We start from the raw sequence: 57,273 nt of genomic DNA, 5'->3' as shown, positions 1-57,273 counted from the left end.
TGATCGGTGGGTAGGAGTCGGCCGGGAAGGTGCCGACGATCGCGACACCCTTATCGGCCGCCGCGTCGGTCTGGTAGACGATGCCGTAAGGCGCTTCGCCGCGGGAGACCAGGGCGAGGGCGGCGCGCACGCTTTCGGCGCCGGCGACCTTGTTTTCGACCGATGTCCAGACGCCGAGCTTTTCCAGTGCGGCCATGCCGTATTTGCCTGCGGGAACCGATTTCGGCTCACCCATGGCAAGCCTGCCGTCACCGAGCAAATCGGCGAGATCGAAACCCTGTTTGATCTCTACCGGCTTCGCCTTGTCCTTTTCAGCCACGAGTACGATCCGGTTTCCGAGCAGGTCCGAACGGCTGTCGGCTTTGATCAGCTTCTTCTCGGCGAGATAATCCATCCAATCGCCATCGGCCGAAATGAAGATATCGGCCGGGGCGGCATTTTCAATCTGCTTGGCAAGCGCCCCGCTCGCCGCATAGGAGGCGACGGTTTCCTTGCCGCTCGCCCTGGTCCAGGCGGCATTGGCGGCGTCGAGCGCATTCTTGAGGCTCGCCGCGGCAAAGACGGTCAGTTTTTCGGCGGCTGCGGCCGGCGCCGGCAGCGCTGCCGCGCCTAACCAGAGAGCCGCGATCGCGGCGGTTGCTAGGTTCATCCATCGGCCGCGGTTCTGCATACTTTCACTCACCAGGATTCGAAATATTTCAAGGAATATAACGACTCTCACGGTTTGGCTAGCGATGTATCGAAGAAAATATAACTGTATCGATGGACATGGGCCTTACCTATTCATGAGGTGCATTGCTTTCGCGATCGGTCCGCCAGAGGACCGCAAGGGCAAAGACGCTCTTTAGGGTTTGCCGATTAAAACGGCAGCCTGCCAGGGCTCGCACCCGCAGTATTGCATCGTCCGCATTGCTGCATTGCACAAAATGACATTCACCTTCCCGCGGAATATGGTACAACACATCCATCGAAACGGCTTTCTCCTCCTCCCATAGCCGTTCGACAGGATCGGCAACACTCCTCCTCCCAGTTGTCGGTCGAGTTTATAAGCCCGACGGATCTCCTCCCCCGTCGGGCTTTCTCGTTTCCGGGATTTCCTTGAAAATAGCTATCCGACCGCGCCCGGCAAAGCGCCGTTGCGGATGGCCGTCGAGCTCAGGCCGGAGCGTGGGCCGTGGATGAAGGTCCAGGCCGGTGCCGGCTTCTTCCAGAGAACCCGCGCGTCGTCCTCGTCGATGCGGGCGAAATCGAAGGTCCTCGTCATTTTCGAAGAGAGATAGGAGAGTGTGGCGCCCGGTCGGTCGATCACGGCGATCGGAAAGGTGCGGGCGATCTCCTGCCATTTCTGCCATTTGTGGAAGGTCTGCAGGCTGTCGGCGCCCATGATCCAGATGAAATGCACATGCGGATTGCGGGCTTTGACGCGGGCCAGCGTATTGGCGGTGTAGCTGACGCCGAGCGCCTGCTCGAAAGCGGTGACCTTGATGCGCGGATCGGCGGCGACACGCTCGCTTTCGGCAATGCGCTCGGCGAGGGGCGCGAGAAGATTGCGGCTTTTCAGCGGGTTGCCGGGAGTCACCATCCACCAGAGCTGGTCGAGGCCGAGCCGCTTGATGGCGATTTCGGCGACGAGCGCATGGCCCTCATGCGGCGGATTGAACGACCCGCCGAACAGGCCGACGACCATGCCGCGCTCGCTGTGCGGCATGCGCAGATAACGCCGATCCAGCTTTTCCGTCGTCACGTCAGGGTCGGGTCTGTCCGGCACCGCGCACCCGGTATTTGAAGGAGGTCAGTTGTTCGACACCGACGGGGCCGCGGGCATGCATCTTGCCGGTAGCGATGCCGATTTCCGCTCCCATGCCGAACTCGCCGCCGTCGGCGAACTGGGTCGAGGCATTGTGCAGCAGGATCGCCGAATCGACTTCGGTGAAGAAGCGCTGAACGACAGCGGGATCCTCGGCGATGACGGCCTCGGTGTGGTTCGAGGAGTATGTCTGGATATGGGCGATCGCGCCCGATATGCCGTCGACGGTGGCGACCGAGATGATCGCGTCGAGATATTCGGTCGACCAGTCCTCCTCCGTCGCGGTTTTCAGGCCGGGCGCAACCTTCAGCACTGCCGCCGAAGCGCGGATCTCGCAGCCGGCGTCAGTCAGCACCTCAAGCAGTGGCGTCAGATGCGTGTCGATTGCCGCACCATCGACGAGCAGCGTCTCGGCCGCGCCGCAGATGCCGGTGCGGCGCATCTTGGCATTGACGACGATCTTCTTCGCCATCTCGAGATCGGCTGATGCATCGACATAGATGTGGCACAGGCCTTCGAGATGCGCGAACACCGGCACCCGGGCCTCGTTTTGCACGCGGGCAACCAGGCTCTTGCCGCCGCGCGGCACGATGACGTCGATTGCCCCCTCAAGACCGCGCAGCATGGCGCCGACGGCGGCGCGGTCGGTGACCGGAACGAGTTGGATCGCATGCTCCGGAAGGCCGGCCGCCTTCAGACCTTCGACCATGCAGACATGGATAGCCTGCGATGAACGGCGCGAATCCGAGCCACAGCGCAGAATGACCGCATTGCCCGCCTTGAGGCAAAGCGCGCCGGCATCGGCGGTGACGTTCGGCCGGCTTTCGAAGATCACCCCGATGACGCCGAGCGGCGTGCGAACGCGCTCGATCTTCAGGCCGTTCGGCCTGTCCCAGGCGGCGATGACTTCGCCGACCGGATCGGCAAGGGCGGCGATCGCGCGGATTCCCTCGGCCATCTCGGCAATGCGCTTGTCGTTCAGCGTCAGCCGGTCGACGAAAGAGGCGAGCGTTTCGCTGCCTTCGATGTCTTTCAAATCTTTGGCGTTTTCCGCGAGGATATGCGCCTTGTTCGCCATGATCGCATCAGCCATGGCGTTCAGGGCCTTGTTCTTCGCCTCGGTGGAGGCAAAGCCCAACGGTCGCGCTGCAGCCTTTGCCTTGCGGCCGATGTCGTTCATCAGCGCATCAATGTCAGGGCTTGGCGCAACGGTATCAAGCATAGCTCGCGTCCTTCTTCTGCCTTTCCGATTTCGGTCTGATCTGGGCGGTCATCACCATGTCGTCGCGATGGACCATGGCGGCTCGCCCGGCGTAACCGAGGATGGCTTCGATCTCCGCCGATTTGCGGCCGGCGATGCGGCGGGCGTCCTCGGCATCATAGCTTACTAGGCCGCGGGCGATCTCGCGGCCGGCAGGTCCGATGATCGCCACGGTGTCGCCGCGGCTGAAGAGGCCGGAAACGCTGCGCAGGCCGGCGGGAAGCAGACTCTTGCCGGCGCCGAGCGCCGTGACGGCGCCCTCATCGACGTGCAGCTCGCCTGCCGGCTGCAACTGCCCGGCGATCCAGGTCTTGCGGGCGGTCACGGGTGTGCCGGAAGGGGCGAACCAGGAGGAGCGCGCGCCGTTTTCGATCGCCGAGAGCGGGCTCTCCGTCTTGCCTGAGGCGATGATCATGGCGCAGCCCGAGGTGGTGGCGATCTTGCCGGCATCGATCTTGGTGCGCATGCCGCCGCGCGAAAGCTCGGAGGCGGCGCCGCCGGCCATCGCCTCAATCTCCGGCGTGATTTCGGAAATCGTCTCCAGGAAGGTCGCGTTCGGATCGAGATGCGGCGGCGCGGTATAGAGGCCGTCGATATCGGAGAGAAGGATGAGCAGGTCGGCGCCGGTCATCGTCGCCACACGGGCGGCGAGGCGGTCGTTGTCGCCGTAGCGGATTTCACTGGTCGCGACCGTATCGTTCTCGTTGATGATTGGTACGGCGCCGATCTTCAGAAGCTGATTGATGGTGGCGCGCGCATTGAGATAGCGGCGGCGCTCCTCGGTGTCGCCGAGTGTCAGCAGGATCTGGCCGGCGACGATCTCGTCGCGCGACAGGCTTTCCGACCAGGCGCGCGCCAGCGCGATCTGGCCGACGGCGGCGGCCGCCTGGCTTTCCTCGAGCTTCAGCGCGCCGGAGGGCAGGTCGAGCACCGAGCGGCCGAGCGCGATTGCCCCTGATGAAACGACGAGCACGTCGATCCCCCTGGCCTTCAGGCCCGCAATATCGGCGCACATGGCGTCGAGCCAGGCCTTCTTCAGCCCGGCCTTGCGGTCGACCAGAAGGGCGGAGCCGATCTTGATGACGATGCGGCGGTAGCGGCCAAGCGGCTTACGGCTGGTCATCGGCCCCATCCTCGCCCTGGTTATTCTCTTCGGAGACGATCATGTCGCGATGTCTGAGCTTCGGCGCCTTGGCCGGCTTCTCCTCGGCATTCTCCTGGACGATGATGTCGCGCAGCGCCCGCAGAACCTCGGTCATGCCCCTGCCTGTGACGGCCGAAATCTGAAACGGCGTCCTGCCGCAGGCCTTGGCCAATTCCTTGGTCTTTTTCTTCAGTTCGGCCTCGTCGAGCACGTCGATCTGCGACAGTGCCACGATTTCGGGCTTATCGGTCAACTCGTTGCCATAGGCTTCGAGCTCGTGTTTGACCGTTTTATAGGCCTTGCCGACCTTTTCTTCCTGGGCGGAGACGAGGTGGAGCAGCACGCGGGTGCGCTCGACATGGCCGAGGAAACGGTCGCCGATGCCGACTCCTTCATGGGCGCCCTCGATGAGGCCCGGAATGTCGGCGAGGATGAATTCCCGCTCGTCAACCGTGGCGACGCCGAGATTGGGATGCAGGGTGGTGAAGGGGTAGTTGGCGATCTTCGGCCGGGCGCGGGTAACCGATGCGAGGAAAGTCGACTTGCCGGCATTGGGCAGGCCGACAAGGCCGGCGTCGGCAATCAGCTTCAGCCGCAGCCAGATGGTTTTTTCCTCGCCGGGCAGGCCGGGATTGGCCCAATCCGGCGCCTGGTTGACCGAGGTTTTGAAATGGGCGTTGCCGAAGCCGCCATTGCCGCCATGGGCGAGGCAGTAACGCTGGCCTTCCTCGGTCAGGTCGCAGATCATCGTTTCCCGATCTTCCTCGAAGATCTGGGTTCCCACGGGGACCTTCAACGTCACGTCGCTGCCGTTGGCGCCGGTGCGGTTGCGGCCCATGCCATGGGTGCCGATCGTCGCCTTGAAATGCTGCTGGTAGCGGAAATCTATCAGCGTGTTGAGGCCGTTGACGGCCTCGACCCAAACATCGCCGCCGCGTCCGCCGTCACCGCCGTCGGGACCGCCGAACTCGATGAACTTCTCGCGCCGGAAGGAAACGCTGCCCGCGCCCCCGTCTCCGGATCGGATATAGACCTTTGCTTCGTCGAGAAATTTCATTTTACTTCCAATATTGCGTGGCGGCTGGACGGCCCGTCTTGGCCCATTCGATATAGGCGGTTCCGACGGAGGTCAAAGATTATCGTGAATTTTGCGAGCTATAACATACAGTACGGCTTCGGTCTCGACCGCAGATACGATCTCGAGCGTATTGCCCGGAGCCTTGAAGGCGCCGATGTCATTGCGCTGCAGGAGGTGACCCGCGGCTTCTCGCGCAACGGTTTTGCCGACATGGTGGCCGATATTGCCGCCTTCTTTCCCGATCATTTCTGGGTGTATGGGCCGGCCTGCGACATCCATATCGACGGGGGCGAAGGCGGCCTGCAGCCGGTGCGCGGCACGCGTTTTCAGTTCGGCAATATGGTGCTGTCGCGCTGGCCGATCCTGTCGACGCGGACGCTGCTTCTGCCACGCAGCCGGACGATGGCCAAGATCAACCTGCAGCGCGGCGCAACGGAGGCGCTGATCGCCATCCCCGGCGGAGCGATCCGCGTCTACTCCGTCCATCTCGACCATGTCTCTGCCGACGAGCGCATCCGCCAGCTGCAATTCTTGAACGGGCACATCAACGCATTCGTCCAGGAGGGTGGATCGCTGACGGGCGGTGGCGAGCTTGATCTGCCGGAGCTGCCGCTGCCCGAGGACTATATGATCATGGGCGATTTCAACATGGAGCCGGAATCGCCGGAATATTGCGCGCTTGCCGGCGCCGGCGGCGGCTATTACGGCCGTGTCGCCAGAATCGGCACGCCGATCGACGCCTTTGCGGCGCTCGGGGCTTATCGCCCGGGAAGCTACAGCTGGATGGATCCGGCAGATCACGGCAAACGCATGCATCTTGACTATTGCTTCGTCAGTTGCGGCTTGGAGGGCCGGTTGAAATCCGCGCGGATCGATACGCAATCCCTCGGCTCCGATCATTTTCCCGTCTGGATCGAGATCGGCGATTGACGAAGACGCCGCCGAGCCGGCGGCGTCTCCTTTCGACTTTTAGAAGATCATGATGTTGTCCGCAAACCGCTCACAGTTTTCGGCATCATGCTTGTTATGCGACCTTGCGCGGCTGCAGCGCGCCCGGTCGCAGCACGGTTTCGATATGCGACACCATGGTGTTGCGGGCGAAACAATAGATTTCGCCGCAACCCGTCATGCGGAATCCGAGCTTCTCCTGCAGCCGCAGCGAAGCCGGGTTGTCGGCGAAGACACCGGAATGAACAGGCGTCTCCGGCATGCGGCGCGAGAAGCGCTCGATGATCGCCGCCACCGCCTCGCTCATATAGCCGCGCCGCCAGTAGTAGCGGTTCAGCCAGTAGCCGAGATGCCAGCGGCCGTGGCGCAGTTCGATCGAGACGGTGCCGATATGGACATCATCCTTACCGGTGATCGCGAGCGACCAGTCCGGCAGCGTGCCTGACGTGACCGGCATCAGCCAGTCCAGCGCATCCTGCCGGTCGAAGGGCGCGGGCACGCGGGAGAGCATGCGCGTCACCGCGAAATCGGAAAGCGATTCCGCGATGGCGGGCGCATCGCTCAGCCGGTGGGGGCGGAGCGTCAGCCGGGCAGTCGGGATGACCGGCGCGGGTCCGGGCATCATCGACTTGGTGTCCGGCCTTTGCAGTGCCGTCGTGCTCATGCGATGTTCCCCCAGCTTCTCAGCGACATCCAGGTCTTGCGGTCGAGCCTGTACCATTCCACAGGCACGTTGCTGCCGAGCGCCAGCGAGGCCGCGAGGCCCGATCCCTGGAACTGGAAGCCGCACTTCTGGATGACGCGCCGCGAGGCGACGTTCATCACCCGGCAGCGGGCGTCGATCTGATCGACGTCCTGCCGCGTCCGGAACACCATGTCGACGAGGGCGTGGCAGGCCTCGGTGGTGTAGCCCTGATTCCAATAGGGTTCACCCAGCCAGTAACCGATCTCGACGGTCTTGCCGTCGCTATGCGGTTCCACGCCGCAGCACCCCATGAAGGCGCCGTTTTCGGCTTTGGTGATGGCATAGACGCACTTGCCAATCTCGCCATTTCGCGAACGCCAAACAAAGTCGGCGGCATCATTGGCGGTATAGGGGTGCGGCATACGCGATACCATGGTGGCGACTTTGGCGTTGTTGGCGAGATGGGCAAGGGCGTCGATGTCTTCTTCGTGAGGCGCGCGCATGACGAGCCTTTCCGATAACAAGACAGGGCAATCGGTCCTTAACCGCTCCGGCCTCAGCCGTTCCTTGGAAGACCGCTGGTCCTCCCGGGAAGACCGTGATTGGTCTACCCTTATCAATTCGCCTTGCATGTTCAGTCCTCCTGTTTGGACAAAGAAAAAGGGGAGATGGCGCCCCATCTCCCCTGTTTTCTGGACTGAACCTGGTACGGCCAGCCGGGTCGATGAGACGCCGGCTGTTTTTGAGCGCTACCGGCTTATTCCGCTGCTTCCGCTTTCGGCATGACAGACACGTAGACGCGACCGTTGGCCTTCGTTCGGTAGTCCACATTGCCGGCGGTAAGTGCAAAGATCGTGTGATCCTTGCCGAGGCCGACGTTGGAACCGGGATGCCACTGCGTACCGCGCTGACGCACGATGATGTTGCCTGCGATGACGGCTTCGCCGCCGAACTTCTTCACGCCAAGGCGCTTGGATTCGGAATCGCGACCGTTGCGCGAGGAACCGCCAGCTTTTTTGTGTGCCATTGGAGTTCTCCTTTAAACCTGAAACCCGTTGATCTTACTTGGCAGCCACGATGTCCGTGATACGGACGACCGTGTGATGCTGGCGATGGCCGCGCGAACGCTTCGAATTCTGACGACGGCGCTTCTTGAAGGCGATGACCTTCTTGCCGCGGGTCTGGTCGACAACTTCCGCCTTGACGGAGGCGCCGGCTACGAAGGGCGCACCGATCGCCGCGTCGGCGCCTTCGCCGATCACGAGGACTTCGGTGAATTCAATGGAGTCGCCAGCGGATGCTTCAAGCTTTTCGATGGTCAGCACGTCGTTGGCTGCCACACGGTACTGCTTACCGCCGGTCTTGATGACTGCGAACATTTTTTATCCTTTCATGTTCGTTCCGGCGCTCCCCGCTATTTCCGCAGGTGGCCGTCTTTTTATCAGTCGAAGTTAAGCAGGGATTTCAGGGAGCTAGCCCGGAATTCTGGTCTGCCGGTGAAACCCCGCGCGAGCGCGAGGTGGGCAAGGGGCGGACTACTCCACTCCTATTGCGGATGCGGGATACGCGAGTGACAGAAAGGTGTCAAGGCAAAAGGATGGAAAAGCTCGATATTTCGGCTTGCCAACCTGTCATCTGCCCGTTATGAGAACGCCCGCGCCGAACAAGCGCCGACCTGACCGCGGAGAGGTGGCAGAGTGGTCGAATGCACCGCACTCGAAATGCGGCATACCTGCAAGGGTATCGTGGGTTCAAATCCCACCCTCTCCGCCATGTTTTCAAGCCCTCTCGGTCTAGTCCAAATAACTATCTGGCATATGTGAAGACCATTCAATTGCCCGGTAACCGCTGCGCTTCCGAAGAGGATCGGCGTGCGGCTTTTCGCGCTCACTGCGAATTCATTCTCGGCTGTTCTACCTCGCGGCCTTCCCGGAGAAGTCCTGATGAGGTGATTCCGGGTCATGGTGCCAGTCTGACATCTAAAGAAATTTGTCCTTTATCGCGGTTGATCGGCTCGTTTTGCGAACTATCATCAGCGTCAGGCAGCGGCGGCGCGATCGTTGGATTGCCGCCGCATGTTCAGTCCATCACCACCCACATTTTGCTGATTGCTCCCATATCAACCGAGGTTTCCCATGCGCATCGCCGTCGGTGGCATCCATATCGAGTGCAGCACTTACAATCCCGTTCTGAACGAGGAGAGAGATTTTCGCGTGTTGCGCGGAGCGGGGTTGTTGGAGTCGCCGTACTTTGCCTTCCTCAGAGATTATGACGCGGAATTCCTGCCGACGATCCATGCCCGGGCCATTGCCGGCGGGCCGGTTTCGCGTGCCACCTATGAGGCGTTCAAGAGCGAATTCCTTGAGCGGCTGAGGCCGCTGCTGCCGCTCGATGGGCTCTATCTCGCCATGCATGGCGCCATGTATGTGGACGGCATGGAGGATGCCGAGGGCGACTGGATTAGTGCCGCCCGCGCGCTCGTCGGCGAGGCATGCACCGTCTCGGCAAGCTACGACCTGCACGGCAACGTCACCCAGCGCATTATCGATGCGCTCGACATCTACTCCACCTATCGCACGGCGCCGCATATCGATGTCGAGGAGACGATGCGCCGCTCGGTCTCTATGCTGGTCAAGAGCTTGAAAACCGGCGTAAGGCCGTTCGTTCTCTGGGCGCCGATCCCGGTCGTTCTGCCCGGCGAGCGCACCAGCACGGTCGATGAGCCGGCGAAGAGCCTCTATGCCAAGCTGCCGGATATCGACGCGATGGGTGGCGTCTGGGATGCCTCGCTGATGGTCGGTTATGTCTGGGCCGACGAACCGCGCGCCACGGCCGCCGCTATTATGACCGGCACTGATCGTGCCGTGCTGGAGCGCGAGGCGAAGCGCCTCGCCAAGGCCTATTGGGATGTTCGCGAAGACTTCGTCTTCGGCTGCGAGACCGGTTCGGTCAAGGAATGCGTTGCGAAAGCGATCGCCAGTCCGACCGCTCCTGTCGTGCTCGCCGACTCCGGCGACAACCCGACAGGCGGCGGCGTCGGAGACCGAGCCGATGTCCTGGCCGAGCTGATCGCCAAAGGTGCTGAGGGTGTCATCTTTGCCGGCATCGCCGACAAGGCGGCGACCGAAGCCTGCTATGCCGCAGGTATCGGTGCGGAGCTTGCCCTCAGCGTCGGTGCCTCGCTCGATACCAAGGGCAGCAGGCCGGTCGATGCCCGCTTCGCCGTCAAATTCCTGCATGAGACCGCCGACGCGGCCGATCGGCAGGCGGTCGTTTCGATCGGCGGCATCGATCTCGTGCTCTCGGCCAAACGGCGACCTTATCACAATATCGCCGATTTCACCCGGCTCGGCCTCGACCCGCACGCAGCCAAGATCATCGTCGTCAAATCGGGCTATCTCTCGCCGGAACTGGCGCCGATCGCAAACCCTAACCTGATGGCGCTGTCGGAGGGGGTGGTCGATCAGTTCGTCGAGCGCCTGCCGCGGCTGCGCAAGCAGCATCCGACCTACCCCTTCGACAAGGATTTTGCCTTCGAGCCACGGGTCTTCCTCTCCGCGCGTTCGCCAGAGGCGTGAGTCCCACCGACCCGAAAGGGACATGATTCCCTAGGAAGATGTTCGGCTTGGCCCGACTCGGCCTAAATCCCCGGTAATTTCGGGGCCGGTACTGCGATGCACCGGATCGGCTCTGCGGTCGGCATGAGCTGCTCCGCTTCGTGCTGCAGAACGTCGAGCCGAATCGTGATCGGCTGCAAGGCCACAGGAATTGCCTGAGATACGCTGTGCCGGTGCGGTGCGCCCTCGTGCTTTTGCTGCACCGCTTATATGACTTATGCTAGATACTATTTCACCGATAATTGTTAACGACCAATCGCCTCCGTTTGTGTTCTCTTATCCTTGCGAATCAAAAAGGTTTGATTTGCCCGGGGACGACCACCATGTTCATGCATGGGGCGGTGCAACAGTTGGGTAGGAGCCTATGCTGCAGCGGATCGAAGACATTGATGCAGCCCTCATAGACAGGTTGCAGCATTCGGCATTCAAGTACTTCCTGAAATATTCCAATCCCGAAAATGGCCTGGTGGCCGATACCTCGATCGGCGGCGTGCCGGCAAGCATCGCGGCCGTCGGTTTTGCCCTTTCCTCCTATCCGGTTGCTGTCGAGCGTTGCTGGATCAGCCGCAAGGAAGCGGCCGAGCGCACGGTCAATACGCTGCGTTTCTTCGCCGAGGCGCGCCAGGGCGACGAGCGCCATGCGACCGGCCATCGCGGTTTCTTCTACCATTTTCTCCACATGGATAGCGGCAATCGTGCCTGGAACAGCGAGCTTTCGACCATCGATACGGCGCTGCTCATCGCCGGCGTGATGACCTCAGCGCAATATTTCAATCGCGAAGACGAGACCGAGACTGAAATCCGTGAGCTCGCGACCTTCATCTACGAACGCGTCGACTGGCGCTGGGCGCTGAACAAGGGCGACACGATTTCCATGGGCTGGAAGCCTTCGTCGGGTTTCCTGCGCTGGCGTTATCACGGTTTCGACGAGGCGATCATTCTTTATGCGCTGGCACTCGCCTCGCCGACACATCCCGTGCCCCAGTCGAGTTACGACGCCTTCACATCGAGCTATTCCTGGATGACGTTCGGCGACCAGCCGTATCTCTACGCCGGCCCGCTTTTCATTCATCTCTTCTCGCATGCCTGGATCGATTTCCGCGGCATCCAGGACAGACCGATGATGGATCGCAACTGGGACTACTTCCGCAATACCCAGGTCGTCATCAACATGCAGCGCGACTATGCCGAGCGCAATCCCGGCGGTTTCGTCGGTTACAACAGGAATGTCTGGGGCTTTACGGCCTGCGACGGCCCGCCGCCCACCCGGCGCATGCGCGGCGGCCGGCAGCCGAAGGTCCTGGGTTATGCCGCACGCGGCGCGCCGCTCGGACCCGATGACGGCACGATCGCACCCTGGGCGGCACTCGCCTGCCTGCCCTATGACCGGCAGGCGGCTCTCGACGGCACCAAGGCGCTTTTGACCACCTATCCGAACCTGCTGCTGGAAGGCGGCTTCCCCGGCGGCTTCAATCCGACTGTGCAGACCAAACGTCCGGAGGGCTGGGTGGACGACCGCACCGTCGGCATCGACCAGGGCCTTGTCGTCATGACCATCGAAAACGAGCGTTCCGACTTCATCTGGAAGCTGATGCGGCAATCGCCGGTCATCCGCCTCGGACTTGAGCGCGCCGGCTTTACCGGCGGCTGGCTCGAGGGCGCCGAGCCGCAAGAGCTGGTGCGCCGGGTCGGTTAGCCCGCATGTCCGATAGGACGCGCAGGCTCTATTGTTCAGCGCTCGAAGACGTGCGCCTTGCCTGATATATCCAGGCGAACGAGATCGCCTCGCGAGGGAAGGGCGACGCTCGAGGTCTTGATCCGGATCGGCGGCAAGGCAACGCCGTCGAGCGAAACGGCGACGGTGCAGACCGCGCCACCGAATTCCACCTCGACAACCCGTCCGCCGTAGTCGCGATCGCTTTCATCGGCAACGACGCGGATCTGCTCGGGCCGCAGCATGATTTCCGCCTTGCCCTGACGGCCGCCTTCGACGGCGACATGGCCGAGGGCGCAGTCGGCAAGGCCGTTCCTTATGATGGCCGGAAGCAGCACGGCATCGCCGAGGAACAGCGCCGTCTCGCGATCCCTGGGATGCAGATACAGGTTTTGCGGCGTTCCCGCCTGGATCAGCCGCCCTTCCCTCAGAACCGCGACCTGATCGGCAAAACTCAGTGCCTCTTCCTGATCGTGCGTCACGAGAACGGCGGTAATGCCGGCCGCCTGCAGCACGCGCGCGACAGCCTTGCGCATGTTTTCCCGCAAACCGGTGTCGAGCGCCGAGAAAGGTTCGTCGAGCAGCATCAGCCGCGGCTTGCGGCCGAGCGCGCGGGCGAGCGCCACGCGCTGCTGCTGACCGCCGGAAAGCTGATGCGGGCGCCGCACCAGCATGCCGCGGTCGAGCTCGACCATATCGAGCAGTTCGGCGATGCGCCGCTCACGGTCGGCAGCACCCCGTTCGAAGCCGAAGCCGATATTCTCAGCCACGCTCAAGTGCGGGAACAGCGCGCCATCCTGGGAGACGATGCCGATGCCCCGTTTGTGAGCCGGCACCGCCGCCGAGCCATCGGCCAGCACGTCGCCATCCAATGTCACCCTGCCGGCGTCGGCTTGCTCGAAGCCGGCGACGATGCGCAGCAGCGTCGTCTTGCCCGAGCCGGACGGCCCGATGACGGCGGTGCGGCTGCCGGCCTGGACATCGAGCGAGATATCCTTCAGCGCCTGGACAGGCCCGTAGCGCTTGCTGATGTTTTCGATCGTAAGCAGCGTCATTGGCCGGCGGTCCGTTTCGATTGCGTATAAAGCGTCAGGGTGAGCGGCAGCGACAGCACGACCATCATGAAGGCGTAAGGGGCGGCCGAGACGTAATCGATCTCGCTCGTCAGCGACCAGAATTTCGTCGCCAGCGTATCGACCCCGTTCGGAGAGAGCATCAGAGTCGCCGTGAGTTCATTGGTAATGCCAAGTGCGGTCAAGGCGATGCTGGCAGCGGCTCCCGGTGCGGCAAGCCGCATGGTGATCTGCCGCACTGCCTGACCGGGGGTGCGGCCGAGGCCCATCGCGGCGCGCTCCAGTTCCACCGGCGCCTGAGCGATGCTGGCGCGTAAGCCGACCATGGCACGGGGCAGGAAAAGCATCACATAGGCGACGAGCAGCGTTGCGAAAGTCTGATAGAGCGGCAGCACGAGACGGACGGTGATCGTCACCAGCGCCAGCGCCACGACGACGCCGGGCAGCGAGCCGACATAATAGTGGCAGGCTTCGAGCACGCGCTGGAAACGGCCGGGCGCGCGCACGGAGAGCCAGGCCATGGGGGCTGCGGCAATCGTCGCCAGCACGCCGCCGGCAAGAGCGAGCGCCATCGTCTGCAGGAAGGCACTGCCGACCTCGATGCGCCAGATCCCGCTGCCGCCGAGATAGAGCCAGCGGCCGAGTGTCATCAACGGCAGGCCGAGCGTCAGCACCGCCAGGACGACAGGCAGCAGGATGGCCGGCACCACGAACCAGCCGAGACGCCGGCGATCGGCCGGACGCGGCGAGCCAGAGCCGACGCGGGCATAACGTTCGTTGCCGCGCAGCAGCACTTCGAGGCCAAGCAGGAAAAGGCAGCAGGCAACGAGCACGCCGCCGAGCATGTTGGAGGCCGGGCTGTTGTAGGAGGATTGGAACTGGTCGACGATCGCGGTGGCGAAAGTATCGAACCGGATCATGACGAACAGGCCGTATTCCGACAGCAGATGCAGTGCAATCAGCAGCGAGCCGCCGCAAATGGCAAACCTCAACTGCGGCAGCACGGTGCGGAAGAAAACGCGCCAGGGATTGAGGCCAAGGGAGGCGGCGGCATCCTCGATGGCCGGATCGAGACGGCGTAGTGTTGCGGCGACCGGCAGATAGAGGAACGGATAGTATGCGATGATAGAAACGAAGACGCCGCTCTGCAGGCCGCGCATGCCAGGAATGAGGCTGACCCAGGCATAGCTGTGCACGAAGGCCGGCACCGCGAGGGGCGCGATCGCCAGCCAGGCCCAGAGCCTGGCGCACGGAATATCCGTTCGTTCGGTCAGCCAGGCAAGCGTCACGGCCAGCGCGATCGCCAGCGGAATGGTGGCCGATTCCAGGAGGACCGTATTGATGAGGAGTTCGCCGACACGTGGCCGGAAGACGAGCGTTTTCACCGTTTCCCAGCCGACATCGTAAGTGATCCAGCTGATGAAGCCGAGCGGCACGAGACTGAAGATCGCGATGACGGTCGCGAGAAGCATCACGGACGCGTGCGGCATGCGCCGGCGCGGCAATAGTATTCGCGCGGCCTTCGGCGCGACCGGCGCCTTGTTGCCGGCTGCGAAAAATCTGTTGTCTTGCAGCAAGGCCGATGCCTTCATACGCTGAAAAAGGAGGGCAACCGTCTTGGAAAGACAGTTGCCCGATCCCGTCATGCCCTAAGGTTTTCTTGAGCCAAAAGCAATAGTTTTGGCTGCTGCAAGCCTGCGGCAGAAAGCCCAAAGGATTCCCCGCATAAGCGCTACGACACCAGAGAGCCTAAATCAGACCTGCCGCCGTCATCAATTCCACGACCTTCTTGCTGTCCAGCGTCGAAGCTTCGACCTTCGGCGCATTGAGGTCCGCAAGCGGAACGAGCTTGTCGTTGGAAGGAGCGTCCTTGCCGACGGCATATTCATAAGAGGTGCCGTCCTTAAGCACGGCCTGGCCTGCCTTGCTGGTGACGAATTTCAGGAAAGCCTGCGCTTCCTTCATATGCTGCGTGGATTTCAGGACACCGCCGCCCGAAACGCTGACGAAAGCGCCCGGATCCTGGTTCTTGAAGTAATGCATGCCGACATTCTTGCTGTTCTCGCCGGTCTTCGCCTGATCGCCGAACCAGTAGTAGTGATAAATGACCGCGCCTTCGACTTCACCAGCATTGACGGCCTTCATGGCAACGCTGTTGCCCTTGTAGGGCGTCGCATTGTCCTTCAGACCTTTCAGCCATGCCTTGGTGGCGTCTTCGCCCTTCAGTTGCAGCAGGGCGGCGACGATAGCCTGGAAGTCGGCGCCGGCGGGCGCTGCACCCCAGCGGCCCTTCCAGGCGGGATCGGCGAGATCGAGCAGCGACTTCGGCAGCTTGTCTTCGCTGAGCTTGGTCTTGTCATAGGCAAAGACCGTCGTGCGGGCGGCAATGCCGGTCCACATGCCGTCGGCCGGACGATACTGCTCCGGGACCTGATCCAGCGTTTCCTTTTCGACCGGGGCGAAGAGGCCGGCGCCGTCGACCAGCGTCATGGCCGGCGAATTCTCGGTCAGGAAGACATCGGCGGGGGATGCGTCGCCTTCCTGAATGATCTGGTTGGCGAACTGCATGTCGCCGCCCTGGCGCATGGTGACCTTGATGCCGGTCTCTTTGGTGAAGGCATCGATCCATTCGCGGCCCAGGCTTTCGTGCTGCGCATTGTAGACGACGAGACCTTCATCCTGCGCATTGGCGCTGCCTGCGAGCGCCGTGGCGGAGAGAAGCGACGCGGCGAGCGTCAGCACGCGGGAAAAACGGTTAAAAGCAATAGTCATGATGGCCTCCATGGCAATGTCACCCTGCGGGTAAGAGGCGTATATTTTTCTTGACTACCTATTTCAAGTTTCTGCGCCGAGAAAAAAGCATCACAATATCTTGACCTGATATTTCAAATGGTGGGGGAATAAATCTCGATGCCAAAAAGGCGACGCTCTGCCAGCGTCGCCTTTCCAGCAATTTTGCTTATTCGACGTCGAACTTGACGCCCTGCGCAAGCGGCAGTGTGCTGCCGTAATTGATCGTGTTGGTGGCGCGGCGCATATAGGCCTTCCAGGCATCGGAGCCGGACTCGCGTCCGCCGCCGGTCTCTTTTTCGCCGCCGAAGGCGCCGCCGATTTCGGCACCGGAGGGACCGAGGTTGACGTTAGCGATGCCGCAATCCGATCCGCGCGCCGAGACGAAGGTTTCCGCCTCGCGCATGTCGTTGGTGAAGATCGACGACGACAATCCCTGCGGCACGGCATTGTGCAGCGCCAACACCGCGTCGAAATCACTGTATTTCATCACGTAGAGAATGGGCGCGAAGGTCTCGTGCTCGACCGGACCGGTCTGAGCGGGCATTTCAACGAGCGCGGGGCGAACGTAGAAGGCATCGGCCGAACCATTGTCGACGCGTTCGCCGCCGGTCACCTTGCCGCCGGCCGATTTGGCCTCGCCAAGCGCTGCCTGCATCTTCTCGAAAGCCTGGCCATCGATCAGCGGTCCCACCAGCGTTCCGGCCTCCAGCGGATTGCCGATGGTGACCGAGCCATAGGCCTTCTGCAGGCGCGGTACGAGCTGGTCGTAGACGCTGTCATGGACGAAAAGACGGCGCAGCGTCGTGCAGCGCTGGCCCGCCGTTCCCATGGCGGAGAAGGCGACACCACGCAGCGTCAGGTCGAGATCGGCGCTCGGGCAGACGATCGCTGCATTGTTGCCGCCGAGTTCAAGGATGGCGCGGGCAAAACGCTGCGACAGGCGCGGGCCGACGGCGCGGCCCATGGCCGTCGAGCCGGTGGCGGAAACGAGCGGGATCTTCGGGTGGTCGACCAGCACCTCGCCGACCTCCCGGCCGCCGATGATCAAGGTGGACAGATTGGCCGGCGCCTTGCCGCCCTCGGCGACGAAGCGCTTCAGGGCCTTTTCGAACAGCGCCTGCACGGCAAGCGCGGTCAACGGCGTCTTTTCCGACGGTTTCCAGACGGTGGAATTGCCGCAGACCATCGCCAGCGCCGCATTCCACGACCAGACGGCGACCGGGAAGTTGAACGCGGAAATGATGCCGATCGCGCCGAGCGGGTGCCAGCTTTCCATCATCCGGTGTTCGGAGCGCTCGGTGGCGATCGTCAGGCCATAGAGCTGGCGCGACAGGCCGACGGCGAAATCGCAGATGTCGATCATCTCCTGAACCTCGCCGAGGCCTTCGGAGGTGATCTTGCCGACTTCGATCGAGACCAGGCGGCCGAGCGCCGTCTTTGCGGCGCGCAGTTCCTCGCCGAGCAGGCGGACCAGCTCGCCGCGCTTCGGTGCCGGGACGTCACGCCATTCGAGGAAGGCCTTGTGCGCCTCTTCGATCGCCGCTTTCGTCTCGGAGACGGTGTGCTCCCTGAGTTTGCCGATTTCCTTGCCTGTCACCGGCGAGGTAACGGAAAGCGTGCCGCCGTGATAACGGCCGGCATCGACGCCGAGCTCGGCGAGCAGTTTGGCGGTTTCGGTGGCGAGATCGAGGACGGCGATGGTCATTGTCGTGTTTCCAATCTTATTATTGTCAGAAGCGTGCATCGGCGAAATGGGCGACCTGGGCGCCAGCTTCGTACCAGATTTCCTTCAGCGCCCGGAAGCTCGGTTCGGTGGGTGACGTCAGCGGCAGCGGCAGATCCGCCTCGGCAAGCCGACCGAGAATATGCTCGGCCAATGTGCGGCCGAAGACCGTGCCCGGGGCTATGCCGCGGCCATTATAGCCCGAAAAGCCGACGACATTTGGGGCGAATTTGTGGAAGCGCGGCAGCGCATTGTCCGTCATGCCGATCTGGCCGTACCATTCGCATTCGAATTCGACATCGCCGATCATGGGGAAGAGCCGCTTCAGCGCACGTTTGGCCCAGCCCTTGTGCACGGTAAGCCCAGTATTACGCAGCGCGCCGACGCTGCCGAAAACGAGGCGCCCCGCCTGATCCATGCGGAAGGAGGACAGAATGTCCTTGGTGTCCCATGCGCCCTCCCGCCCCGGCAGAATCGACTGACGCAGATTGTGGCCGAGCGGTACGGTGGCGAAGTTGAAATAGGGTAGATAGACCTGTTCGTTGCGCACCTGCTCGAAGGGGCCGGTGCTATAGGCATCGGTCGCGACGATGATCCAGTCGGCACTGACTTCGCCGCTCTCCGTCTTCACGGCCCAGCGGCTGCCGCGGCGCTCGGTCGCGACGACGGGGCTCGATGTGCTGATGGCAACGCCCGCCTTGACGGCGGCATGGGCGAGGCCGCGCGCATAGGCGAGCGGCTGCAGTGTTCCGGCGCGCAAATCGAGCAGGGAGCAGGCATAGGCCTCGCTGCCGGTGCGCCTGGCCGTCTCCGCCGCATCAAGCAGTTTCACGGGCGCGCCACGCGCGGACCATTGCGCCGCGCGCTCCTCGATCTCCTTCAATCCCTCCGCGCCGACGGCGCAGTGCAGCGTGCCGTTACGCTCGAGTTCGCAGGCGATCCCATGTTTGTCGATCAGCTCCATGACGAGCTTCGGCGCATTCCCGAGCAACTCGAGCAGGCGTTCGCCATGAACCTGGCCGAGCACGCCGGGCAGGTCGTTGGGCATCACCCACATGCCGGCATTGATCAGGCCGACATTGCGCCCCGCGCCTCCGAAGCCGATCTCTTTCGCCTCCAGCAGCACCACCTTCGACCCGGCTTCGGCAAGATGCAGGGCAGCGGAAAGACCGGTATAGCCGCCGCCGACGATGGCGACGTCGGCCGACACCGCGCCTTGGAGAGGCGAGGTCACCGGCGGTTCGCCGGCGGTCTTTTCCCAGAGGCCGTGGGAGCGCGGATCATTCAGCATGGCATAGTCCGATCGGATTGAAACCGGAGTACTCTAGCGCATAAGGACAGGTGTTGAAGCGGCGATTTCACGCAACGGTCCTCAGATGCAGGCCCGCGAGCCCGAGCGTCTCCATCGCAGCCTCCAGCGATGCGGCCTGCCGTTCCGCATAAAGCGCCAGTTCGTCCTGAACGGTCGCTCCAAGTGCGGTCTCGAAGGCGTCGCGGTTCGAGCGCGTCGCATAATTCTGCTGTTGGTCGGTGCCGAGATTCGACTGGAAAATGCCGGCCGCGCTGACGGGCAGGAAGTCTTCATAAACGATCGGGGCAAAGGTGATGTAGTTCTTGGCGATCAGCGCTTCGGGATCGTGCGGCAGTGTCCCGGCGACCGAGGCGGCCATCCCCGCAGGGGTGACGGAATAACGGAAGAAGGCGAGATCCTGCTTGCGCAGCTCATCCCAGCTGTCCGGCAGCGCCTTGAAGCGCTCGGCCAGTTCCTGCTCGTAGGCGCCGGCCTTGGCGCCGCCGGCGCCGACCTGCACTTCGCCGCGAACCGAGGCTAGCAGCCGGTCATAGAGCGCCCGGCCCTTCGCCGTCAACGCCACGCCGCGCTGCTCGATCTCGCCGAAGCGGGCGGTGTGCGTGCCCTGGACCGCACCCTCGTCACCCGAGAAGACGATCGGCTCCTCCAGCGCCTTGAAGCTCGTCTGCCGCAGCAGGATATCGCACTGTCGGCGCGGCGGCCCTTCGATGACGGCCTTCGGAGTGATGCCGCGTTCCGGCATGCGGGCCTGCACCGCATCGATATCGAGCGTGCGCGGCGTCAAATGGTTGATGTGCGGCCCCTTGAAGCTGACGACGTCGGCGATCAGCCGATGCGCATCGTGCAGGCGCTTGTAGGTTTCGGCGCTGACAGTCGCCTCGCCGTGCCAGCGGAAGGTTTCAAGCGCCTCGGCCACGAATTCGGTCGCTTCCGCCTCGGTCAGGCCGCCATTCTGCTCGTGGCGCTCGATCAGCGCGACGGCTCGCGGCGTGTAGATGCGTCGCTTTGCCAGAATGGCTTCGGCTTCGCTGCGCAGGCCTTCGTCCTCGATCAGCTCCAATCGCAACAGCGAGGTGAAAACCCGGAACGGATTGATGTTGAGCGCGGCCTCGTCGATTGGCCGAAAGCAGGTGGAATGAACCGGCACGCCGGCGACCGAAAGATCGTAATAACCGACCGCCTGCATGCCCATGACGGCAAACAGCCGACGGATGGTGAAAAGCTCTTCCGCCGTTCCGAGCCGGATGGCGCCGTGACGCTCGATATCGATACGCTCAAGTTCGCCGGCGCTGGCGAGGCGTTCGCGCAGAGGGGGATCCTTTTCGAGGCAGCCGGCATTCACATCCGCGACCAGTTCGATCAGCGTGCCGTATTGCGGCACCTCCGTCCGGTACATCCGCGACATCGCCTCGGTGAAAAGCGAACGGATACGGTCTGTGGAAACGAAGGCTTGCGGCATCTTGGAAACTCCGGCTCATTCCGTTTTTGCAGGATGAAACTCTTTACAATCGCAGGAAACCCGAAAATATCGACATTTCGGAAATAGCTCATTCTGAAATGGAATGATCATGCTCGCTTCAAGACGTTTTCTGCCGTCGATTTCACATCTCGCCGCCTTCGAGGCGGTCGCCCGCACAGGCAGCGTGACGGCGGCGGCGCGCGAACTCGATCTGACGCAGAGCGCCGTCAGCCGCCAGGTCAGCGCACTGGAGGACCAGCTCGGTGTCGAGCTCTTCCTGCGCGAGCGCCAGACCATGCGGCTGACGCTGGCCGGCGACAGCTATGCCCGCGAAATACGCGAGGCGCTGCGACGCATCTCGAGCGCCTCGCTGAACCTGCGCGCCAATCCGCATGGCGGGACGCTCAATCTCGCCATCCTGCCGACCTTCGGCACGCGCTGGCTGGCGCCGCGCCTGGGGCGCTTTCTCGGCGCCAATCCCGGCGTGACCATCAATCTGGCGACCCGGCTTTCGCCCTTCGACTTCCGGCTCGATTCGATCGACGCCGCGATCCATTTCGGCCATCCGCACTGGCCCGGTGCGGAACTGACCTTGCTGATGTCGGAGCGTACGGTGCCGGCCTGCAGTCCTGATTTTCTGAAACAGCACAGGATTTCGCGGCCAGAGGATCTGCTTGCCGTTCCGCTTCTGCATCTGACGACGCGCCCCGATGCCTGGGAACAGTGGTTCGCCGGCAATGGCGTTTCCTTCGAAAGCGTACACGGCATGCTCTTCGATCAGTTCGCCACCGCCGCGCAAGCGGCGATCGCCGGCCTCGGTGTCGCCCTGTTGCCGACATTCCTGATGCAGGAGGAACTCAGACGCGGCGATCTCGTTGCCGCCGTCGACCGGGAGATGGAGAGCAGGGAGCGCTATTATCTCGCCTGTCCCAGCGAGCGCGCCGATTATGCGCCGCTTGCCGCCTTTCGCGACTGGATCGTCGCGGAAGCCGCCGCCAATCCGACTGCGTGAGGAACGGCTTGCATCGGCAGGGCGCTTTCGACCATTATATCAGTCAAACAATCTCTGCAGGAAATCCTATGAAGCCGATCTTCGTCCAGCTCCAATGCGCCCCCGGCAAGACCTATGACGTCGCCGACGCCATCTACCAGACCGAACTGGTTTCGGAGCTCTATTCCACCAGCGGCGACTACGATCTGCTACTGAAGGTCTACATCGACGAAGGCCAGGACATCGGCAAGTTCATCAACGACAATATCGCCAATATTCCTGGCATCGTCCGGTCGCTGACGACCCTCACCTTCAAAGCCTTCTGAACACCGTCAGACACGATTAACCCTGTTGCGAAGAATCGCCTCCGCAGGACCTCGCTGAACCACGCCTTAACGCCTGAGATATCTGGTCGTTGCTATAAATCGCGCCAACACGAGTTTGGCATGTGCAGCGATAGGTAGAAAATGGCGATCGTCGAGGCAGATAGGGGGCGCGAGAATCCGCAGCCGCAAACGGCTCCGCTGATCGTCCATGTGGTGCGTCAGTTCCTGCCCAATCGCGGCGGCCTGGAAGACGTCGTCGCCAATCTCAGCCGCCAGACCCTCTGGCGTGGCTATCGCGTCCGCGTCGTTACACTGAACTCGCTGTTCACCGCGCCCAAGGACAGGCTGCCCGCTCGCGAAAATATCGAGGGCATCGAGGTGGTTCGCATCCCGTGGTCCGGCACCAGTCGCTATCCGTTGGCGCCGCAGGTTTTTCGTCATCTCGGCGACGCCGATCTCGTGCACGTCCATGCCATCGATTTCTTCTTCGATGCGCTCGCCTGGGGCCGGATGCTGCACGGCAAACCGATGATCGTCACCACCCATGGCGGGTTCTTCCACACCCGGAAATATGCGGCGATCAAGAAGATATGGTTCCGCACGCTGACCCGCGCCTCGGCGAGGGCCTATCGCCGTGTGGTCTGCTGCAGCGCCTCCGATCTCAAGCAGTTTTCCGAGATCGTGCCGGACAGCGTGCTGATCGAGAATGGCGCCGATATCGGCAAGTTCGCCGACACCGCCTCGCGCCGAGCAAGGCGCCGCATCGTCACCATCGGGCGATTTTCGGTGAACAAGCGGCTGGACCACCTGCTCGACGCGATGGCCGTTCTGAAGAGCCGCGATCCGGAATGGCATCTCGACATTGTCGGAGCGGAATCCGACCTGAACCGGTTGGATATCGAAGGCGAGATCGAAAGCCGGAACCTGACCGGCCGCGTCACCCTGCATGTGTCGCCAGACAATGAGACCATCCGCCGCATCATCGCTGAGGGTTCGCTCTTCGCCTCCGCGTCGGAATATGAAGGTTTCGGCCTGGTCGCGCTGGAGGCGATGAGTGCCGGCCTGCTGCCGGTGCTGAACGCCAACGATGCCTTTCAGACGCTCGCCGATCGGCACCCCGTCATCAGGCTTGCCGATTTCACCAGTCCGGAGACTGCCGCGACCGCCATGGAATCAGCCTATGGCAGCCTTGCGGGCCGACCGGATGTCCTTCGCTCGGAGCTTCTCGACGCCGCGCTCGGCTATTCCTGGAATATCGTCGCAGGGCATTACATCGATCTCTACAGATCGCTTGATATCGCCGCTGCGGAAAGCCTCTGATCCAGCCTAATCGAAGACCCGCTTAAGCTCGCGCGAGACGAATGATCTCGTCGAGGACGAATTTGCGCGATTGCGGCGGCGTCAGATTGTGGTCCGCATCCGGCAGCATCAGCAGCCGCACGTTCGGATAGCGGGAAAGCCTGGCGCCGCGCGGGCCAAAGTGGAAATAGACATGGTCAAGGCCGACGTCGCCTTCGCTGTAGATCAGCGTCAGCGGCACCTTGCGCTTGCCGAACAGCGCGAAGGACTGCCGGACCTCACGGGCGATATGGCGCCGGTCGGGAAGCAGTTCGAGCAACGGCGCGACGAAGGGCGACAGTCGCCGGCCGCCGGCGATGACGATATTGCGCAGCGCCGACACCACGTCCACCTGACCACGCAGCAGCCGCTTCAGCGTGTCGAGCCGCGCCAGGCGCTGGCCGTAATCGTCGAGGCTGCGGGGCACGGAGACGACATGCTCGCGGCGCACCGGCACCTTCGGATCCCAGTAATAGACGAAGGGATTGATCGAGACGACTGCCTTCAGCCGCTCGTCGGCGACGCCGGCGCGGAAGGCGACATAGCCGCCGCTGCAGCGGCCAGCGACCATGACGGGGCCGGCAACGACGCTTTCGAGCAGATCAAGCGCGGCGATCGCATCGTCGGTCTGCGTCATCGAATACAGCACCTGCTCCGGCGCATCCGGCCGCGGCGGGCTGTCGCCGACATTGGCGGAATCGAAGCGCAGCGACACGACGCCGTGGCGCGCGAGTTCGCGCGCCATGTCTACCGTCGTCCGCCCCCAGCCGGCATGCCGGTCATAGGCGGTCGACAGGAAGAGCACGGCATTGCCCTTGATTTCGCCGAGCGGCCGGCTGACGACACCGACCAGATGATCGTGACTTCCGAAACGCACCGGTGTTTCCAAGAATCCTTCACCGGCAAGCGCCGTGGTTTCGATCGCCGCCGGCGAATGAGCGGCGGATGTCTCCGCGGTCGCTGTCTTCAGCCAAGCCGTCAGAAGCTCGACGACGGCCATGGGTGTCTTGGCGAAGAGCGGATTGGTGACGAGCTCGTCATAGCCGTCGAACACTTTCTGCTCGACATTGGCGCCAAGCGCCTGCAGCGCATCGGCAAAGCCGGTGTCCTCGGCCCTGACGGGGCGTTCGAGGATCAGGTAGCGTGACGCCGCCAGACCCTGCGGCGCGGCGATGTTGAGCTTGCCGAGCTCGGCGGCGATCTGTTCCGGCATGACAAGCCCGGCGATCTGCACCTTTGCAGCCTGCACGTGCTGCTGGCCGAGGCCGAGATCGGCGTCGATGATCTTCGACCACATGTTGAGTTCACGCATATAGGCGCGGCCGTTCAGCACCGGCGCCAGCATGACGAGGCTGTCGACGCCCTCGATCGAGGAGCCGATGCGCTGGGCGAGGGTCGCGCCGAGACCTTGGCCGATCAGGATGATGCGGTCGCAGCCCGTAAGCGATTTCAGCTTGGCGGCCGCCGCGCGGATCGAGTTTTCCCAAGTTTCCAGCCTTGCCGGCAGCGCAGTGAAATCGAGCGCATCGCCGGTACCGGGGTAATCGAAGCGCAGGCTGGGTACGCCGATCTCGGAGAAATGTTCGGCCGCGACGCGGAAGAACTTGCGGCTGCACATTTCCTCAAAGCCCCAGGGGCTGACGAAGAGCACCGCAGCCGAGCGTTTCCCGGCTTGAGGACTTTCAGGCATGAACAGGCCGATCGTGCCGTCGAAGACGACGGGCAGGGCGGCGCTGCGGCCGGCACCTTCGGCCGGTTCGAGCGAAAGTTCGCCGGGCGCGACCTTGGCACGGTCGGGATCGCCGGGGCGCCAAGGCGCAATGAAGTCGATCACGCGGCCGACCGGCCGCCGCAGCGCCGACGGCATCTTTTCGACAATGGAGCGCATGACCTCGACATCCTCGGCGGGCACGGCGCGCAGCACGCGGAGTGCGGCGAAATGTGCGAGCGTGCCGGCGAAGATCGCGGAGATAAGGCCGATCAGGCCATGGACGAATTCCAGCACTGAAATCGCCGCGCAGGCGCACAAGACGGAGGCGAGCGTCACCTTCGTCAGGCTTGCGTAGAGACCCGAAAGCTGGGACCCGAATCCGGTCTGTCTGATCATCATCACCGACATCGCAACGAATACGAGAATGCGCACGATTGCGGCCCCCTCGGCGGCAAGCCTAGGTACGACCAGTAAACAACCCGCTACCATGAGGAGGCCACCTATCACACTGATGTTGAGGCGGGAGCGGGCCCTGTCCATCGACAGCAGATAGAGGCTGAGGATCTGCATGAAGGTGTAGGCGGGAGCGACGAGCGCGAGCAGCGCGACCACCGTGCCGCTACGGCGGAAGGCTTCCCCGAACACCACGAGTACCAGTTCGCTGGAGATCGCGGCCAGCCCGAGGCTCATCGGCAGCACGATATAGGCCATGCTGCGGGTGACGGCGGCGAAGACCTCGACCGGCAAGGTCGAATCGTCGCTGCTGTGCCGACGTTCGGAATAATAGGGCAGCAGGCTGCCGGTCATCTGGATCGGCAGTTGCAGCGCGATATTGGCGATCGACAGACCGACGGCATAATAGCCAACCATTTCCACCGACCAGAACTGCTGCAGGAAGAGCAGTTCGAGCCGGTTGAGGAAAATGGAATCGATGATGAACTGGATCGAGAGGATGATGGAGGAGGAGGCGAGGTACTTGAGTGAAACCCCGCACCAGTCGCGCCGTGCAAGAAGGATCGGCAGTGTGGCGAAAAACAGCACGAGCTGTCCGAGCGCATAACCGACGAGAACGCCCTCGACGCCATAAAGCACGGCGCCGGCGGCGACGCCGGCAAGCTGTATGATGGAGACGGCGACGGTCAGCTTGAAGAAGGTGCCCAGCTTCTTTTCGCCGATCAGGTAGAATTTGACGAAAGATCCGATCGCCTGGATGAAGAACAGCGCGCCGGTGACAAGCGCGACGGAAGGCGCGGTCTCCGCCCAGTGCATCTCCTCGGAAGTCAGGAAAAACAGGGCGTAGAGCGCCAACAGCGCGACGGTCGAAAACATCATGAAGCCGACGAGGATGGCGGCAAAGCCTTGCCGGCGGCGCGCGTCATAGCCCTCCGCTGCAAGCTGCGGCAGGGTCTTCAGCAGCGTGATGCTGGAGCCGAGCTCGGCGATCGAGGCGCCCGTCATCACCAGCCACAGCGAGAAGGCGACGATGCCGTTGGCTTCCGGCCCAAGCAGGCGCGCGGTGATGATCGAGGAGACGAAGCCCGTCAGCAACAGCAGCATGCCTGCCGCCGCATTCATCACCGAATTTGCGATAATACCCTTCGACATCTGTCCATCCGCGGGGATCAGCCTAAGGCCGGATACCCGTCATCACTAATGCGGAAATGTTAAAATAAAGCGGAGCGGTGACCTCACCTTAGCTGGCCTGCATCGCCGCCAGCTTCTGGAGCGCCTTCTCGTAACTGTTCTCTGCGAGGTAGCGGCGCAGGAATTCCCGCGCCTTCGCGGCCTTCTCTCGTGCATGCTCGGGCGCACGGAAGATATCGCCGAGATGCGCGGCCGCGATTTCAGGAGGGGGATCCGCCCAGACCGCGCTTTCGAGCCCGGCAAATTCGGGATGGGTGTCGACGACGGGAATGAGGGGAGCGTCGACCAGCCAGGTATTGTCGGGATCGCAGAAATCTTCCGTGCCCGACCAGGCTGTGGAAACGACAGGCGTACACTGCATGATCGCCTCGGCAACCGTCAGGCCGAAACCTTCAGAGCGATGCAGCGAAAGATAGGCATTGGAAGAGCGGATGAGGCCGTTGATCTCGGCGTTCGAGAGCTTGTCGGTGATGATCCTCACACGGCTATTGCCGGCGACCGAAGCAATCAGTTCGCGCAAGCCCTGATCCTTGTCGAGGTCGCCGCTCGCCTTCATCAACAGAAAGGCGCTCGGGCATTCGGCGCTGAACAGTCTGAAGGCCTCGATCACGGCCTGCGGGTTCTTCCGGTTGATCGAAGAGCCGGCGCTGAAGATGAAGCTGACGAGAAAGGCATCCTGGTCGATGCCAAATTTCTCCCGCATGCCTTCGCTCGCCGGCTTCTCGGTGACGGGATGCGGTACCACGATCACGGGCGCCGCCGTCAGCGGTGCGATCGCCCGCCTCGTGAATTCCGATGGCACGAAGACGGCATTCATGTAACGCAACCCATTGCGCCACTCTGTCGGCACGACTGCAAGCTCCCAGGCGAAATAGCCGATGTTGAAGGCGCGGATGAAATTGCCGACACCCATCTTCAGGATGGCGCGCGGCAGCATCGGCGGATTGAGATGCCAGATACGGCTTCCCGGCGGTTCGGCCGAAAGATGCGACGACACCCAGCCGACGAAGGATTTTTCATCCGGGTGCGTGCTGACGTCTGAGAGCGAAACCGCCCGTCCCGCTTGGGAAAGCGCCCCCGCACAAAGCCTTGCCGATTCACCGACACCAACGGGCATTGAGAGATAACCGACGATTTCGACCGGCTTGCGCGGATTGAAGGCGAGACGCGACCGCGGGATCAGCCGCTGCAGGACATGGGCACGTAGGTAGCGATATACCGTTCTCAAATTACGAACTTCCGATGAGTTTGCATTGTTCTCTGCGAGCCTCAGCCCGTGACCCCGATGCGGCGCGAACTGCCTAGACTTCTGATTTCGCCCGTCGGGGGAACATCGCTCTCGGTGTCGGACAGCGCGAAGAGCTTCACGCGCCGCACCGGACCGGGAGCAAGGTGGAACCAGTCGTCCTCGGCCCTGTAGCCTTCGACGTCGATATGCACAGATTGCGCCAGCCGGTCGGTCCTGAGATCGATAACCCAGCTGTCGCCGTCTCTGCCGAGCGACGCCTCGATATTGGCGTCGTGTAGTGCTTTTCCGCGCCCGCAGGGGAAATGGAAGCTTTCCGCGAGAACGGCGCCATCGGCGAGGGAGCGCAGGCGCGCCACACTTGCATCATGCGCCGGCGGGCCGAAGCGGAAGGCATAGGTCGTATCGAAGAAGGCGCCGAACAGCGCGGTGGAGGCAAAGCGCTCCACGCTTCTTGCGGCCAGCTTGAAAGCCATGTTGCCGCTGACCACCTGCTGTTTTCCATCACGTAGGCAGACGACCTCGAGTTCCAGGTCGAGGTCGGTGTCCGTCTCGTTGACGACATGCACGTCGAGACCGTTGGTTCCCTCGTCAGTGAAGACCACCTGAACCGGCCGGAAGGCACGGCGCGTCGCATACCAGACAGGTTTCGGCTCGCCGGTGGAATCGATTACCCCCCAGCCGGGGCCGGGCAGCAGATCCTGCAGCGTCCAGACGAGCGCCCCGTTGCAGCCGGAGCCCTTGCGCCGCCATTCGGCGAAGGTCTCTTCGATCACCTCGCCGGTAACGGCACGGGAAAGATCGAGATAGCGTTCCGGATCTTCGCGGCGCAGCCGGGCCGGGTCGAAATCGTAGAGAAGCTTCAAATAAAAGTCGCGAACATCCTCGAAATCCCAGGATGCGCTGCGATCGCGGGGCACCCGCGCCTTCCACAGTGGGCTGTGGACGGCGGGCACATCGAGATGGCGCTGCAGCGTCCTTTGCTGCGGCACATGCGCAAAGGCGAGGCTTTCGGAGGCAAAGCGCACATCGGCGCGGCGGGCATCGGCAATCGGCCGCATATAGGCGCCGACGCCGTAATAATGCGCAACGCCTGAATTGGGCGAAAAGGGCATCGCTCCGCCGTATGGCGAATTCGGCACATAGGGCACGTCGGGACGCATGCGGCCGGCGATGGCCGGGATGATTTCGTCGGTCACCGGTCCACTCCAGAATTCCATGGGCAGGCCGAGCATTGCCGCCTGCTGATGGATCTCGCTGCCGCCGCAGAGAACGGCAAGGGAAGGCGACGCCTGGACGCCGTACAGGAACTCCTCGACCTCGGCATGAACGTGGCCGAGAAAAGCCTTGTCGTTACGCGGATAGTCGAAATTGGCAAACATGAAATCCTGCCAGACGAGCAGGCCGAGCTCGTCGCAGAGCGCAAAGAAATCGGGCGTCTCGTAAGCCATGGTGCCGGCGATGCGGATCATGTTCATGCCGGCTTGACAGGCAAGCCGCAAGAAGGGCTCATAATCCGCCCGCCCGCCGGGCAGCCGCGCAATATCGGCGGACGTCCAGACCGCGCCGCGGCAGAACACACGCTCGCCGTTGATAAGGAGCGCGAAGTCTTCGCCATCCGCACTGCGGTCGACGTCAATGCGCCGGAAGCCGGTGCTGCCGAGCGAATATTCCTCGCCGTCGAAAACCAGCGTCACATCATAGAGACGCGGAGTGCCGTGCGTATGCGGCCACCAGGGGTCGATATCGGACAGCTTGAGGATAGCCGAGTAATGATTCTCGCCGATTTTCTCGAAGGGCTGTTCCATGCCGCCGCAGCGCAGCAGCATTGCTGGATCTTCGGCATTGTTACGCAGGGAGACGCTCAGCCGGCCGGCGCCGCTCTCCTCCAGGACCGCGCGGATGGAGACATTGTCGATCGATACGGGATCGCGTCGCACCAATGAAATTGGCCGCCACGGCCCGACCGCATGGATATCGGGGCACCAGCCCGGCATATGGCCGAGCAGCGTCGTGCGGAAATTCTTCAGACCCGCCGGCGTGATCATCTGCGGCCGCCAGCGCGCCCGCGGACCGGGCTCTGACAACCGGGGGCCGAGTGCCCGGAAGCAGAGCGCCAGCTCGTCGCCGCCCGAAAGCGTCACCGGGAGCTCATGCGCCGTGAACATGCTCTCGCAAAAGAGGATTTCCTGACCGTTGAGGAAGACATTGCAAATCGTGGCAAGCCCGCCGAAACGCAGGATGGCTTCGCCTGGCTCGGCATCAAAAAGCCGGCACAGATACCACGCGTCCTTCATATTTAGCGGCTCGGGATTTTCCCGGTCGAAGAGCCCGGCTTTTTCAAGCGCTGCCGCAACGGTGCCGGGAACGGGTGCAGGAATGAATTGCGCGGAGAGAGGAATATCGTGCGGTACGGCGCAGGCGCCCGGCTCCGTCAGGATCAGATTCCAGCCTTCGGAAAGCACGCTTTCCCTGCCGCCGATGCTTGCCAAACGCCCCCGCATTCTCTGATCTCCGGCCTCAGATTCGCTCCGCAAGTGATGCCATCATGGAATCCCATGCATCGGCGGCCGGATCAAGGGCTGCCTGCAGCGGCTCGAACTTCCTGCGAGCAACGGCGCGGGCAAGCTGGAACTGCACGGATTTCGCTACGTCCGAAATGCGCCTGGCATGCTCGGCGGCGGCTGCGAATTCATCCGGTGAAAGCCATGCCAGATGATCGGCCGCCAGCTCGAAATTGGCGCCGACCTGGCGAAGCGTGTTGAAAGCGTATTTGTGGAAGAAGCCGAACGGCCGATCCGCCACCGCTTCGACCTGCTGCGGAAAGACCGCCGCGAAGGCGCGGATCGGATTTTCCCGCGGACGCCTAGTGAAATGAAAAGCGGCAAGCCGCCGCGCGGTCGCGCGCAGATGCGCTTCATCAGCCGGCTTTTCCGGAAATCGTGCAAATTCCGTATAGGGCAGGAACGGCGGATCGCTTTCCGTCAGCTGCAGCTGGAACAGTCCGTCGAAATCCTCGCCTTCAAGCTGGAAATAGCCGGCATTGTGAAAATATTCGACGCGCTTTGCCGTAACGTCCAGCCGGTTGATCGCAACCGTCGTCTTGCCGTGCTCCTGCCGGTAGGCGGTGCCGCGCGTATCCGGCATATAGAAGGAATCCATCTCGATCAGGCAGAGACGACCCCGCGCAATCTGCACCTCAACATGGCATTCGACACGGTCGTAGATCGCAAGCTCGGTCGCGCGAATCCCATAAAGCGCTTCGAGATCTTCGAGCGGCACCTTGAAGAAGGTGAACTGGTCGCCCTCGAAGTCCTGCGCCAGGGTGAAACCCAGCATCGCCTCGGGCGCGGCGCCCGATGTTGCCAGCACTTCGATCCAGAGATCGACATAGCAGTTGGTTTCCGGCCATGCACGCTCGCCGGAATGCAGCGCGTGCTGCCGGTAGTTTTCCGGGCTTATCCCCGGGAAGACCGATGCCATCGCCGTCATCAGCCCCACAGCGTTTTCCGTACGCCGGCCGACCATTCCTTCACATCGAGCCCGTGGTGGTGGAAGAGGGCGAGCGCGATACGCTCCAGACCGAAGCCGACGCAGGCGGTATGCGCAACGCTGCCGTCCTCGAGATTGAGGCCCCACTTCAGACCGAAGGAGTCCTGATGGTAATTGAAGCTCATGCAGGCGGTCGGTTTGGCCACTGAGGCGATCGGGATCAGCAGCTCGAATTTCAGGTTCTGGTCACGCTGATTGTTGACCATCATCTTGCCGGCGCGGCCGAAGAACGGGTCGTTGGCAACGTCGATGGTCACGTCGAGGCCGACCTGCTTCATCATTTCGACGCCACGGTCCATCCAGCGCTGGCGGAAATCGGTGACGTGCTGCTCCGTTCCCATGCAGACATATTCGCGCATACGGAACAGCTGCTGGCGGGCCGGATCCTTCGACGGCTCATGGCGGAAGCAGTAGGATTGCAAGTCGAAGAGGCCGCCCGTCTTCGGCAGGTTGCCCCGCTTGGCGACGGTTGGATAAAGCGGGTAGCAGGCGGCCGGCGTCAGCACGATATCGGTCGCTTGCTGGTCCTTGGTCCAGTCCTGGCCGACCTCCATGCATTCAAGCAGGCTCATATGATCGAGCTCGCTGCCACAGAAGCTGTGCACCGTGCCGGCCAGCTGCGGGAAGCTTTTCATGTAACCGCTCTTTTCGAAGAGTGCGCGGTTCATGCCGGGCGGGAAACGCATCGCCTCGGCGCCGTCGGCGCCGCCGAACCTGTCGATCAACCGTTCGAAGGCGGTGATGACATCTTCGAACTGGCCGCTGCGGCCATAGAGACCATCAACGCCGGTATCGATCAGCAGGCCGGACTCGAAGAGCCGGTCCAGAAACGAGGTCTGCATATCCATGGCTTTACCCCAGTAGACTAGTGTCCTGCTTATGGACGAGAAGCATGCTCGACGTGTTGCCGAGGATGCGATCGTTCGAGATCATGAGCTGTGCGGAATGGGCGTCGCGCAGATGCCGTCCGAGACTGAAAGGCGTACCATTCTTGTAGCCCATGATGCCGCAGATCAGCATGGCGTGATTGACGATCTCCAGAATCGTCTCGGAAGAGGCGATCTTGACGTTGTTCATCGCTACGGCAAAACCCATCGACGACAGCCTATCCGGATCGGATCTGGCATGTTCATAGGCCTTGAGGCCCGCGACAACGTTGGATTTCACCATCTGCAGCAGGTTCGAAACTTCGGCGAGACGCAGCGCGCCCGGAGGCTGGGCATCGGGGGCCTTGCGGGCAGCGGCGCGGACGAAGGTCTGGGCGCGGGCGACCGCGTCGACCGCGATGCCGTACCAGACGCCGCTCCAGAGCAGATGCGAGGAAGCGAGCATGGATTGCGCCGCGATCTCGGCGAAAGGCTTCGGCAGAATTTGCCGAGCCGGCGCTTCGCCTTTGAAGAGGAAACCGTCGGAACAAGTGCCGCGCATGCCGAGCGTATTCCAGGCATGCGTTTTTTCGAGCGTATACTGGTCCTTGAGGAAGGCCGTCAGCACCTGATCGGAAGAAGCCGCCTGCGCGTGGGCACGCGACGTGATGAGGATCGCATCGGCATGCGAACCGTAGGAAATGACGGTCGCATCTTTTTCAAGGCGACAAGTATCACCATCGACTTCGACCGCGCAGATGCTGTTGCGTAGGTTTCCGCCGATGCCGCCCTCGGTGGTGGCGGAGGCGATCAGCAGCTGGTCGGCCGCGATGCTGCGCATGAAACTACGGTGCCAATCGCTGTCGGCGCCGTGTTCGACGAGGCTCGACAGTTTGATGTGGTGCATGGCGAAGACCATGGCGCTCGCCGCACAGGCCTGGCCGAGCATCGAACACAATTCGGCGATTTCGGTGATCGAGGCGGATTCGCCGCCGAGATGGCGCGGCACCTGGATGCCGAGCAGCCTTTCGGCCTTCATCGCATCGACCGCTTCGCGGGGAAAGCGGCCTTCGGCATCGACGGCATCCGCATGTCTCGCCGCAACTTCGGCGACACGGGCGACCCTTGCGACAAGGTCGTCCTCTAGGATCTTGACGGGGAAGTTCATCAGGCGACCTTCCGGCCGTCCTGGATGATATCGACCGTCTTGGCGATGGCCGAGATGCTCGCGAAGGATTTGCGGTTCAGGAGATTGTCGGGGAATTCGATGTCGAACGCCTCTTCGATGCCCAGCATCAACTGCACCGAGGCAAAGGACGTCAGACCCGCCGCATAAAGATCGGCGTCGTCTGCGATCTGGTCGACCGACGTAGGAAGCTTGCCGAATTTGGCTACGAGGTCGCGGATTGTCTTATTCATCCCATCACTCCAAGAATCTCATGATCCCGAACCGGCGTTCATCGCCTTGTCATGAGCGTTCTTTTAGTACGGAAAATAGAACGTTCCGCTAATTTATTGGGTTAAAGATGATTGTTCCTCATAGTTAGGATTTTAGCGAATCCCTCCGATAAAGGATCGAATATGTATTTTATTCAATGAGCTAAGATCATTCGATTAATTATGTTCGACACGGCTTCCGAAGCAGCGAGTACAGAAATGACACGGAAAGTCCGGCTTCGCGTCATCAGGCAGGCGGATAGGAATGCTCGCCGCCGCGGTAATCTGAGACAGAATAACAGCCGTCGCCCGTTGCCTGAACGGTGCTTCCGCTGACGACAGCCTTGCCGTGACCGCCCGGAATATCGAGGATGTAAGTCGGCTGACAGAGGCCGGAAATCTGCCCGCGCAGTGCCGCCACGATCCTCTGCCCCTCCTCGATCGTCAATCTGAAATGACCGGTGCCGGGCGCGAGATCGGGATGATGGAGGTAATAAGGTTTGACGCGGTTTTCGACGAATGCCTTCATTAGGTCGGCAAGAATTGCGGGATCGTCGTTGATACCCTTGAGCAGCACCGATTGACTGACCATGACGATGCCGGCATCGACCAAGCGCGCGCAGGCCGCCCGCGCTTCCATCGTCAGCTCGCGGGGATGGTTGGCGTGCAGCGCCACATAGACCGTCTTACCGCTCGCCTTCAGCGCGGCGATGAGCGCCGCGTCGATTTTCTCGGGATCGACGACGGGAACGCGCGTGTGGAAACGCACGATCTTCACATGCGAGATATTAGCGAGTGCCTTCATGATCTCACGGAGCCGGCGCGGCGAAAGTACCAGCGGGTCGCCGCCGGTCAGGATGACCTCCCAGATCTCCTGATGGCTCCCGATGTAATCGAAGGCTGCCTCCATCGCCGCCGCATCGAGCGTGCCGAGGCCCTGCGGCCCGACCATTTCGCGGCGGAAGCAGAAGCGGCAATAGACCGGGCAGATATGCACGGCCTTCAGCAGCACCCGGTCGGGATAACGGTGCACGATGCCCTCGACAGGGCTGTGAGCGTGATCGCCAATCGGATCGGCACGTTCTTCCGGCGCGACGACGAGTTCGGCAGCGTCAGGCACGAATTGCCGGGCGATCGGGTCGTTGGGATCGGCGCGATCGATCAGCCTGGTGATCTCAGGCGTCAGCGTGATCGCGTAACGCGCGGTCACCGCCTCGAGCGCTGCACGATCGGCAGGCGTAGCAAGCCCCGCTTCGACAAGGTCGTCGACGCTCTTGATCGGTTTGACGGCATTCATCTTCCGTACTCCGCAACCGGCGCCCAGAGCACCTGGTCGATACGCGACGCCCCTGTCGCCAGCATCACCAGCCGGTCGAAGCCGAGCGCGATGCCGCTTGCCTCGGGCATCAGCGACAGTGCCGAGAGGAAATCCTCATCGACCGGATAAGTCTCGCCGTAGATCCGGGCCTTCTCGGCCATCTCGATCTCGAAGCGCCGCCGCTGTTCGCCAGCATTGGTGAGCTCGCCGAAACCATTGGCAAGCTCGACGCCGCAGGCATAGAGCTCGAAGCGCTCGGCGACCCGGGGGTCGCGCGCCGAGGGGCGCGCAAGCGCTGCCTCCGAGACCGGGTATTCGTCGAGGATGGTGATGCGGCCGAAGCCGAGATGCGGCTCGACCTTTTCGACCAGCACCCGGCTGAACAGATCGGCCCAGCCATCGTCATCGGCGACACGCATGCCGACGCGCCTAAGTTCGGCCGCCAGATGGTCGCGATCGGTCGAACCGTCGTCGGCGACGGAGGCAAGGAGATCGATGCCGGCGTGGCGCTCGAAGGCTCCGGCGACACTGATCCGCTCCGGTCCTGCGAAGGGATCGCTCTTCGCGCCGCGATAGGCTAACATCGACGTCTTCACCGTTTCAGCCGCGAGCGCCAGAATCCGCACGCAGTCCATCATCAGGCTCTCGTAGCTTTCACCGGCCCGGTACCATTCGAGCATGGTGAATTCGGGATGGTGCAACGGCCCGCGCTCGCGATTGCGATAGACATGGGCAAAACAGGAGATGCGCTGCTCGCCCGCCGCAAGCAGCTTCTTGCAGGCGAATTCCGGCGAGGTGTGCAGGTAGAACGGCGCCGTCTGACCGTCTGTCGTTATCGCTTGCGTCGCGAAGGCATGCAGATGCGCTTCGTTGCCTGGCGAGACCTGCAGCACCGCCGTATCGACCTCGATGAAATCCTCGCGCGCGAAAAACCCGCGCAATGCCGCCTGAATCGCATTGCGCCCGATCAGGAACGGGCGGCGGTCGGCATGCACGGACGGGGTCCACCAGGGGGACGCTTTGGCCGAAAAATTCATTCCAAGCTTTCTTCGCCGGAGAAGCCGGTATGGGGGTGGCTATTTCCCGGATTTTAGGTTAGTTGCGCCCCCAAAGAAAAACATTTGCATCTTCAGGGCGTCTCGACAGTCCTCTACGACGCCGAAAGCCGAGTTACAAGGAAGTCTTATGGTCAAGGTCATCGCCTCTTCGGTCCGCAAGGGCAACGTTCTCGACGTGGACGGCAAGCTCTACGTTGTTCTCACCGCCCAGAATTTTCACCCGGGCAAGGGCACGCCTGTCACCCAGGTCGACATGCGCCGCATCGTCGACGGCGTGAAGGTTTCCGAGCGCTGGCGCACCACCGAACAGGTCGAACGCGCCTTCGTCGAAGACGTGAACTTCCAGTACCTCTATGAAGACGGCGAAGGCTTCCATTTCATGAACCCGGCGACCTACGACCAGGTGGTCGTCAGCGCCGAAACCATGGGCGACCAGAAGGCCTATCTCCAGGAAGGCATGACCTGCATCCTGTCGATCCATGAAGGCGTTCCGCTGGCGCTCGAACTGCCGCGCCACGTCACGCTCGAGATCGTCGAGACGGAACCGGTCGTCAAGGGCCAGACGGCATCCTCGTCCTACAAGCCGGCCATGCTCTCCAACGGCATCCGCACATCGGTCCCGCCGCATATCGACGCCGGCACCCGCGTCGTCATCGCGACGGAAGACAATTCCTACGTCGAACGCGCCAAGGATTGATCTCGGCAAGGGCTGCTTCTAGCAGCTACTTCTCGACGCATGCATGAATACGGGGCCGCCGTCTCGGCGGTTCCGAAGTCGAAGCAGCCTCGACCGGTATCGCGGCTACATCTGTCCCGCACATCCACCATCTGATATTGTCGGCTCATCCAACAGCGCTTTTGGAGGGGACCGATGGCGAATGTTGCCGCACTGGTTGGAACCTGGCGAATGATCTCCTGGACCCGAAAGGTCGTGGCGTCAGGTGAAGTGACCGACGCCATGGGGGCCGATCCCATCGGATATATCGCCTATCATGCCGATGGACGTATGATGGCGCTCGTCGTGAACCGTCATCGGCCCGCGCTCAAGGGGCCGCGCCCCGCGGACGATGAAAAGATCGCACTTTTCGATTCTATGCTGGCCTATTCCGCTTCCTACACGCTGGAGGACGATAGGGTTATCCACCATGTCGATGCGAGCTGGAATCCGGCTTGGGGCACAACCGACCTCATCCGTCCCTACATCCTCGACGGCGATAGGCTGGTGATCAGCGACGCGCCGGGAACAGACCCGACGACCGGCGAAGAAGTGATCTACCGGTTAGAATTTCGGAAAGTTTGAAGACGCCCAACGAGGTGCTCTCTCAGAGGTGCGGGTTGCGCGGCCGATATTTCTTGACGAGCTTCTGGTTGATCTCGGCTGCCCCCGGCATGTTGGCGCTGAGATAAACAGGCGCATCGCCTGACTTGGAAAGCTCCGAGGCGACTTCGGCGAAGATCGCATTGATGACCGTCACCCCGACCGCCGTCGAGACCGGCCCGACCCGAAGCCCGGTGCCTTCCAGATTGACGACGGCGTCGCCGGGCGGCAGTCCGTTGTCGAGCACGATATCGGCGACCTCGGCGAGCCGCCGGCGACCGTTGGCGATCGCTGTCGAATAGGCGATCGAGGTGATGGCGATCACTTTCGCGCCGATTTCATGCGCGTAGTCCGCGGCCTCGATCGGTGCGGCGTTCACGCCGGAATTCGACGCAATGATGATGACGTCGCCCGGCTGCATGCCGTATCGCTCCAGCATCGGCCGCACGAGGCCCTGGGTCCGCTCATAGACCGAGCTGATGACCGCTCCCTCGTGCAGCATGGCTGATCCGACGAGCACCGGCACCGTGAAGGCAAGCCCGCCGGCGCGATAATGCACCTCTTCGGCCAGCATATGCGAATGGCCGGTGCCGAAGACATAGACGCGCTTGTCACCGCGGGCGGCATCGAGGATCACTGCCGCCGCCTGCGCCATCGGCTCGGCAAGCGTCCGCTTCAGCTCTTCCAGCCGGCCGATCAGATTGGAGAAATAGGTATCGGTAATGTCGGTCATCCTACTTCTCCCTGAGTTCAGGCCGCTTCGCCGGCAAGCCAGGTGGCGGACACGGTGAGCGCATCGGTGAGATGCACGAGATCGGCACGCGCGCCCGGTGAAAGATGGCCGCGATCGGCAAGTCTCAGAAAACGGGCGGGATAGTGGGTCGCCATTCGTAGAGCCTCGGCGAGCGTCAGGTCGAGATAGGTGACGCCGTAGCGGATCGCCGACATCATATCGACGTCGGAGCCCGCGAGCGTTCCGTCGGAAAGCACCAGCTTCGAGCAGAAGCCGCCCCTTTCGCGCCGGACGGTGCGGCCGTTCAGCGTGAACGAGTCCTGCTGCGAGCCGACAAGCGACATCGCATCGGTGACGAAGAACAACTTGCCTTCGCCGCGCTTGGCGCGCAGCGCCGTGCGCAGGACCTTCGGATCGACGTGATGGCCGTCGGCAATGATGCCGCACCAGGTTGCGGGATGATCGATCGCCGCGCCGACGAGGCCGGGCGTGCGATGTCCCATCTGGCTCATGGCGTTGAAGAGATGCGTGACCCCACGCGCTCCGGCATCGAAACGTTCCTCCGCCGCCTCGCTCGAACAATCGGAATGGCCGATGCTGACGGTGACGCCGGCTTCCGCAAGCTCGCGCACCTGGGCGACCGTCACCTGCTCGGCCGCGATGGTGACGAGCAGCGTGCCGATCGACTCACGTGCCCGGATGAAGGCCTTGACGTCACGGTCCTCAACCGGCCGCATCAGCTCGGCCAGATGCGCGCCCTTGCGGGCCGGCGCCAGGTGCGGGCCTTCGAGATGCAGGCCGGCGACGCCGCGGTTTTCTTTTACAGCCTCCTTCGCCGCCTCGATGGCGGCATTGGTCGCTTCCGATGTATCGGTGATCAAGGTCGGCAATAGCGACGTCGTGCCGTAGGGACGATGCCCGCCGGCAATGATATCCATCGACGCTGGCGACGGCTCATCGTTCAGCATTCGGCCGCCGCCGCCATTGACCTGCGCATCGACAAAGCCGGCCGACAGGACGCCGCCTTCCAGTTTGACCGTCTCGCCATTGGGCAGGTCGTTTCCTGCGACGATCGCCTCGACGCGGCCGCCCGCGACAATGAGCGCCTTGTCGTCATGGAAGCGCTCGCCATCGAAGATGCGGGCGCCGACGAAGATCTTGCGGACCATCAGACCGTCTCCGTCACCTTCAGCAGGTTTGCCGGCCGGTCCGGGTCGAAGCCCTTGCGGCGCGTCACCGATTCGATCAGCCGGTAATAGACCAGCAGCGACACCAGCGGATCGACAAGGCCATTGCCCGTCGTTGGCACACGCAGATTGATGCCGGAGAGCGGCTGCGTGGAGAAACCGACGGTGGTGGCACCGAGCTTCTGCAGGCGCTCCAGCGCCTGGCCGTTATTGACGAAAGCCGCATCGTCGGGTGCGAAGGCGACGATCGGAAAGCCCGGCTGCACCAGGCGCATCGGGCCATGCATCAGTTCCGCCAGCGAAAATGCCTCGGCATGCAGGCCGGAGGTTTCCTTGGCCTTCAGCGCCGCTTCGAGCGCGATCGCGAAAGCCGGGCCGCGGCCGGCCGTATAGAGCGAGGTCGCATGGAACAGCACCTCCTCGGCCGCCGCCGTGTCGATCCCGGCGGTCGCCGAAAGCGCCTCCGGCAGTTTTTCCAGGGCTGCCTGCAGGTCGGACGAGCCGCCGATCGCAGCCGTCACGCCGGACAGCGCGGCGACGGAGGCGATGAAGGATTTCGTCGCTGCCACACTCTTTTCCGCGCCGGCATTGAGGCCAAGGACGATATCGGCCTGTTTGGCAAGCGGGCTATCGGTGACATTCACGACGGCGATCGTCGTCGCGCCGCCCTTCTTCGCCGCCTCCTGCAGGGCGACGATGTCCGGGCTCGCGCCCGACTGCGAAACGGTGAAATGCACGCCGCCGTTCAGGTGGAGGGCAGCACCATAGACGGAAGCGATCGAGGGGCCGACCGATGCGACCGGGACGCCGCAGGTGATCTCGAACAGATATTTGAAGAAGGTAGCAGCGTGGTCCGAGGAGCCGCGCGCCGCCGTCGTCACCACGCTCGGGCGGGAAGATGAAAAGAGCCGGGCGATCTCGGCAAAGACCGGTTTTTCCCTGTCGAGAAGCGTGGCCACCACTTCGGGTGATTGGCCTGCTTCCTGCAGCATCAGCGACTGGTTCTCACTCATGGTCATCTCCAATTCTCAATTCGGCAACGAAGTCATAGGCATCGCCGCGATAATGCGAGCGGGTGTATTCGACGACGCGCTGGTCTTCCAGGCGCGAGACACGTTCAATCAGAAGCGCTGGCGCGCCTGCCTTGACGTTCAGCATCGCAGCATAGGACGCATCGAGCGTGACGGCGGTAAGCCGCTGCAACGCACGGACCGGCCGGTGCCCATTCGACGCCAGCGCATCGTAGAGCGATCCCTCGCCACCGGCGTTCTCCCCCAGAAACTTGACCGGCACGACGGCGCGCTCGATTGCCAGCGGCAGACCATCGGCAAGGCGCAGCCGGTCGAGCCTCAGCACCGGTTCGCCGCCGCCGAGGCCGAGCAGGAAGGATTCCTCCGGCGACGGCGCGTTGATCTCCCGCGACAAGATGCGTGCGGCCGGCAGACGCCCGCGCGAGCGCATGTCGGCGGAGAACGAGGAAAGCCGCCAGAGCGATTGCTCCATGCGCTCCACCTTACTCGATACGAAAGTACCGCTTCCATGGCGCGATTCCAGTGCGCCCGCCGCCATGAGGTCGCGATAGGCAGTGCGCACGGTAACGCGGCCGAGCTTCAGAACCTCGGCAAGGTCGCGCTCGCCCGGCAGCGCCGTGCCGGGCTTCAGCAGGCCTTCCTGAATGAGGCTGGTCAGCGCCTGCGCCAGCCGCTTGTAGAGCGGGCCGGCCAGCGCTTCGTCGCGCAGGCCGCGTCTATTGAGTTCAGCTACTAGACTGGTTCTATCCATGGATACACAATAGAACCTATATAGAACCAATCGGCAAGCCTGAATCGGAAGATGCAGAAGAAAAAACCCTCCCCGGCAATCCGAAGAGGGCTCATAGCGGTCAAATTTGACGGCCGTGCGTCTGCAGAGCGCTCAGCTCTTGGTGAAGATGTAATCCGTCTGCTGGCGCAGCACCTCGCCTGGACGCAGGACCGCATTCGGGAAGCCATCGTGGTTGATTGCATCCGGCCAGACCTGCGTCTCCAGGCAGAAGCCGGCGAACGGGCCGTATTTACGGCCGTCGAGGCCGGGCGCGCCGGTATTGAGCTTGAAGCCGGCATAGAACTGCACGCCCGGCTCGGTGCTGCGCACTTCTAGCGACACGCCGGAATAGAGGCTGCGGGCGAGCGCCACGGTCCGCTTAGCGGTGCGCTCGCGAGACAGGCAGAAATTATGGTCGTACAGCACCTGTTCGCTGCCGACGAAACGCTTCATCGGAGCCATCTCGCGGAAATCGAATTCGGTGCCGTCGACGGGGCGGATCTCGCCGGTCGGCACCTGCTTCTCGTCGGTCGGCAGATAGTGATCGGCGGCGATCATAATGTCGTGGCCCAGCGCGTCTTCGCGACCGTCGAGGTTGAAATAAGCGTGCTGACAGACATTGGCGAGCGTCGGCTGATCGCTGGTCGATTCGTAGGTGATCGACAATTCACCATTGCCGTGCACCCAGAATGTCGCCTGGATGGTGCAATTGCCGGGATAACCGGCGCGGCCGTCGGGATCGACGATCTTCATCACCAGGCGATCGGCCTCGTGCTCGACGATCGTCCAGTTGCGTTTGGCGATGTTGTCGCTGCCGCCATGCAGATGCGTGACGCCGTTTTCGTTTCGCTCGAGCTGGTAGTCCTTGCCGTCGAGCGTGAACCCGCCGCCGCCGACGCGGTTGGCGCAGCGGCCGGGCGTCGCGCCGAAATAAGCCGAATAGAGGGGATAGCTGTCAAAATCCTCGAAGCCGAGCTGAAGCGGCGCCTCATGGCCTGCAAGGCGCAGATCCTGGATGACCGCGCCCCAGGTAATGATCCTGACCGTCAGGCCGCCGCCCTTGATGACGACGCGATAGACGGTCTCGCCCGCCTTCGTCTGCCCAAAAACTTCCCGCTCCAATTTATTCGACATGATCGACCGTCCGTTCCTTTGCGCGTCCGATAAAGACGCGCGACGCTATAGGGTTCCGGACCGGAACCTGCCCGCATTTGCTCCGAACCGCAACCGGCAGGTCAGAAAGAAATGCCGTTCAGAGATCCATGCCGATCTCTTCGACGTCGTAGGGCGTCGTCTGGTAAATCTCGTTGATCCAGTTGCCGAACAAGAGGTGCGCGTGGCTGCGCCAGCGGTTCTGCGGCGCAAGCGTCGGATCATTATGCGGGAAGTAATTGTGCGGCATCTTGATCGGCACGCCGGCATCGACGTCGCGGAAATACTCGTCCGAAAGTGAGGTGGAATCATATTCGACGTGGTTGAACATGTAGAGCCGCCGGCCCCGCTTCTCGTGCACGAGGCATACGCCCATCTCGCTGGATTCCATCAGGATTTCCAGGCTTGCGGATTTCTCGATATCTTCGCGGCGCACCTCGGTCCACCGGGACACCGGCACTTCAAAATTGTCGGAAAAACCGTTCAGATAGATGGAGGAGGGCTTCAGGTTCCGGTGGCGGTAGACGCCGAAGGCCTTTTCCTTCAGTTCGTATTTCGGAACGCCGTGAAAGTGATAGATCGCCGCCATCGCGCCCCAGCAGACGTTCATCGTCGAATGGACGTTGGTCTCTGTCCAATTGAAGATCTCCTGCATCTCTGCCCAATAGGTCACGTCCTCATAGGGGAGAAGCTCGATCGGTGCCCCGGTGATGATGAAGCCGTCGAACTTGCGCTGCTTCACCTCTTCCCAGGTCTGGTAGAAGGCGAGCAGGTGATCCTCGGATGTGTTCTTCGCCTTGTGGCCGCCGATGCGGATGAGCGACAGCTCCACCTGCAGCGGCGAAGCGCCGACGAGACGGGCCATCTGCAGTTCGGTCTTGATCTTGTTGGGCATCAGGTTGAGCAAGCCGATCTGCAACGGTCTTATATCCTGACGGATGGCCATCGTCTCGGTCATCACCCGCACACCTTCCTGGACCAGGGTTTCGAAAGCGGGCAGCGTATCGGGGATCTTGATGGGCATTTGCGGTCAACTCGATCAAAATAAAAAACCGGTGGCGAAAAAATCGCTACCGGTCCGCACGCGGCCCTTTAGCGACTTTTTTAACGTGGCTGCAAGCCGGCCGGCCAAATCACCACGGAGTGCCTTAATTAGTCCCAGTTGAGCCGCGAATCAACTCTGAATGCATGCGGGAGCGGCACGTCAAGAATCATCACACTTTAATGACTGATAGAATCTGTTGATAGACCGGTAACGCCACCATGTTAATAATGTCAGTATGGGCGGTGTTGGAAAAGGGTGATGGCAGACAAGATCGAAGGGAGGCCGGGCATCCGGAAGCGGGATAGAGTAGGGTATGATTTCAGCCTGACATATCGCCTTGGGGTGATGTTCTCAGCATTCTGGAATTCGCAAGTGCGTGGCAAGGTGCTGTTTCTGGCGACCGTGCTGATCCTCGTCATCCTGGCGACGGCCTATGGCCAGGTCATCCTCAACGAGTGGAACGCCCCCTTTTACGATTCGCTCGAGCGCCGCGATCTCGGCGAGTTCTTCCACCAGCTCGAAATCTTCGCAATGATCGCCGGCACGCTGCTGCTGCTCAACGTGCTGCAGGCCTGGCTGAACCAGATGACGGCGCTCTATATGCGCGAGGGCCTGTCGCGCGATCTCGTCGACCAGTGGCTGAAGCGCAAGCGGGCGCTGCGGCTCGCCTCGAGCGGGCTGATCGGAGTCAACCCGGACCAGCGCCTGCACGAGGATTCCCGCAACCTCGCCGAAAGCACGACGGGACTCGTGCTCGGCCTCTTACAGTCGACCATCCTTCTGGTGAGCTTCATTGGCGTGCTCTGGGAGCTGTCGAGCGGCTTCGTCTTCCGCATCAGCGGCCACAGTTTCTCCATACCGGGTTATATGGTCTGGGCAGCGATTTTCTATGCCGCTTCTGCCTCGGTGCTGAGCCAGGTCGTCGGCCGCAAGCTGGTCAAGCTCAATGCCGACCGGTTCTCGAAGGAGGCCGAGCTTCGTTTCACGCTGATGCATGCCAACGAGAACATGCCGGCAATCACCGTCGCCCGCGGTGAGGAGAACGAGCGCCGGCGCATCAATACCGATATCAGCTCGGTACTGAGGGTCGTCAAGCGGCTCGCCATGGCCAATACCAATCTCACCTGGGTTTCAGCCGGCTACGGCTGGCTGGTGATCGTCATCCCGATCATCGTTGCCGCACCCGCCTATTTTTCCGGCGGCCTCACCCTTGGTCAGCTGATGATGTCGGTCGGCGCCTTCAACCAGGTCAATACGGCGCTGCGCTGGTATGTCGCCAATTTCGGCCCGATCGCCGAATGGCGTGCCACGCTGATGCGCGTCACCGACTTCCGCCAGGCGCTGCTCGACATGGACGAGGACTTTGGCCTGAAGGGCAGCATCGCCTATGAGAACACCGCCCCCGACAGGCTGACGCTGAAGGATGTGGTGATCAATGCCAAGATCGGCGAAGACATCGAGGAATGCGGCGGTTTTCGCCTGCGTGAAACCGATATCGTGATCAAGGCCGGCGAAAAAATCATGATCAACGGCGATCATAGCGTCAACCGCAAGCTGCTGTTCCAGGCCATGGCCGGCCTCTGGCCGTGCGGCAGCGGCACGATGGGTCTGCCGCCGATCGACGACATGCTGTTCGTTCCACAGATTGCCTACATTCCGGGCGGCACGCTGCGCGAGGCGCTTGCCTTCCCCGAAAGCCCCGATGCCTACGAGCAGGCTGCTGTCGAGGCGGCCCTTGAAAAGGCTGGCCTGCACTCTCTGATCGCAAGGCTCGATACCCGCGCCCGCTGGGACAAGCTGCTCGGCGGCGATGAACAGAAGGCGATCGGCTTCGCCCGCCTGCTGCTGGTGCGCCCGCGATGGATCATCTTCGACGAAGTGCTCGAGGGCATGGAGCCGGAATGGCAGGAAACGATGTGCAGCGCGCTGACTTCGATGCCCGAAACCGGCATGATCTATATCGGCCGCTCTGAAACCTATCTGGAGGCGCTGCAGCCGCGGGTGTTGCATCTGCAGGCTCTGCCTTCGAGATCCGAAGAGCCGCAGCAGCAGGTCGCCCAGACCGGCGCCAGTGCCAGTGTCGGCACCGCCGCCGTCACCGCTCCGGCGCTTTAATACGTCCCCTGATCGGCAGGACCCCTGCCTACAGCGTGACGCGAGCAGCTGAGTGCGATAGCCTCAGCCCTCCAGCTCTTCCCGCAGCATTTCGAGCTCCAGCCACTGCTCTTCCATCTTGGTCAGGCCCGCGCGCAGCTTTTCCATCTCGCCTGCAAGCCGGTTGAAGGCAGCGGGGTCGCGCGTGAAGAGATTTGGATCGGCCATGACCAGTTCGCGTTTGGCGATCTCGGCCTCGGCTTTGGCCATCTCCTTCGGCAGGTTTTCCAGCGCGAATTTCTGCTTGAAGGAGAGCTTGCCCTTCGAGGCTGCGCCGGAAGCTGTTGTCTCCTGCGTCCTCGGCTTCTCCGCCGCTTTCTCGGCCTTTCTGCGCTCTTCGAGCGCGCCCTTGCGCTGCGCCAACATGTCGGTGTAGCCGCCGGCATATTCGATCCATCGACCGTCGGGCGCATCCGGCACGGCGGGCGCGATCGTCGAGGTTACGGTGCGGTCGAGGAAGTCACGATCGTGGCTGACGATGATGACGGTGCCGGGAAAGCCGGCGACGATTTCCTGCAGAAGGTCGAGCGTCTCGATATCGAGATCGTTGGTTGGTTCATCGAGGATCAGGAGGTTTGTCGGGCGCGCCAGGATGCGAGCCAGCATCAGCCGGGCGCGCTCGCCGCCGGAGAGGCTCTTGATCGGTGTGCGCGCCTGTTCCGGCTGGAACAGGAATTCCTTCATATACCCCGTGACATGGCGCTGCTCGCCACTGACAAGCAGGTTTTCGCCGCGCCCGTCGGTCAGGTAGTTTGCAAGCGTATCCGCGGGGTTGAGGTCCTCGCGCTTCTGGTCGAGGGTGGCGATCTCCAGGTTGGTGCCGAGCTTCACCGTCCCGCTATCCGGCGAAAGCTGGCCGGTCAGCATTTTCAGGAGCGTCGTCTTGCCGGCGCCGTTCGGCCCGACGAGACCGATGCAATCGCCGCGATGCACGCGGATCGAGAACGGCGAGACAATGGCCCGGTCGCCGAAGCTCTTGGTGATCTTCTCGGCCTCGATCACCAGCTTGCCTGACTCCTGCGCGTCCGAAACCGTCGCCTGCACCGTGCCCTGCGGCCCCTTATGCTCGCGATATTGCGAACGCATCGTCTGCAGCTCGCCGAGGCGGCGCATGTTGCGTTTGCGCCGGGCCGTGACGCCGTAACGCAGCCAGTGTTCTTCGCGCTCGATCGCCTTGCCGAGCTTGTGCTGCTCGAGCTCTTCCGCCTCCAGCACCTGGTCGCGCCAGGCTTCGAAATGCGCAAAGCCCCTGTCGAGCCGGCGCGAGGCGCCGCGATCGAGCCAGACGGTTGCCGTCGAGACTTTTTCGAGGAAACGACGGTCGTGGGAAATCAGCACCAGCGCACTGCGGGTCTTCTGCAGCTCGCCTTCCAGCCATTCGATGGTCGGCAGGTCCAGATGGTTGGTCGGCTCGTCGAGCAGGAGAATATCGGGTTCCGGGGCCAACACGCGGGTAAGAGCGGCCCGGCGTGCTTCACCGCCCGAAAGGGTGCTCGGATGTTCTTCGCCGGTCAGGCCGAGATGTGACAGAAGATAGGTCACGCGATAGGGGTCGTCGCCCGGTCCCAGCCCCGCCTCGGCATAGGTCTGAACGGTGCTGAAACTGGCAAAGTCCGGCGCCTGTTCGAGATAGCGCACCGTCGAGGACGGATGACGGAAGACTTCGCCGGACTGCGCCTCGACCAGGCCGGCGGCAATCTTCAGGAGCGTCGATTTTCCCGATCCGTTGCGCCCGACGAGACAGATCTTGTCGCCGGGCTCGACCTGCAGCGACGCACCCGCCAGAAGCGGTGCGCCGCCGAAGCTCAGGAAGATATCATCGAGTTTGAGGATGGGAGGGGCCAAATATCAGACTCCGGAAAGATCATAGGGGCGGGCAAGCACGATCGCCCGGCCGCTTTCGAGCGAAAAGCGAACCTTGCCTTCCGCGACGTTGGAAATGGTGCGCGATGAGCCGAAAGGCAGGTGGAAATTCGTGAGGGGATAACGCGCATTCTCGATCGAAAGTCCGGTCAGCGGACCAAATCCGGGCACCGAAAACAGGCTGCCTTTGGGAAGATCGAGCTCGATCGTGCCGGGAACCAGCGGCACTGCCTCTTCCTTGCCCGAGGTCAGCAGTACGTCGAAACCCCTTTCCGCCAGGCCGACAGCCGACAGCAGATGCTGAAGCGCATGGTCGGAGCGGTCGCCGCCGAGCGCGCCGGCGAGGATCAGCCGCCGTGCGCCACGCGCGATCGCTTCCGACACGGCGATTTCGCCGTCCGTTGCCGCCTTTGCTGCGGGATAGGGCTGCTTCGGCACATCGCGAAACCCCCCTTCGAGCTCGGGGGGCGTTGAATCGAAATCGCCGACCCAGAGCTCCGGCATGACACCAAGCGCCATCGCATGCCGCATGCCGCCATCGGCCGCGATGAAACGGCTGCCGCCGATCGCGTGGCGCAGACGCTCCGTCAGGCTGAGCTCGCCGCCGAGCAGAATGGTAAAGGTGGATTGGCTCATGGGCATTGCCCTTAGCGCAAACGGGGGGTCGAGGGGAAGGGGCGCCGTATCGCGGATCGGCGGCCCGTCGCCTCAACCGGGCGTATCCCTGTCGCGCGACAGGAAAATTGCTTCGTAGCCACCGATGAAGCGTTCGAACAGCGTCGCGAAACGCTCGATATCCTCGCCTGGCCAATCGGAGACGATCTCGGAGATGATCGCGAGCTTCTGCGCATGGATCTCGGCAAGCAGCGCCTGACCAGCGTCGGTGATGACGACGACGATCCGCCGTGCATCGGCCTGCGAGGCCTCGCGACGCAGCACGTTGCGTCCAACCATCTCGGCCACCACCCGGCTTGCTCGCGACGGATCGATGCGCAACATCTCCGCGATCGTGCCGACAGTCACCTCGCCGGCAGGCTCGGCCCGCCGCACGGCGTCCAGCACGTCGAGATGGGAAAGCTCAAGCCCCGGCGCGGCGCTCTGGATTGCCAGCCTGCCGATCAGCCGCCGCCCGGTCATCAAACGCATGCGGGCCATACTCCGGCCGATGCGCGGCAGGTTTTCGTCGTCCGGCTCGGCCGAGCTGTTGGACAGGATCTTGGTCAGAGTCTCATTCATCACGGAACCATAACAGAGCCGCCGCAAAAATTGAATATGCCGATGTCATTCGTGTGTCATTGACAAATACGTGCTGACAGCACATAAAACAGATCGAACCCGGAAGTAAGCCTCATGGACATGCAACTCGCGCCTGCGCCGCTCGTGACGGATCCTCGTCGCCGGCTTATCCTCTTCTTCTTTCTGATGACCGCCATGTTCATGGCCACACTCGATAATCAGATCGTCTCCACGGCGCTGCCGACGATCGTCGGCGAGTTTGGACATCTTGAACGTTTCGGCTGGATCGGCTCGGCCTATCTCCTGGCGCTCAGTGCGGTCATGCCGCTCTACGGCAAGCTTGGCGATCTCTACGGCCGCAAATATGTGATGATGACAGCGATCGCAATCTTCACGGTCGGTTCCGCGGTCTGCGGCCTCGCCGTCTCGATGGACACGCTGATCGCCGCCCGGGTGCTGCAAGGCCTCGGCGGCGGCGGCATCATGGTATCGATCTTTGCCGTTAACGCCGATCTGTTCGAGCCGCGCGAGCGCGCGCGCTATCAAAGCTATTCCAGCCTCGTGCTGATGGCTTCCGGCGCGATCGGCCCGGTGCTCGGGGGAACGATGAGCGATCTCTTCGGCTGGCGCTCGATCTTCCTCGTCAACGTGCCAATCGGTTTCATCGTGCTCACCGGCCTTGCCTTCATGCTGCCCTACCGCAAGCCGCATCGACGCCCGAAGATCGATTATGCCGGCGCGCTGCTGATCGCCCTGACGACGACGAGCATCGTGCTTGCCACAGACAGCAGCGAATTGTTCGGCTCGTTGATCTCACCACAGAGTATCGGGATCGTCGCCTTCGGCGCCGTCTGCGGCGTGACCTGGGTGATCGTCGAGCGTCGCGCGCCGGAGCCGATCGTTCCCCTGCAGCTCTTCCGCAATTCGACCTTCAGCCTACTCCTGGTAATATCGGTGATGGGCGGCGCCATCGCCATCGGCATGGTCAACTACCTCGCTCTCTTCCTGCAGACGACGACCGGCCTTTCGCCATCGGCCGCCGGCCTTCTGTTCATTCTGCTGACCGGTGGTCTCGTTTGCGGATCACTGTCTGCCGGGCGTATCATCTCGATGACCGGCCGCTACAAACCCTTCGCCATCGCAAGCCTCACCTGTAGCGCCACTGCCTTCGCGTTGATGTCGCAGGTCCATGCGGGAACGCCGATCGCCTTCATCGGCGCGACCATGATGCTGCATGGCATCGGCATCGGCCTTGCGCAGCAGGTCCCCGTCATCGGCGTGCAGAATACCGCCCCCGCCCGCGACGTCGGTGCCGCGACCGGCTCGGTGACGCTCTCGCGCATGGGCGGCGCCTCGATCGCCATATCGATCTATGGCGCGATCATCGCCTCCGGGCTCGGCAAGGTCGGCGCTCCCATTCCCGGTGTTGCCGATATCGAACAGCTGACGCCGAAGATGATGGCCGCCCTTCCCGATGCGAGCCGCCACGCAGTCGCAGATGTCTATGCCGCCGCCTTCTCGCCCCTTTTCATGACTTCCTGCGCCATTGCCCTGATCGGCCTTGCTGCCGCAATGATGCTGAAGCCCGTGCAGTTGCCGCGCACCGGGGAAACGAAGCGACCGCAACCGGCGGAAGCGGCGGAATAGCGGGCGGCGGCATAGCGGGAATATTCACCAGCAGACGTTCCCTTGTCGCATGATTAAATCGAAAGTTGCGTTTTTTTAGCGGGCTGCCGTTTTCCAGCCCATTGCTTCAATCACGCCGCTTTTTTTCCGCGCCGCGGACAAATCTGTGCCAGGTGACGGAACTTTCGCCATAATTTCATCCGAGCGAAGGGAGGCCTCACGGCTGAGGCATTGCCAAAATGCAACGGCGCCACAATTAAACAGAGTCTCGCTATGCAACCGATGCGTAAATCAGCTACAGCAATGACTTGTATCGGCCTAATGTGCAGCGCGAGATCAGGGGTGCACACCTGTTGAGTTCCCCTTGCCAAGGCCGGCCCCGATTTTCGGCAAACCGGCAAAGCGGCGAAATGATGCGGAGAACCAGACTGGATAGCTTGACGACGTGGAAATCACCCGCGCTTTCCAGTGATGCCATCTCCGCGGCGCGCCGTTTGGCGCGTCGCCTGGTGTTACTTTCAGCCATCGCAATGACGCTGAACGGGTGTCAATCGCTGATCGAACAATCCTATCAGCCGAGCATCTCGCCGTCTTCCAATCCGCAGATCGTTGACGAGGTGCAGAAGAACGACCCGCGCGCGGCGATGGGCGCCCGCGAACATCCGCGCATCGTGGCAAGCTACGGCGGCGAATATAAGGATGCCAAGACCGAGCGTCTCGTCGCCCGCATTGCCGGCGCGCTGACGGCGGTGTCGGAAAATCCGAGCCAGTCCTACCGTATCACCATCCTGAACTCCCCTGCCATCAACGCCTTCGCGCTGCCGGGGGGTTACCTCTACGTCACCCGCGGCCTGCTCGCCCTAGCCAACGACGCCTCGGAAGTCGCCGCTGTGCTGTCGCACGAAATGGGCCACGTAACGGCGAATCACGGCATCGAGCGGCAGAAGCGCGAAGAAGCCGAAGTCATCGCCAGCCGCGTCGTCGCCGAGGTCCTCTCGAGCGACATCGCGGGCAAGCAGGCGCTTGCCCGGGGCAAGCTCAGGCTTGCCGCCTTCTCCCGCCAGCAGGAGCTGCAGGCCGATGTCATCGGCGTTCGCATGCTCGGCGAGGCCGGCTACGACCCCTATGCCGCCGCCCGTTTCCTCGATTCTATGGCGGCCTACAGCCGCTTCATGTCGGTCGACCCGGAAGCCGACCAGAGCCTCGACTTCCTCTCGAGCCATCCGAACTCCGCTCAGCGCATCGAGCTTGCGCGCACCCATGCGCGCGCCTTCGGCCAGGAGGGGATGGTCGGCGACAAGGGCCGCGACTATTATCTCGACGGCATTGACGGCCTGCTCTACGGCGACAGCCCGGAAGAAGGCTTCGTGCGCGGCCAGACTTTCCTGCATGGCGGCCTCGGTATCCGCTTCGACGTGCCGGCGGACTTCAAGATCGACAACAAGGTCGAAGCCGTGATGGCCACCGGCCCCAACGACATCGCCGTCCGCTTCGATGGCGTCGCCGACAACCAGAACCAAAGCCTCACAAACTATATCTCGAGCGGCTGGGTGACCGGTCTCGACCCATCGACCATTCAACAGATCACCGTCAATGGCATGGAAGCAGCGACCGCCCGCGCCAGCGCTGATCGCTGGGATTTCGATGTCACCGTGATCCGCAACAATGCGCAGATCTTCCGTTTCCTGACCGCCGTGCCGAAGGGCAGCGACGCCCTTGAACCGACGGCCAATGTTCTGCGCGCCAGTTTCCGGCGCATGAATCCGGCGGAAGCGGCTTCGTTGAAGCCGCTGCGCATTCGCGTCGTGACGGTGCGGCCGGGTGAGAACATCTCGACGCTCGCCGCCCGCATGATGGGCACCGACCGCAAGCTCGATCTCTTCAAGCTCATCAATGCCCTGCCGACGGGCGCGGCCGTTTCCCCTGGCGACCGCGTCAAAATCATCGCCGAATAAAAAAGCCCGGCTTGCGCCGGGCCAGGCAGTGCTGCTGGAAGGTCAAGAAGTTCACGCGTAGGCTGCCATATGCGGATCGGCGCTGACCAGCGCGCTGCGAAGCTTTTCCATCGCCCGGCTTTCGATCTGGCGCACGCGCTCCTTGGAAATGCCGAGATCGGCGCCGAGCTCTTCGAGCGTGGCGCCGTCTTCCGCCAGGCGCCGGGCGCTGATGATCTTCATCTCGCGTTCGTTGAGATGTTTCAGCGCCGAAGCGAGCCAGACGCGGCGGCGCTCGCCGTCGATCATATTGGAAACCTGCTCGTCCGGCAGCGGATCGTCGCTGACGAGAAAATCCATCTTCTCCGCGCTCTCGGCATCGCCGGAGACGGAAGGCGCCTGGAGCGAAGCGTCGTTGCCGGAAAGCCTGGCATCCATGGTCTGCACATCGGCAAGGCTGACGCCGAGGGCTGCGGCGATTTCCTGATGAATGGATTGCAGCGTCAACTGCGTATCGCCCCTGGCGAGTTTGGCGCGCAGGCGGCGCAGATTGAAGAACAGCGCCTTCTGCGCCGAACTGGTGCCGCCGCGCACGATCGACCAGTTGCGCAGGATATAATCCTGGATCGACGCCCTGATCCACCAGCTGGCATAGGTCGAAAAGCGCACGTCCCGTTCCGGTTCGAAACGCGCGGCGGCCTCCAGCAGACCGACATAGCCCTCTTGCACGAGGTCGCTCATCGGCAGACCGAAATTGCGGAACTTGCCGGCCATGGAGATAACCAGGCGCATATGCGCCATGGCGATTTGGTTGCGCGCACCGCGATCGTCGTGATCTTTCCAGCGGGTGGCGAGATCGTGCTCTTCCTGACGGGCGAGATAGGGGGCGGCCATCGCGATTTTGATCATGCGCCGATCTGCAGACATGTTCTTCATTTCGATCTCCCAAAACAGGCCTTCGCCCTCAAAATGAACAATAAAACTCGTCTTCCGGAACATCGCTGTCCGGACTGAATGGGGTTCTGAATGCAAAAGGGCCTCGCCCCTGGACTTTTCAGGGAGAGGCCCTAATTCTCATCATGTGCCGCTAAGACGGCTGGGCCGGACCTGTTTCTTCACGTTGCCGGATGGGCAATATTGAATAGGCATGATCCGCTCCTCATCGAACATTGACGGAATAGCAGTTCGCCCGACGAGCATCGCCCGACGAGCAGTCCGCAATTACGTGTGATGAACGCGCCAGCGCGGAAAAAGTTCCAATAAAAAACCCGGCTCGATGGCCGGGTTTTTTTAGGAAAAAGAAGGTCGCGTTATGCGGCTTCGTCCTGCGAGTCGTCTTCTTCGATGGCTTTGCCGCGCTTCGGACCCTTGTTGAGATTGGTCTCGACGAGGCGGACCGCCTCGGTTTCCGACATCTTGTTGACAGCGGCGATCTCGCGGGCCATGCGATCGAGCGCTGCTTCGTAGAGCTGGCGCTCGGAATAGGACTGCTCGGGCTGATTCTCTGCACGATACAGATCACGCACGACTTCAGCGATGGAAATCAGATCACCGGAATTGATCTTGGCATCATATTCCTGGGCGCGGCGGGACCACATGGTGCGTTTGACGCGCGCCTTGCCCTGCACAACCTTCAATGCACGATCGACGAAATCCGTTTCCGAAAGCTTGCGCATTCCGATGCTCATCGCCTTGGCGACCGGAACCTTCAGGCGCATCTTGTCCTTCTCGAAATCGATAACGAAAAGTTCGAGCTTCATGCCGGCAACTTCTTGCTCTTCGATAGCGGTGATGGTACCGACGCCATGAGCGGGGTAGACGATCGATTCACCGGTCTTGAAGCCGTGACGTGCTGTAGAAGGTTTTTTCTGCTGAGTCGTCATTCTATCCAAAAACTCCCTGTTACGCTTCCGGCGGCGGCCGGAGCCGGGTCAGTCAGGCCCGGTTGAGACGGTTGCATCCGTCGGGTGACTTCACTCTGGTCCCATCAGGCAAAAGCAAGGACTTCTTGCGCGCGATCTGGGGGACCCGGCGCTCAAAGCGTTGATATGTCACGGAAACCGCGTACGGATTGGTTTTGCTTTCGTGATGGTTTTGGGCATGCGTCATGCCACAAATGGAACAGTAGGCGAAACCTATCATAAAAATATGAGGAAATCAATAATTTGGTTCGCCTGAGTCATGCGGGCAACACACATCACCCATATGCGACACGCAGGATTTAAAACGTTTCATCGCGTAAGCTCCCAAATCCGACGGTCGAATCGGGCGGCCGTGTTAATCGCCGGAACCGGGTTTTTCGGAGAAATACTTCTCGAATTTTCCGGTCTGGCCGTCCATCTCCTTGGCCTCCGGCAGCGGGTCCTTCTTGACCGTGATATTCGGCCAGATGCTGGCATACTCTGTATTGATCTTCAGCCACTTGTCGAGGCCTGGTTCGGTATCCGGCTTGATCGCCTCGGCGGGACATTCGGGCTCGCAGACGCCGCAATCGATGCACTCGTCAGGATGGATGACGAGGAAATTCTCGCCTTCATAGAAGCAGTCGACGGGGCAGACTTCTACGCAATCGGTGTATTTGCACTTAATGCAATTGTCGGTCACGACATAGGTCATGAAGAACTCCAGGATTTCCATGCGGATGGGACCGGGCAACCTGGAACGTCGCGCCTATCCCGTGCCGGACGAAGCGTGGACAGGCTTGGGAGGCAAGCACGCTTCCGGCAGGTTGTCAGTGACGTATCGGCTTTATCGCCGGATTTCAAGGATAAACGATCTGCAAAAGCCGCCGCCGCAGACAGAGTTTTCTAATCCTCGTCCGACATCAGTCTGTCGATTGCGCGTCTTTCCTTTTTGGTCGGACGGCCGGTCCCGGTCGCCCGGATCGCCTGCTCGTAGGGGCTGAGACGTTTTGCCTCATCCGGCAACGGGGATTGGTCATCATAGAGCAGGCGGGCCTCCTCGTAGGGACCCCGCCGCTCGCCGACGAGACGCACGATGAGGACGACGTCACGCCGTTCCAGCGTCAGTTCGATGCGGTCGCCCGGCTTGACCATCTGACTCGGTTGGCTGCAACGCTCGCCGTTGATGCGCACGTGCCCCGACTGGACATGGCTCTGCGCCAGCGAACGCGACTTTACCATGCGCGTGAAGAACAGCCACTTGTCGATGCGCTGGCGCGAACCGCTTGCTGGCTGTGTTTCCCCGCCCATGATTACTTCTTCATCTGTTCCTTGAGAGCGGCTAGCTTGGCGAAGGGCGAATCCGGATCGATCGGCTTCTCCTTGCGCGGCGGCTTGGCCTCGAAGCGCAGCGGCTGGGCTCCGCGATTGTTGTTGCGGTCGTTACGGTCATTGCGATCGTTACGCTCGCCGCGGTCCTTCCGATCGCCACGGTCCTGACGGTCACCGCGCGGCTGATCCTTGCGCTCGCCCCTTGCCTGCTGCGGCCGGCCGCCTTCGCGGCTGCCACCGTCCTTGCCGCGGCCGTGGCGGTTGTCGCGCCCGTCGCCGCCGCGATTGCCCTCGCCGCCTTCACCGCCGTTCGGACGGCGATTGCGCTCGCCGCGCTCCTGATTCTGGCCGCCCCGCCGTTCGCCATGGCCGCCGCGTGCCTGGCGATGATTGTCATTGCGGCCGCCGAGACGCCACAAAAGAACCGGCTTTGGTTCCGCCGGCTCGCCAGCTTCCCCGGAAACGACAGCCTCTGCCGACGCGGCTGCATCGGTCACTTCGGCCGCAACGTTGCTGTCGTTCGCTTCTGTCGCGGGGACGTCGGCCGCCGTCGAAGCCGGCTCGGCGGATGGCTCAGAAGCAGCCTCTTCCGTCGCTCCGTCGGCATCGTCGTGATCGGCTTTTTCTGCCGCTTCTTCCCCGGAGGTTTCCGCGGAGGCGGCAGGGGCTGAAGCTGCGTCCTGCGCCGCAAGATGGGTCGACGCCTCTTCCGCCTTCACGGCATCGGCGCGATAGCCGAGGCCCTTGAGGATCTCTTCCATGTCCTCGAGCGTCGCGCCGAGAATCGACAGCATCGCCGTCGTCGTCGTGAAACGGCGGCCGTCATAGGCGCCCTCCGGACGGTTGTTCTGACCGGGTTTCCACTGCAGCAGCGGACGGATGATATCGGCAAGCCGCTCAAGAATGTCGATTCGCACGGCGCGCTTGCCGAGGAAACGAAAGCCAGCGAGCTTGTAGAACATCCGTTCAAAGCTCGGATCGGTGACAACCGAGGTGCGGCCGGCGGCAAGCACGGGGATGAGATCGCCGTAGCCCTGCTTGTCGAGACCATCGTTCTTCAACGCCCAGAGCAAAGTGATGAGTTCGGCAGGTGCCGGCTTCAGAAGGGCCGGAACAAAGATATGATAGGCACCGAAACGCACGCCGTAGCGGCGCATGGAGGCGCGAGCCTCCTGATCCAGCGACTTCACCTCCTCGGTGACATCACGGCGGAAGAGCACGCCGAGATTTTCGACCAGCTGGAAGGCAAGTCCCTTGGCAAGACCCTGCAGGTCTTCGGCTCGCGACAGATCGTCCAGCGGCTTCAATACCGTGCTGACATGATGATTGACGAAACGCTCGATACGAGCGGCGACGTGATCGCGGGCATTGCCCGTCAACTGCTCGTCGGCGAGCAGGATCACGCGCGGCCGCATGATGTGGTCGCTGCCGGAAAGCCGCGCCACCGGATCGCCGAGCCAACGGATCAAGCCATCCGAACCGATCGCAAGATCGCTGTTGCCCGCGGCATGCAGCCGAGCCGCACGGGCCTCGAACTCGAGCGCGAGCGCCTTCTGCGACGCAGCCTGAACCGCCTTGGCATCCGGTCCATCCGTTCCCGCCACCGGGGTGAAACGGAATCCGCTCAACTGCCCTACATGATGTCCTTCAACGAAGACATCGCCATTCACACTGATTTCAGCTTCCAGCATCGCATTCTCTCTCAGGCGCTTCATGAGCACAGATGTCCTGCGATCAACAAAGCGTTTCGTCAACCTTTCATGTAACGCATCGGACAATCGATCTTCGATTTCCCGCGTCTTTTCCTGCCAATGTGTCGGATCGGCAAGCCAGCCGGGCCGATTCGAAACGTAGGTCCAGGTCCTTATCTGCGCGATTCGCGCCGAAA

The 57,273-nt window shown here is 62.2% G+C and carries 49 protein-coding genes, 1 tRNA gene and 1 riboswitch (2 of these 51 cut by a window edge); of the genes, 12 read left to right on the top strand and 38 right to left on the bottom strand.

Annotation, left to right across the window (positions count from 1 at the left end; all coding sequences use genetic code 11):
- The 5 genes from modA to obgE all read right to left on the bottom strand — a co-directional run.
- Window positions 1–670, bottom strand: partial view of a molybdate ABC transporter substrate-binding protein gene (gene modA, locus RHE_RS20810; RefSeq protein WP_011427254.1) — the 5' portion only. It extends 122 nt beyond the left edge of the window; only the first 670 of its 792 coding nucleotides appear in the window; it begins with the start codon at window positions 668–670; its stop codon lies beyond the left edge, outside the window.
- Window positions 671–1,108: 438 nt separating this feature from the next.
- Window positions 1,109–1,708 (bottom strand): nicotinate-nucleotide adenylyltransferase, encoded by a 600-nt coding sequence (locus tag RHE_RS20805; RefSeq protein WP_244425800.1) that lies wholly within the window; start codon window positions 1,706–1,708, stop codon window positions 1,109–1,111.
- A gap of 37 nt (window positions 1,709–1,745) precedes the next feature.
- Window positions 1,746–3,029 (bottom strand): glutamate-5-semialdehyde dehydrogenase, encoded by a 1,284-nt coding sequence (locus RHE_RS20800; protein WP_011427252.1) that lies wholly within the window; start codon window positions 3,027–3,029, stop codon window positions 1,746–1,748.
- Window positions 3,022–4,191, bottom strand: coding sequence for a glutamate 5-kinase (gene proB, locus RHE_RS20795; protein ID WP_011427251.1), 1,170 nt, complete (start codon window positions 4,189–4,191; stop codon window positions 3,022–3,024). Before proB ends, RHE_RS20800 begins: the two co-directional genes overlap by 8 nt.
- On the bottom strand, window positions 4,178–5,269 hold the full coding sequence (gene obgE, locus RHE_RS20790; RefSeq protein ID WP_011427250.1) for a GTPase ObgE: 1,092 nt from the start codon (window positions 5,267–5,269) through the stop codon (window positions 4,178–4,180). The genes proB and obgE overlap by 14 nt, the downstream gene beginning before the upstream one ends.
- Before the next feature lie 84 nt (window positions 5,270–5,353).
- Between obgE and RHE_RS20785 the strand changes: the two genes are divergently transcribed.
- Window positions 5,354–6,220 (top strand): endonuclease/exonuclease/phosphatase family protein, encoded by an 867-nt coding sequence (locus tag RHE_RS20785; protein WP_020922601.1) that lies wholly within the window; start codon window positions 5,354–5,356, stop codon window positions 6,218–6,220.
- A gap of 94 nt (window positions 6,221–6,314) precedes the next feature.
- Here the strand turns inward: RHE_RS20785 and RHE_RS20780 are convergent, their stop codons facing one another.
- The 4 genes from RHE_RS20780 to rplU all read right to left on the bottom strand — a co-directional run bounded on the left by RHE_RS20780 (window position 6,315) and on the right by rplU (window position 8,302).
- Window positions 6,315–6,902, bottom strand: coding sequence for a GNAT family N-acetyltransferase (locus tag RHE_RS20780; RefSeq protein WP_011427248.1), 588 nt, complete (start codon window positions 6,900–6,902; stop codon window positions 6,315–6,317).
- Window positions 6,899–7,555 (bottom strand): GNAT family N-acetyltransferase, encoded by a 657-nt coding sequence (locus RHE_RS20775; RefSeq protein WP_011427247.1) that lies wholly within the window; start codon window positions 7,553–7,555, stop codon window positions 6,899–6,901. Before RHE_RS20775 ends, RHE_RS20780 begins: the two co-directional genes overlap by 4 nt.
- 125 nt (window positions 7,556–7,680) lie before the next feature.
- Window positions 7,681–7,950, bottom strand: coding sequence for a 50S ribosomal protein L27 (gene rpmA, locus RHE_RS20770; RefSeq protein WP_004676172.1), 270 nt, complete (start codon window positions 7,948–7,950; stop codon window positions 7,681–7,683).
- Window positions 7,951–7,984: 34 nt separating this feature from the next.
- Window positions 7,985–8,302, bottom strand: coding sequence for a 50S ribosomal protein L21 (rplU, locus tag RHE_RS20765; protein WP_007824851.1), 318 nt, complete (start codon window positions 8,300–8,302; stop codon window positions 7,985–7,987).
- A gap of 304 nt (window positions 8,303–8,606) precedes the next feature.
- On the opposite strand from rplU, the gene RHE_RS20760 reads away from it, so the two are divergent.
- From RHE_RS20760 to RHE_RS20745, 3 genes are all read left to right on the top strand, one after another.
- Window positions 8,607–8,696, top strand: a tRNA-Ser gene (locus RHE_RS20760).
- Between the two features lie 362 nt (window positions 8,697–9,058).
- On the top strand, window positions 9,059–10,501 hold the full coding sequence (locus RHE_RS20755; protein WP_011427246.1) for a M81 family metallopeptidase: 1,443 nt from the start codon (window positions 9,059–9,061) through the stop codon (window positions 10,499–10,501).
- Between the two features lie 403 nt (window positions 10,502–10,904).
- Window positions 10,905–12,236, top strand: coding sequence for a glucoamylase family protein (locus tag RHE_RS20745; RefSeq protein WP_011427245.1), 1,332 nt, complete (start codon window positions 10,905–10,907; stop codon window positions 12,234–12,236).
- Window positions 12,237–12,271: 35 nt separating this feature from the next.
- On the opposite strand, the gene RHE_RS20740 is transcribed toward RHE_RS20745, so the two are convergent.
- From RHE_RS20740 to hglS, 6 genes are all read right to left on the bottom strand, one after another.
- Entirely contained in the window at window positions 12,272–13,309 is a 1,038-nt protein-coding gene (locus tag RHE_RS20740) for an ABC transporter ATP-binding protein (RefSeq protein WP_011427244.1), read from the bottom strand.
- On the bottom strand, window positions 13,306–14,973 hold the full coding sequence (locus RHE_RS20735; protein ID WP_011427243.1) for an ABC transporter permease: 1,668 nt from the start codon (window positions 14,971–14,973) through the stop codon (window positions 13,306–13,308). Before RHE_RS20735 ends, RHE_RS20740 begins: the two co-directional genes overlap by 4 nt.
- Window positions 14,974–15,076: 103 nt before the next feature.
- Window positions 15,077–16,099, bottom strand: a complete 1,023-nt coding sequence (locus RHE_RS20730) for an iron ABC transporter substrate-binding protein (RefSeq protein WP_011427242.1) — start codon at window positions 16,097–16,099, stop codon at window positions 15,077–15,079.
- Between the two features lie 187 nt (window positions 16,100–16,286).
- Window positions 16,287–17,825 (bottom strand): L-piperidine-6-carboxylate dehydrogenase, encoded by a 1,539-nt coding sequence (gene amaB / locus RHE_RS20725; RefSeq protein ID WP_011427241.1) that lies wholly within the window; start codon window positions 17,823–17,825, stop codon window positions 16,287–16,289.
- A gap of 25 nt (window positions 17,826–17,850) precedes the next feature.
- The gene (locus RHE_RS20720) at window positions 17,851–19,134 is read right to left on the bottom strand and encodes an NAD(P)/FAD-dependent oxidoreductase (RefSeq protein WP_011427240.1); all 1,284 of its coding nucleotides are present in this window, start codon (window positions 19,132–19,134) and stop codon (window positions 17,851–17,853) included.
- A 67-nt stretch (window positions 19,135–19,201) separates the two neighbouring features.
- Entirely contained in the window at window positions 19,202–20,614 is a 1,413-nt protein-coding gene (gene hglS / locus RHE_RS20715; RefSeq protein WP_011427239.1) for a 2-oxoadipate dioxygenase/decarboxylase HglS, read from the bottom strand.
- A gap of 103 nt (window positions 20,615–20,717) precedes the next feature.
- Here hglS and RHE_RS20710 point away from each other — a divergent pair, with 103 nt between their 5' ends.
- The 3 genes from RHE_RS20710 to RHE_RS20700 all read left to right on the top strand — a co-directional run bounded on the left by RHE_RS20710 (window position 20,718) and on the right by RHE_RS20700 (window position 23,251).
- Complete coding sequence (locus tag RHE_RS20710; RefSeq protein ID WP_011427238.1) at window positions 20,718–21,626, top strand: LysR family transcriptional regulator; 909 nt, start codon at window positions 20,718–20,720, stop codon at window positions 21,624–21,626.
- Between the two features lie 68 nt (window positions 21,627–21,694).
- The gene (locus RHE_RS20705) at window positions 21,695–21,931 is read left to right on the top strand and encodes an Lrp/AsnC ligand binding domain-containing protein (protein ID WP_011427237.1); all 237 of its coding nucleotides are present in this window, start codon (window positions 21,695–21,697) and stop codon (window positions 21,929–21,931) included.
- 141 nt (window positions 21,932–22,072) lie between these two features.
- Window positions 22,073–23,251 (top strand): glycosyltransferase family 4 protein, encoded by a 1,179-nt coding sequence (locus RHE_RS20700; protein WP_011427236.1) that lies wholly within the window; start codon window positions 22,073–22,075, stop codon window positions 23,249–23,251.
- A gap of 22 nt (window positions 23,252–23,273) precedes the next feature.
- On the opposite strand, the gene RHE_RS20695 is transcribed toward RHE_RS20700, so the two are convergent.
- The 9 genes from RHE_RS20695 to epmA form a co-directional block, all read right to left on the bottom strand.
- Window positions 23,274–26,585 (bottom strand): oligosaccharide flippase family protein, encoded by a 3,312-nt coding sequence (locus RHE_RS20695; protein ID WP_042119111.1) that lies wholly within the window; start codon window positions 26,583–26,585, stop codon window positions 23,274–23,276.
- An 88-nt stretch (window positions 26,586–26,673) separates the two neighbouring features.
- Window positions 26,674–27,852: a glycosyltransferase family 4 protein gene (locus RHE_RS20690; RefSeq protein WP_011427234.1), complete on the bottom strand. Its 1,179-nt coding sequence runs from the start codon at window positions 27,850–27,852 to the stop codon at window positions 26,674–26,676.
- Between the two features lie 41 nt (window positions 27,853–27,893).
- Window positions 27,894–30,374, bottom strand: coding sequence for a glycoside hydrolase family 2 protein (locus RHE_RS20685; protein WP_011427233.1), 2,481 nt, complete (start codon window positions 30,372–30,374; stop codon window positions 27,894–27,896).
- 16 nt (window positions 30,375–30,390) lie between these two features.
- Window positions 30,391–31,353, bottom strand: coding sequence for a DUF1839 family protein (locus RHE_RS20680; RefSeq protein WP_011427232.1), 963 nt, complete (start codon window positions 31,351–31,353; stop codon window positions 30,391–30,393).
- Between the two features lie 8 nt (window positions 31,354–31,361).
- Entirely contained in the window at window positions 31,362–32,270 is a 909-nt protein-coding gene (locus tag RHE_RS20675; protein WP_011427231.1) for an amino acid--[acyl-carrier-protein] ligase, read from the bottom strand.
- A gap of 4 nt (window positions 32,271–32,274) precedes the next feature.
- Window positions 32,275–33,456, bottom strand: coding sequence for an acyl-CoA dehydrogenase family protein (locus tag RHE_RS20670; protein ID WP_011427230.1), 1,182 nt, complete (start codon window positions 33,454–33,456; stop codon window positions 32,275–32,277).
- The gene (locus RHE_RS20665; protein ID WP_011427229.1) at window positions 33,456–33,707 is read right to left on the bottom strand and encodes an acyl carrier protein; all 252 of its coding nucleotides are present in this window, start codon (window positions 33,705–33,707) and stop codon (window positions 33,456–33,458) included. Before RHE_RS20665 ends, RHE_RS20670 begins: the two co-directional genes overlap by 1 nt.
- A gap of 265 nt (window positions 33,708–33,972) precedes the next feature.
- Entirely contained in the window at window positions 33,973–35,022 is a 1,050-nt protein-coding gene (locus tag RHE_RS20660; RefSeq protein WP_011427228.1) for a lysine-2,3-aminomutase-like protein, read from the bottom strand.
- The gene (epmA, locus tag RHE_RS20655) at window positions 35,019–36,080 is read right to left on the bottom strand and encodes an EF-P lysine aminoacylase EpmA (protein WP_011427227.1); all 1,062 of its coding nucleotides are present in this window, start codon (window positions 36,078–36,080) and stop codon (window positions 35,019–35,021) included. The genes RHE_RS20660 and epmA overlap by 4 nt, the downstream gene beginning before the upstream one ends.
- A gap of 148 nt (window positions 36,081–36,228) precedes the next feature.
- Between epmA and efp the strand changes: the two genes are divergently transcribed.
- Both efp and RHE_RS20645 read left to right on the top strand, forming a co-directional pair.
- Window positions 36,229–36,798, top strand: a complete 570-nt coding sequence (gene efp / locus RHE_RS20650; protein ID WP_011427226.1) for an elongation factor P — start codon at window positions 36,229–36,231, stop codon at window positions 36,796–36,798.
- Between the two features lie 174 nt (window positions 36,799–36,972).
- Entirely contained in the window at window positions 36,973–37,401 is a 429-nt protein-coding gene (locus RHE_RS20645; RefSeq protein WP_011427225.1) for a lipocalin-like domain-containing protein, read from the top strand.
- Between the two features lie 22 nt (window positions 37,402–37,423).
- Here the strand turns inward: RHE_RS20645 and RHE_RS20640 are convergent, their stop codons facing one another.
- The 6 genes from RHE_RS20640 to metA all read right to left on the bottom strand — a co-directional run bounded on the left by RHE_RS20640 (window position 37,424) and on the right by metA (window position 43,318).
- Window positions 37,424–38,152, bottom strand: a complete 729-nt coding sequence (locus RHE_RS20640; protein ID WP_011427224.1) for an SIS domain-containing protein — start codon at window positions 38,150–38,152, stop codon at window positions 37,424–37,426.
- A gap of 17 nt (window positions 38,153–38,169) precedes the next feature.
- Window positions 38,170–39,321, bottom strand: a complete 1,152-nt coding sequence (nagA, locus tag RHE_RS20635; protein ID WP_011427223.1) for an N-acetylglucosamine-6-phosphate deacetylase — start codon at window positions 39,319–39,321, stop codon at window positions 38,170–38,172.
- Window positions 39,321–40,352 carry an SIS domain-containing protein gene (locus tag RHE_RS20630; RefSeq protein ID WP_011427222.1) on the bottom strand — a complete coding sequence of 344 codons (1,032 nt, stop codon included), beginning with the start codon at window positions 40,350–40,352 and terminating at the stop codon, window positions 39,321–39,323. Before RHE_RS20630 ends, nagA begins: the two co-directional genes overlap by 1 nt.
- Window positions 40,345–41,121, bottom strand: coding sequence for a GntR family transcriptional regulator (locus tag RHE_RS20625; protein WP_020922565.1), 777 nt, complete (start codon window positions 41,119–41,121; stop codon window positions 40,345–40,347). The genes RHE_RS20630 and RHE_RS20625 overlap by 8 nt, the downstream gene beginning before the upstream one ends.
- Window positions 41,122–41,253: 132 nt before the next feature.
- Complete coding sequence (locus RHE_RS20620) at window positions 41,254–42,276, bottom strand: aldose epimerase family protein (RefSeq protein ID WP_011427220.1); 1,023 nt, start codon at window positions 42,274–42,276, stop codon at window positions 41,254–41,256.
- A 118-nt stretch (window positions 42,277–42,394) separates the two neighbouring features.
- Complete coding sequence (metA, locus tag RHE_RS20615; RefSeq protein ID WP_020922563.1) at window positions 42,395–43,318, bottom strand: homoserine O-acetyltransferase MetA; 924 nt, start codon at window positions 43,316–43,318, stop codon at window positions 42,395–42,397.
- 48 nt (window positions 43,319–43,366) lie between these two features.
- A riboswitch (SAM riboswitch) is annotated at window positions 43,367–43,444 on the bottom strand.
- A 153-nt stretch (window positions 43,445–43,597) separates the two neighbouring features.
- On the opposite strand from metA, the gene RHE_RS20610 reads away from it, so the two are divergent.
- Complete coding sequence (locus RHE_RS20610; RefSeq protein ID WP_011427218.1) at window positions 43,598–45,454, top strand: ABC transporter ATP-binding protein/permease; 1,857 nt, start codon at window positions 43,598–43,600, stop codon at window positions 45,452–45,454.
- Between the two features lie 63 nt (window positions 45,455–45,517).
- On the opposite strand, the gene RHE_RS20605 is transcribed toward RHE_RS20610, so the two are convergent.
- The 3 genes from RHE_RS20605 to RHE_RS20595 form a co-directional block, all read right to left on the bottom strand.
- Window positions 45,518–47,338, bottom strand: a complete 1,821-nt coding sequence (locus RHE_RS20605) for an ABC-F family ATP-binding cassette domain-containing protein (protein WP_011427217.1) — start codon at window positions 47,336–47,338, stop codon at window positions 45,518–45,520.
- A 3-nt stretch (window positions 47,339–47,341) separates the two neighbouring features.
- Window positions 47,342–47,998: a thiamine diphosphokinase gene (locus RHE_RS20600; RefSeq protein ID WP_187331702.1), complete on the bottom strand. Its 657-nt coding sequence runs from the start codon at window positions 47,996–47,998 to the stop codon at window positions 47,342–47,344.
- A gap of 66 nt (window positions 47,999–48,064) precedes the next feature.
- Window positions 48,065–48,592: a MarR family winged helix-turn-helix transcriptional regulator gene (locus RHE_RS20595; protein WP_020922561.1), complete on the bottom strand. Its 528-nt coding sequence runs from the start codon at window positions 48,590–48,592 to the stop codon at window positions 48,065–48,067.
- Window positions 48,593–48,706: 114 nt separating this feature from the next.
- On the opposite strand from RHE_RS20595, the gene RHE_RS20590 reads away from it, so the two are divergent.
- Window positions 48,707–50,239 carry an MDR family MFS transporter gene (locus RHE_RS20590; RefSeq protein ID WP_011427214.1) on the top strand — a complete coding sequence of 511 codons (1,533 nt, stop codon included), beginning with the start codon at window positions 48,707–48,709 and terminating at the stop codon, window positions 50,237–50,239.
- A 389-nt stretch (window positions 50,240–50,628) separates the two neighbouring features.
- Window positions 50,629–52,173, top strand: a complete 1,545-nt coding sequence (locus RHE_RS20585) for a M48 family metalloprotease (protein ID WP_042119108.1) — start codon at window positions 50,629–50,631, stop codon at window positions 52,171–52,173.
- Between the two features lie 51 nt (window positions 52,174–52,224).
- On the opposite strand, the gene RHE_RS20580 is transcribed toward RHE_RS20585, so the two are convergent.
- From RHE_RS20580 to RHE_RS20560, 5 genes are all read right to left on the bottom strand, one after another.
- Window positions 52,225–53,088 (bottom strand): RNA polymerase factor sigma-32, encoded by an 864-nt coding sequence (locus tag RHE_RS20580; protein ID WP_011427212.1) that lies wholly within the window; start codon window positions 53,086–53,088, stop codon window positions 52,225–52,227.
- Window positions 53,089–53,462: 374 nt separating this feature from the next.
- Window positions 53,463–54,035 (bottom strand): CarD family transcriptional regulator, encoded by a 573-nt coding sequence (locus RHE_RS20575; protein ID WP_011427211.1) that lies wholly within the window; start codon window positions 54,033–54,035, stop codon window positions 53,463–53,465.
- Between the two features lie 394 nt (window positions 54,036–54,429).
- Complete coding sequence (gene fdxA / locus RHE_RS20570) at window positions 54,430–54,768, bottom strand: ferredoxin FdxA (protein ID WP_011427210.1); 339 nt, start codon at window positions 54,766–54,768, stop codon at window positions 54,430–54,432.
- A gap of 191 nt (window positions 54,769–54,959) precedes the next feature.
- Window positions 54,960–55,364, bottom strand: a complete 405-nt coding sequence (locus RHE_RS20565) for an RNA-binding S4 domain-containing protein (protein WP_011427209.1) — start codon at window positions 55,362–55,364, stop codon at window positions 54,960–54,962.
- Window positions 55,365–55,366: 2 nt separating this feature from the next.
- Window positions 55,367–57,273, bottom strand: the 3' portion of a protein-coding gene (locus RHE_RS20560) for a helicase-related protein (protein WP_042119351.1). Its footprint extends 1,273 nt past the window's final position; 1,907 of the gene's 3,180 nt are visible here — the last part of the coding sequence; its start codon lies off the right edge, out of view — the gene reads right to left on this strand; its stop codon occupies window positions 55,367–55,369.

The sequence above is a fragment of the Rhizobium etli CFN 42 genome (assembly GCF_000092045.1).
Classification (GTDB): Bacteria; Pseudomonadota; Alphaproteobacteria; order Rhizobiales; family Rhizobiaceae; genus Rhizobium; species Rhizobium etli.
The sequence above is the reverse complement of the archived record's forward strand: the minus strand, read 5'-3'. Positions and strand labels throughout refer to the sequence as shown.

Excerpts from the sequence above, each read along its gene's own strand:
- RHE_RS20805 (WP_244425800.1), bottom strand. The coding sequence starts at position 1,708 with ATGCCGCACAGCGAGCGCGGCATGGTCGTCGGCCTGTTCGGCGGGTCG.
- RHE_RS20800 (WP_011427252.1), bottom strand. The coding sequence starts at position 3,029 with ATGCTTGATACCGTTGCGCCAAGCCCTGACATTGATGCGCTGATGAAC.
- proB (WP_011427251.1), bottom strand. The coding sequence starts at position 4,191 with ATGACCAGCCGTAAGCCGCTTGGCCGCTACCGCCGCATCGTCATCAAG.
- obgE (WP_011427250.1), bottom strand. The coding sequence starts at position 5,269 with ATGAAATTTCTCGACGAAGCAAAGGTCTATATCCGATCCGGAGACGGG.
- RHE_RS20780 (WP_011427248.1), bottom strand. The coding sequence starts at position 6,902 with ATGAGCACGACGGCACTGCAAAGGCCGGACACCAAGTCGATGATGCCC.
- RHE_RS20775 (WP_011427247.1), bottom strand. The coding sequence starts at position 7,555 with ATGCAAGGCGAATTGATAAGGGTAGACCAATCACGGTCTTCCCGGGAG.
- rpmA (WP_004676172.1), bottom strand. The coding sequence starts at position 7,950 with ATGGCACACAAAAAAGCTGGCGGTTCCTCGCGCAACGGTCGCGATTCC.
- rplU (WP_007824851.1), bottom strand. The coding sequence starts at position 8,302 with ATGTTCGCAGTCATCAAGACCGGCGGTAAGCAGTACCGTGTGGCAGCC.
- RHE_RS20755 (WP_011427246.1), top strand. The coding sequence starts at position 9,059 with ATGCGCATCGCCGTCGGTGGCATCCATATCGAGTGCAGCACTTACAAT.
- RHE_RS20745 (WP_011427245.1), top strand. The coding sequence starts at position 10,905 with ATGCTGCAGCGGATCGAAGACATTGATGCAGCCCTCATAGACAGGTTG.
- RHE_RS20740 (WP_011427244.1), bottom strand. The coding sequence starts at position 13,309 with ATGACGCTGCTTACGATCGAAAACATCAGCAAGCGCTACGGGCCTGTC.
- RHE_RS20735 (WP_011427243.1), bottom strand. The coding sequence starts at position 14,973 with ATGACGGGATCGGGCAACTGTCTTTCCAAGACGGTTGCCCTCCTTTTT.
- RHE_RS20730 (WP_011427242.1), bottom strand. The coding sequence starts at position 16,099 with ATGACTATTGCTTTTAACCGTTTTTCCCGCGTGCTGACGCTCGCCGCG.
- amaB (WP_011427241.1), bottom strand. The coding sequence starts at position 17,825 with ATGACCATCGCCGTCCTCGATCTCGCCACCGAAACCGCCAAACTGCTC.
- RHE_RS20720 (WP_011427240.1), bottom strand. The coding sequence starts at position 19,134 with ATGCTGAATGATCCGCGCTCCCACGGCCTCTGGGAAAAGACCGCCGGC.
- hglS (WP_011427239.1), bottom strand. The coding sequence starts at position 20,614 with ATGCCGCAAGCCTTCGTTTCCACAGACCGTATCCGTTCGCTTTTCACC.
- RHE_RS20710 (WP_011427238.1), top strand. The coding sequence starts at position 20,718 with ATGATCATGCTCGCTTCAAGACGTTTTCTGCCGTCGATTTCACATCTC.
- RHE_RS20705 (WP_011427237.1), top strand. The coding sequence starts at position 21,695 with ATGAAGCCGATCTTCGTCCAGCTCCAATGCGCCCCCGGCAAGACCTAT.
- RHE_RS20700 (WP_011427236.1), top strand. The coding sequence starts at position 22,073 with ATGGCGATCGTCGAGGCAGATAGGGGGCGCGAGAATCCGCAGCCGCAA.
- RHE_RS20695 (WP_042119111.1), bottom strand. The coding sequence starts at position 26,585 with ATGTCGAAGGGTATTATCGCAAATTCGGTGATGAATGCGGCGGCAGGC.
- RHE_RS20685 (WP_011427233.1), bottom strand. The coding sequence starts at position 30,374 with ATGCGGGGGCGTTTGGCAAGCATCGGCGGCAGGGAAAGCGTGCTTTCC.
- RHE_RS20680 (WP_011427232.1), bottom strand. The coding sequence starts at position 31,353 with ATGGCATCGGTCTTCCCGGGGATAAGCCCGGAAAACTACCGGCAGCAC.
- RHE_RS20675 (WP_011427231.1), bottom strand. The coding sequence starts at position 32,270 with ATGGATATGCAGACCTCGTTTCTGGACCGGCTCTTCGAGTCCGGCCTG.
- RHE_RS20670 (WP_011427230.1), bottom strand. The coding sequence starts at position 33,456 with ATGAACTTCCCCGTCAAGATCCTAGAGGACGACCTTGTCGCAAGGGTC.
- RHE_RS20665 (WP_011427229.1), bottom strand. The coding sequence starts at position 33,707 with ATGAATAAGACAATCCGCGACCTCGTAGCCAAATTCGGCAAGCTTCCT.
- RHE_RS20660 (WP_011427228.1), bottom strand. The coding sequence starts at position 35,022 with ATGAATGCCGTCAAACCGATCAAGAGCGTCGACGACCTTGTCGAAGCG.
- epmA (WP_011427227.1), bottom strand. The coding sequence starts at position 36,080 with ATGAATTTTTCGGCCAAAGCGTCCCCCTGGTGGACCCCGTCCGTGCAT.
- efp (WP_011427226.1), top strand. The coding sequence starts at position 36,229 with ATGGTCAAGGTCATCGCCTCTTCGGTCCGCAAGGGCAACGTTCTCGAC.
- RHE_RS20645 (WP_011427225.1), top strand. The coding sequence starts at position 36,973 with ATGGCGAATGTTGCCGCACTGGTTGGAACCTGGCGAATGATCTCCTGG.
- RHE_RS20640 (WP_011427224.1), bottom strand. The coding sequence starts at position 38,152 with ATGACCGACATTACCGATACCTATTTCTCCAATCTGATCGGCCGGCTG.
- nagA (WP_011427223.1), bottom strand. The coding sequence starts at position 39,321 with ATGGTCCGCAAGATCTTCGTCGGCGCCCGCATCTTCGATGGCGAGCGC.
- RHE_RS20630 (WP_011427222.1), bottom strand. The coding sequence starts at position 40,352 with ATGAGTGAGAACCAGTCGCTGATGCTGCAGGAAGCAGGCCAATCACCC.
- RHE_RS20625 (WP_020922565.1), bottom strand. The coding sequence starts at position 41,121 with ATGGATAGAACCAGTCTAGTAGCTGAACTCAATAGACGCGGCCTGCGC.
- RHE_RS20620 (WP_011427220.1), bottom strand. The coding sequence starts at position 42,276 with ATGTCGAATAAATTGGAGCGGGAAGTTTTTGGGCAGACGAAGGCGGGC.
- metA (WP_020922563.1), bottom strand. The coding sequence starts at position 43,318 with ATGCCCATCAAGATCCCCGATACGCTGCCCGCTTTCGAAACCCTGGTC.
- RHE_RS20610 (WP_011427218.1), top strand. The coding sequence starts at position 43,598 with ATGGCAGACAAGATCGAAGGGAGGCCGGGCATCCGGAAGCGGGATAGA.
- RHE_RS20600 (WP_187331702.1), bottom strand. The coding sequence starts at position 47,998 with ATGCCCATGAGCCAATCCACCTTTACCATTCTGCTCGGCGGCGAGCTC.
- RHE_RS20595 (WP_020922561.1), bottom strand. The coding sequence starts at position 48,592 with ATGAATGAGACTCTGACCAAGATCCTGTCCAACAGCTCGGCCGAGCCG.
- RHE_RS20590 (WP_011427214.1), top strand. The coding sequence starts at position 48,707 with ATGGACATGCAACTCGCGCCTGCGCCGCTCGTGACGGATCCTCGTCGC.
- RHE_RS20585 (WP_042119108.1), top strand. The coding sequence starts at position 50,629 with ATGATGCGGAGAACCAGACTGGATAGCTTGACGACGTGGAAATCACCC.
- RHE_RS20580 (WP_011427212.1), bottom strand. The coding sequence starts at position 53,088 with ATGAAGAACATGTCTGCAGATCGGCGCATGATCAAAATCGCGATGGCC.
- RHE_RS20575 (WP_011427211.1), bottom strand. The coding sequence starts at position 54,035 with ATGACGACTCAGCAGAAAAAACCTTCTACAGCACGTCACGGCTTCAAG.
- fdxA (WP_011427210.1), bottom strand. The coding sequence starts at position 54,768 with ATGACCTATGTCGTGACCGACAATTGCATTAAGTGCAAATACACCGAT.
- RHE_RS20565 (WP_011427209.1), bottom strand. The coding sequence starts at position 55,364 with ATGGGCGGGGAAACACAGCCAGCAAGCGGTTCGCGCCAGCGCATCGAC.